Here is a 57671-nt window from a genome sequence, read left to right as displayed (position 1 = left end):
CTAAAGCGCAAAGAGAGCCACGGTAAAGTGGTATTTGGCAGCGTGCAGTCGGTCGCCCGTAATCTTGATGCCTTTCAGGGTGAATTTTCGCTGTTGATTGTCGATGAATGTCACCGTATTGGTGACGATGAAGAGAGCCAGTATCAGCAAATCCTCACTCACCTGACCAAAGTGAATCCCCACTTACGCCTGCTGGGGCTGACTGCCACGCCTTTTCGACTGGGCAAAGGCTGGATTTATCAGTTCCATTATCACGGCATGGTACGCGGGGATGAGAAAGCCCTTTTCCGTGACTGCATTTATGAGCTGCCGCTGCGTTATATGATTAAACACGGCTATCTGACGCCGCCAGAACGGCTGGATATGCCGGTAGTGCAATACGATTTCAGCCGCTTGCAGGCACAGAGTAACGGGCTTTTCAGCGAAGCCGATCTCAACCGCGAGCTGAAAAAACAGCAACGTATTACCCCGCACATCATCAGCCAGATTATGGAGTTCGCCGAAAAGCGTAAAGGAGTGATGATTTTCGCCGCCACCGTTGAACACGCCAAGGAGATAGTGGGACTGCTGCCTGCCGAAGATGCTGCACTGATTACTGGCGACACCCCCGGCGCTGAGCGCGATGTGTTAATTGAAGATTTTAAAGCCCAGCGTTTTCGCTATCTGGTCAACGTCGCGGTACTGACCACCGGATTTGACGCCCCGCACGTCGATCTTATCGCCATTCTGCGCCCTACCGAATCAGTGAGTCTTTACCAACAAATTGTCGGGCGCGGTCTGCGTCTCGCTCCTGGCAAGACTGATTGCTTAATTCTTGATTATGCGGGTAATCCTCACGACCTCTACGCGCCGGAAGTTGGTACACCGAAAGGCAAAAGTGACAACGTCCCGGTACAGGTTTTCTGCCCTGCCTGCGGTTTTGCCAACACCTTTTGGGGGAAAACGACCGCTGACGGGACATTGATTGAACACTTTGGTCGTCGCTGTCAGGGATGGTTTGAAGATGACGACGGACATCGCGAACAGTGTGACTTCCGTTTCCGTTTTAAAAATTGCCCGCAATGTAACGCAGAAAATGATATTGCCGCCCGCCGTTGCCGCGAGTGTGACACCATTCTGGTTGACCCGGATGATATGTTAAAAGCGGCGCTACGACTGAAAGACGCGCTGGTATTACGCTGTAGCGGCATGTCTTTGCAGCATGGGCACGACGAGAAAGGCGAATGGTTGAAAATCACCTATTACGATGAAGACGGCGCGGATGTGAGTGAGCGTTTCCGTCTGCAAACGCCCGCCCAGCGTACCGCCTTCGAGCAGCTTTTTATCCGCCCGCATACGCGCACACCGGGCATCCCTCTGCGCTGGATCACCGCCGCCGATATCCTCGCCCAGCAAGCATTACTGCGACACCCGGATTTTGTCGTCGCCCGCATGAAAGGTCAGTACTGGCAAGTGCGTGAAAAAGTGTTCGATTACGAAGGTCGTTTTCGTCGGGCGCACGAATTACGCGGTTAATGGTAGTTTTGATTGATGTATAAGGCGATTGAGTATAGAATCTCGCCCGCTTTTGCATACGCAAAGCAGATCACTTACCTGTTGCTGGGTCGCCTGTAGCAGGATTAATTTAAGAGAGAAAGAAATGTTTACTATCAACGCAGAAGTACGTAAAGAGCAGGGTAAGGGTGCGAGCCGCCGCCTGCGTGCCGCTAACAAGTTCCCGGCAATCATCTACGGTGGCAAAGAAGCGCCGCTGGCTGTCGAACTGGATCACGACAAAGTCATGAACATGCAAGTTAAAGCTGAATTCTACAGCGAAGTTCTGACCATCGTTGTTGACGGTAAAGAAATCAAAGTTAAAGCTCAGGACGTACAGCGTCACCCGTACAAACCGAAGCTGCTGCACATCGACTTCGTTCGCGCTTAATTGCTGAATAAGTTGTAAAAAACCCCGCTCCGGCGGGGTTTTTTGTCTCTGCAAATTATGCCTGATTACGGTATTGCTATTTTTTGCAGGCCAGATAAGGCGTTCACGCCGCATCTGGCATTCAGAACACAAAACCGATTAATTGCCGCCAGACGTCCGGCGCTGCAATTGATCGCGCAAATTCGGCGGCGTGCCTTTAATGGTCAGGGTATCGGTCGCCGGATCCCAGAAAATCCGTTCGCCCAACAGCATCGCATCAAAATTAATAGTCAAGCCACCGCCGCTACCGGCAAACTTCGTCAACTGACGCAGTGTGCTACGGTCTGCCGGGAAGCTCTCTTCCAGTTCGTAGCCTTTTTCAGCCGCAAACTCCGTGAAACTCACGTCGCTGACGCCTGCCAGCTCTTTCGACAGCGATTCCAGTTCAATCTCTTCGCCTGCCTGCAGCTGCTCATTACAGTAGCTATAAACCTGCTGGCGCACGTTCTGTCGCTCTGCTTTATCCAGTTGTGCTTCGGCAGTGAAATCATCAACCGCTTGCAACAGCCCACGGTTTTGCGCTTTCGCGTTTAACCCTTCGCTGGCACCGAGGAAATCCATAAAGAAATCCGCCACTTTGCGCCCTACTCGTCCTTTCAGGAAAGTGAGATAGCGGGTCGACTCTGGATTGGTTTCCCACTCGGTTAAATCGATACGCGCAACAATATCCGCATGATTGATATCAAGATAATGAGTTGGGTTGATGTCGAGATTTTCGTTAACGCGCATACTGCTCAGATTGCTCAGAACTGCCACCAGCAAATACTCCACCGCCAGATAGCGATAGTGGCAAAACAGCACGAATCCACCGTCAGCAAAAGGATATTTCGCTAATTCGTCACGCAGGCGACCGGTTGCCGCGCGGCTAAATGCCAGAAAGTCCTCTTCGCCCTGACGCTGTAAACGCAGCGTCTGCGCCAGTTCACTCTCTTCGCTAAACAAGCCGTAAGCTTTATTTTTGGCGCTATAGACCCGATGCAGTTCTGCCACCATCTCAACGACGGTTTCCGTCGGTTCCAGCAATGAATCGCGCAACACCAGCTCAAGGTTCTGCTCATCACGCTTGATAAGCTGGTGCAGAGCAATCTGGTTGATATCCAGACTCATGATAAACTCTCCTTTAAGACCGGGCGGTATTCAACCACCGCCGGTTAAGCGACGCAATAAAAGATGGCGGTCATTTTACAGAAGGCAGCGTAACGAGAATGATTTAACGCATAAAAAAGCAGAAAAAAAACCGTTGCTACGGTAATATGTTGCCCTTTCATCAACTAACTGATTTCGATTTATGCCACAAATTTCCCGCTACAGTGATGAACAGGTTGAACAATTGCTCGCAGAGCTGCTCAACGTACTGGAAAAACATAAGGCTCCGACCGACCTTTCCCTGATGGTGTTAGGCAACATGGTCACTAACCTTATCAACACCAGCATTGCCCCGGCCCAACGCCAGGCAATTGCCAACTCTTTTGCCCGCGCCTTACAGTCCTCTATCAACGAAGACAAAGCGCACTAAGGGAAACAGATAACAGGTTATGGTAACTCATCGTCAGCGCTACCGTGAAAAAGTCTCCCAGATGGTCAGTTGGGGGCACTGGTTTGCACTGTTCAATATTCTGCTTTCGCTCGTCATTGGCAGCCGTTACCTGTTTATCGCCGACTGGCCGACAACGCTTGCTGGTCGCATTTATTCCTACGTAAGCATTATCGGCCATTTCAGCTTCCTGGTGTTCGCCACCTACTTGCTGATCCTCTTCCCGCTGACCTTTATCGTCGGCTCCCAGAGGCTGATGAGGTTTTTGTCCGTCATTCTGGCAACGGCGGGAATGACGCTATTACTGATCGATAGCGAAGTCTTTACTCGTTTCCATCTCCATCTTAATCCCATCGTCTGGCAGCTGGTTATCAACCCTGACGAAAATGAGATGGCGCGCGACTGGCAGCTGATGTTCATCAGCGTGCCGGTTATTTTATTGCTTGAACTGGTGTTTGCGACGTGGAGCTGGCAAAAGCTACGCAGCCTGACGCGTCGTCGGCGCTTCGCGCGCCCGCTGGCCGCATTCTTATTTATCGCCTTTATCGCCTCGCATGTGGTGTATATCTGGGCCGATGCCAACTTCTATCGCCCGATCACCATGCAGCGCGCTAACCTGCCGCTTTCGTACCCAATGACGGCGCGACGTTTTCTTGAGAAGCATGGTCTGCTGGATGCGCAGGAATATCAACGCCGTCTCATTGAGCAAGGTAATCCAGACGCCGTTTCCGTTCAGTATCCGTTAAGCGAACTGCGCTATCGCGATATGGGCACCGGGCAGAATGTGCTGTTGATTACTGTCGATGGCCTGAACTACTCACGCTTCGAGAAGCAGATGCCTGCGCTGGCAGGTTTTGCTGAGCAAAATATTTCGTTCACGCGCCATATGAGCTCCGGCAACACTACAGACAACGGCATCTTTGGCCTGTTCTATGGCATCTCGCCGAGCTATATGGACGGCATTCTGTCGACCCGTACGCCTGCGGCATTAATAACTGCGCTTAATCAGCAAGGCTATCAGCTGGGGTTATTCTCATCAGATGGCTTTACCAGCCCGCTGTATCGCCAGGCATTGTTGTCAGATTTCTCGATGCCGAGCGTACGCACCCAATCCGACGAGCAGACCGCCACGCAGTGGATCAACTGGCTGGGCCGCTACGCACAAGAAGATAACCGCTGGTTCTCGTGGGTCTCTTTCAATGGCACTAACATTGACGACAGCAATCAGCAGGCATTTGCACGGAAATATAGCCGGGCGGCAGGCAATGTCGATGACCAGATCAACCGCGTGCTCAATGCACTGCGTGATTCTGGCAAACTGGACAATACGGTGGTGATTATCACTGCCGGTCGGGGTATTCCGCTGAGCGAAGAGGAAGAAACCTTTGACTGGTCCCACGGTCATCTGCAGGTACCATTAGTGATTCACTGGCCAGGCACGCCAGCGCAGCGTATTAATGCTCTGACTGATCATACCGATCTGATGACGACGCTGATGCAACGCCTGCTACATGTCAGCACACCTGCCAGCGAATATTCGCAAGGTCAGGATTTGTTCAACCCTCAACGCCGTCATTACTGGGTTACCGCCGCGGATAACGATACGCTGGCAATTACCACCCCGAAAAAGACGCTGGTGCTGAACAATAACGGTAAATACCGTACTTACAACTTACGTGGTGAAAGAGTGAAAGATGAAAAACCACAGTTAAGTTTGTTATTGCAAGTACTGACAGACGAGAAGCGTTTTATCGCTAACTGATTAATTATAAATCAGTTAGCAAAATATCTTACTTGCAATCGGTGTGGAAAACGGTAGTATTAGCAGCCACGAGTCGGCACGTAGCGCAGCCTGGTAGCGCACCGTCATGGGGTGTCGGGGGTCGGAGGTTCAAATCCTCTCGTGCCGACCAAAAATCCCAAAAAAAAACCAACCTTTACGGTTGGTTTTTTTATATCTGCATTTAATTCGATAAACAGACCGCGACACATCACGGCCTGTTTATTTTCTGTTATCAGAACGTCCAGACCACACCCGCCTGAGTATTCCACGGCGATTCTACCCCTGCGCCATTGCCATAGCTGACTGACAAATGACCGCTTAACGTCGGGGTGAACGATGACCTTATCCCAGCCTGATAAACGCCACGGGTTCCAGCCACATCATTATTAAATTTGCCATCGTCATTAACTGTCACCTGGTTAGAATCGGCGTATTCCTGACGTACGGCGGCTTTCAGCCAGGGTTCCAGCGTCGTACCGTTTTGCAGGTCCATGTGATAGCTTACCGCCGTTCCCGCTTCAGCCCGTAATATGCGGGTATTTCCCACATCCGCGCGCATGCCGTTTGATAACGTGTAGTCCTGACCATCTGTGGTAAAGCCGGTAAAGGCCAGATAGGGTCTAACACTCCACAATCCGTCAACCCAACGGAACCCGCTCTCGACATGAGCACCCGCGCCGTTACTATTGTAATCGCCAAACGCTGTTGCTCCATTACTCATCTTGCCATGGATGGTGTTGGCAAAACGGTCAACTTTCACCACCCCATCAACATAGGCACCGTTCTGATGCTCCCAACCAGCATAAGCCCCCAGGGTATAGCTATCGATATTACCTTTGCCGCCGCGATCAAAACCAATATCAGAATGAGAGTAACCAAAGAACAAGCCGCGAATTGTGCTGCTTTCTTCACGGGAGAAACGGCTATCGATACCGAGCGTCAGCCCGGTCAATGTTTGCTCAAAGCCAGCTCCCGCATCAGTGGTCACGTTGTTGCGGGTGTTAATTGCCGAACTCCACATCGCCGTATCGTAATTAACGCCTTTTACGCTACCAAGACGCTCACGCACGGTGTCCAGTTCTGCATCAAATACCAGCGGTTGTACTGCCGCCATATTCAGCACATCAGTGGTTGAAGGGGTAATTTGCGCGCGATTCTCTGCGAGGCTCCAGCTATGGTTGCCATTATCCAGCAAGGTATATTCATACGTACCGATATCAACAACGCCTCCGGCATTGCCCAACGTAAATGCAGCATCACCGCCGCCCGTTGTTACCAGTGTAAGGCTATCACCTGCTGCCGGGCTGGCACCGGTGTCCGTAACGAATATTTTGAAATCACCTGTTGCCTGCCCGGTGACGTTGAGCTGATCGCTCTGATGATTAGCCATATCGGTACGCATATAAAAATTGCCGTTTCCCGATAGGGTATTGGTGGTCAACGTAGTGAAATTTTCCGCACTTGCCGTCACAGATGAACGAGTCACTGGCTCAGCCATCATAATCACATTTGCGCCAGACATCGCAAGGTTGGCTAAGTTGAGGCGAGTGTTTTGGTTCGTCGTAGTGATATCGGCAATGATGGTCCATGCGCTATTTTCGAGCGAAACATCCGCTTTGCTGGTATCCACGGCACCATGCGTTCTAAAAGAAGCGCCCTCAGAAACCACTACCTTACCCACCAACATAGCGGGTGCATAATTTATTTGCGGCTTCATGATCTCAAGAATGCCATCATTCCCTCTGACTGAAACGTTAACCATTGTGCCAGCCCAGACATTAGCGCGGCCATTGTTGATAACCATATTTTCAGAGATGGCTTTAGAGGAATACGTGATACTTCCATTCTGATCTGATCGACCGAGATCATACACCGCATTTGCCTGCACTCTCGTACCAGTATCCTTTCCCAGCGATTGCATAGTGGCATGCTCATCAAGGATAGTATCAATGGCCTGCGTGTCCTCCATAACAATGAGCCCGGAACCATCATCCAGTTCATAATTTTTTGACACACCATCTTTTATACTAAATTGGCCTTTACTGTTTGTACCACTCACTTCCAGCGCATTCGTTGAGACAATTAATTTTCCGCCTGCTTTTTTATCAACGCCAGTTGCAGTCCCGCCATCCATAACCTCCAGTAAGCCGCCACTATCCACAGTGGTATTATAAGCGAAGTCATTTTCTTCAACTCGCAAACTTCCGCCGTTTTCCAACAGCATATTATTAGCAATACCATCCTTGATATCGAACTGACCGAGACGGTTTGTTCCGAATACCTCCATGGCCCGGGTGGTTGTTTTAATCGCACCGCCTGCTTTCTGATCTACCGCAAATGCTAATCCCCCCTCTTTAACCTCCAGTAATCCTCCCTTTTCGATAGCGGCAAAGACGGTAATCCCATCTTTTTCAATAATTAAGCGCCCGCCTTTAATCGTAGGTTCATTCGCTGCGCCATAAACCTGTAGCACACCATTATTGAGGGTAGTCTGGTTTGCCGCACCACCCATTTGAACAATTTGATAACCATCATTTAATACTGAGTATTCTGCAGTGCCATTCATTTCAATGTACTGATACCCGCCGTTAATTTCAGTATTACTACTTATACCAAATTCTTTAATATGCTGTTCTCCGCCAGGATTAATTTTCGTATTATTGGCGGTCCCATAAACCAGCTGGATATCTTTTTCCAGGACAACACCATCAACTGTCTCACCATACTCAACTGTTGATGCCAATGCTATGGGTGAATATAACGCTGTAGCCACCAGAACAGATATTGCGGAACGACAAAGAGAAACAGAACCAGATTGATGCATTGAGCTTTCATCCTATGAAATTAATTGCTGTTAAAAGCATTGGGTAGAGAAAATACCCATAGCTCCATACCCGGAGTCAGTTTTTAAAAACTGTTTAAAGAAATGCACAAGTATTGTGATTGATTTTTTAGTTGTTTTTCTTGATGAGAAGCTGATGCAAAATTCCGTCTTTATAATGAAAGTGATGCCAAAGCGAACGACAAGGTTGTAGTTTTCGCTACATGTCCATACATAAAATGGGGTAACATTCACGCGCCTGGTAGCGTTACCAACGCTACGCTCAAACATAATGATTCTAATAAAACCTCAGGAGACTACTATGCCTGAAGCAACGCCTTTTCAGGTGATGATTGTGGATGATCATCCACTTATGCGACGCGGTGTTCGTCAGTTACTGGAGCTTGATCCTGGCTTTGAAGTGGTCGCCGAAGCGGGCGACGGCGCGAGCGCGATCGATCTGGCGAATAGACTGGATATCGACGTGATCTTGCTGGATCTCAATATGAAAGGTATGAGTGGCCTGGATACCCTCAATGCCTTGCGCAGGGATGGCGTTACCGCGCAAATTATTATCCTGACCGTATCAGATGCCTCCAGCGATGTCTTTGCGCTGATAGACGCAGGCGCAGACGGTTATCTGTTGAAAGACAGCGACCCGGAAGTGTTGCTGGAAGCGATTCGTGCCGGAGCGAAAGGCAGCAAAGTCTTTAGCGAACGCGTCAATCAGTACTTACGTGAACGTGAAATGTTTGGCGCGGAAGAAGATCCCTTCAGCGTGCTGACGGAGCGCGAGCTGGATGTTCTGCACGAGCTGGCACAGGGGCTGTCAAATAAACAGATTGCCTCGGTGTTGAATATTTCCGAGCAGACAGTAAAAGTACACATTCGCAATCTGCTGCGTAAACTCAATGTCCGCTCACGCGTGGCGGCCACCATTCTGTTCCTGCAACAACGCGGGGCACAATAAAAATAGCCCGATGGCATCACCATCGGGCCTCTTATTATTTACTCTCCTGCGGCGACAAATGTTGCATCGCCTGCGCGATACTACGTTCAATCACCGCACGGCGAGTATCGTTGGCAGGTAAGAGTTTCAACATCATCTCCCACGCGGCAACGGCTTCGCCAAATCGCTGCTGCTCAAAGGCATTAAACGCATACATGCTTAACACACGGATATTGCTGTGGTCAGTTCTCACCAACTGGCGTAGCAGTTCACCACCGAGGCGGTTGTCGTTGGGATCAGATGAACGTGTCAACGCTTCAGCGTATCCGAGCGCCGCATCACTGTTCTTCGGATCGAGGCGATATGCAGTAGCGTATGCATCGGTGGCAATACTGGCGTTACCCAGCGCCATGCCAACGCGGCCCAACATAATCCAGCCTTCTATATCTCCCGGATTTTTTTGCAGTTGAGTACGCATCCCCAGCGCCAGGCGCGACATCTCTTCTTCGTTGAGCGGATCGGCTTTCGGATCCAGCGCCCTGTCCAGTAACGCCGGAGCCTGTGCCGTAGCCTGCTGCCAGATTTTCACCTGCTGATAATTGCCCGTCTGGTAGTAGCTGACGCCAGCCACAATTAACGCCACCACAATACCCGGCAGATAAACAATATATCCGGCACGCTTACCTTCCGGCACGCTTTGTTCAGGAAACGCGTCCGGCACCACGCGTACCCGACGCCGCGAACGGGCGTAAATGACCCAACCGCCAATGCCAATAGCCACTACCGGAAGCACCCACAGCAGCACGGTCAGCGGCGTTAACGGCGGATCGTAAGTGACGAAGTTGCCGTAACGCGCCACCATATAATCGACAATCTCTTTCTTACTTTTACCTTCCTGCATCAGTTCATACACTTTCTGGCGCAGGTCGGTGGCAATCATCGAGTTGGAATCGGCAATGCTGTTGTTCTGGCATTTCGGGCAGCGTAGTTCTTCAGTGAGTTGGCGGAACTGCTGCTCCTGCGCTTCATCCTTAAACTGCAACACGTCGATGGTCGCCAGCGCTGAGCCGGAGATCATCAGCATCAGCACGCCCAATAAAAACCTCATTGTGCGGCCTCCTTACTGTATTTCTCCCACAGCGGCTTGATCTCTTCTTCCCAGACGCGAGGATTGAGATCGCCCGCATGGCGATAGCGAATGATGCCGTTGCCGTCGATGAGGAACGTTTCTGGCGCGCCATAGACACCGAGATCCAGTCCTAACATGCCGTCGCCATCAAACAGGCTTAGTGCGTAAGGATTGCCCAGCTCTTTCAGCCAGCTGATTGCCTTCTGGCGATCGTCTTTATAGTTCATGCCGACCACGCGGATGCCCTGCGCAGAAAGCTGATTCAGATATTGATGTTCCGCACGGCAGGTCGGACACCAGGTTGCCCAGACGTTAAGCAGCACTGGTTTGCCCTGAGTCAGCACATCCGCCTGATAAAACTGCCCCGGATAGTCCAGTGATTCGAGGCGAAACTTCGGCACCGGCTTGCCAATGAGCGCCGATTCCAGATTGGTCGGATCATCCCCTTCGGCATTACGCGCCAGCTGCCACAGCAGCGCCGCGGCAATCGCCAGGAAGATAATCAACGGAATTAACAATACTTTGCGCTTCATACAGCCTCCGGCGCAGTTTTCTGCGGGTTCACGCGCTTACGATAGCGAGGATCAAACAGGCACAGCAGCCCGCCCAATGCCATCATCAGCCCACCCGCCCAAATCCAGCGAACAAACGGTTTGTAGTAAAGACGCACGGCCCACGCGCCGTTTTCCAGCTCTTCACCGAGCGCGGCGTACAGGTCACGCGTGATGCCGCCGTCAATTGCCGCTTCGGTCATCATCGACCCAGCAGTGTTGTAATAACGTTTTTCCGCATACAGCACCGTTTCCGGCTTGCCATCTCGCGTTACGCCGATAGTCGCCACACCGCCGCGCCAGTTCGGGCCAGTCACCTCTTTGACATCACGGAAGGTGAAGCGATATTCATGAATATCGACACTATCGCCGGACTTCATGCGCACATCACGCTCAACGCTATAGTTCTGGCTAAAGGCAATACCAACAATTGTCACTGCCAGCCCCAGGTGAGCCGCCACCATTCCCCAATAACTGAAGGTGGTTTTCGTGCCACGTGAAATACGCAGCGCAGCTTCCGCAATTGCCAGCACCGCAATCCAGCAGGCCATTGCCAGGCCGAGCACCGTCATCGCCACAACTTTGCTTTCGAACAGCCACGGCAGCAGCAGCGACAGCACCAGCGTTGAGATGAAGGCGATAATCAATAAATTGCGGATTTTACGTGGGCGATCGCGCCCCCAGCGCACCAGAGGACCGACACCAAGCAGCAGCGCAAACGGCACCATCAGCCAGGTAAACATGGTGTTGAAGAACGGTTCGCCAATCGAAATACTGCCCAGTCCCAGTTGCTTGTGCACCAGCGGCAGCAGCGTCCCCAGTAATACCACCAGCATCGCGGCGACCAGCAAAACGTTGTTCGCTAACAGCAGAGATTCCCGCGACCACAGCGCATTGTTTACGCGTGAGCGAACTTTGTGTCCACGCGCGGCAAACAGCAGCAGCGAACCACCAATCACCAGCACCATAAAGGCGAGGATAAACATACCGCGCGCCGGATCAGACGCAAACGCGTGTACCGATACCAGCACGCCGGAACGCACGAGGAAAGTCCCCAACAGACACAACGAGAAGGCACTGATTGCCAGCAGTAATGTCCACGCTTTGAAGCTGGCGCGTTGTTCAGTGACCGCCAGTGAGTGCATCAGCGCAGTCCCCACCAGCCACGGCATAAACGAGGCGTTTTCTACCGGATCCCAGAACCACCAGCCGCCCCAGCCGAGTTCGTAATAGGCCCATGCGGAACCGAGCACGATGCCGAGCGTCAGGAAGATCCACGCTGCCAGTGTCCACGGACGAGTAAAACGCGCATAAGTGCTGTCCAGACGCCCGCTCAACAAAGAAGCAATGGCAAAAGCAAACGCCACCGAGAAGCCGACGTACCCCATATAAAGCAGAGGCGGATGGAAGATCAGCCCCGGATCCTGTAACAGCGGGTTAAGATCGCGACCTTCAATCGGGAAGTTCGGCAACGTGCGTGAGAACGGGTTAGAGGTAAAGAGAATGAACAGCAAAAAGCCGACGCTGACCATCCCCATTATCGCCAGTACGCGGGCCACAATATCCAGCGGAATACGCTGACTAAAAATCGCCACCGCAAAGGTCCAGCCGCTCATCAGCAGCACCCACAGCAGGAGCGAGCCTTCATGCGCGCCCCAGGTAGCCGCCACGCGATACCACACCGGAAGCTGGGTATTGGAGTTGCTGGCAACATAGGTGACGGTAAAGTCGTTGACCACGAAGGCATTGACCAGTACCAGAAATGCGCCAGCCACAGACATAAACAGCAGCCAGGCAAACAAGCGGGAAGACGCCATCATGCGCGCATCTCCGCGCGCCACGCCCCATAGCGGATACACGGACAGCAGCAGCGCAATCCCTAACGCCAGGCACAGCAGCCCGTTACCAATTTCTGGTATCATGATGCTGGGTCCTTATAAACACTCGCCGGGCGACGGTGGTTAGCTTCCATCGCTTTCTCAACTTCTGGCGGCGTGTAGTTTTCATCATGTTTCGCCAGCACTTCTTTCGCGAGGATATGATTGCCTTTTTCCAGCTCGCCCTGCACCACAACGCCCTGCCCTTCACGGAACAGATCCGGCAAAATGCCTTCGTAAGAAACATCCACTGAGCCTTCAGCATCGTAAATGGTGAAGGTCACTTTCAGCGAATTGGGATCGCGCTGCACGCTACCCGGCATCACCATCCCGCCAACGCGCAGACGCTGACCGACTTCCGGCATCTGCTGAGTTTCACGCTTGCCGTAGAGAATTTCCCCCGGCGTATAAAAGAGATCGATATTCGAGCGCAGCGCATACAGCACCAGACCGATGGTCAGCGCCAAACCTGCCAACACAGCACAGGCAATCCACAAGCGGTTTTTACGGCGAATATTCATGCAGCCTCCTGCTGTTGCGCAGCACGTAAACGCGCCTCACGCGCCCGCTGTTGCGCCACACCACGCAGAATTGCGCGATGCTGCATCACCGAGTGCACGACCAAAACCACCAGCGGAATAACGGTCATCACCACCGCCAGCCAGACAAAAAAGGCGTAACCGCCCATTGCGAAAAATTCATTCCAGGAAGCAAATGCAGGGGTCATTTACGGCCTCTTTTCAGTATCAGTTCACTCACCCACGGACGGCGTTTTTCCATCAGCAAAATCAAATTACGCATCCGCATCAGCGTCAGCGTGGCAGACAGCAGCAGGAAGCCAAAAATCGACCAGCGCAGCGGCGAACGCATCGCCGGATCGATACTTTGCTGCATCCGCGTTGATCCCTGATGCAGGGTGTTCCACCACTCCACGGAGTAATGAATAATCGGCAGATTCACCACGCCAATCAGCACCAGAATACCTGCCGCACGGCCCGCCAGACGGCGGTCGTCGAAGGCGTGCCACAGGGCAATTACACCAACATACAGAAACAGCAGCACCAGCTCAGAAGTCAGGCGTGCATCCCATACCCACCAGGTGCCCCACATCGGTTTTCCCCATGCAGAGCCGGTAACTAGGGCAATAAAGGTAAACACGGCACCAATGGGGGCCATCGCCGCCACCGCCAGGTTGGCCATTTTCATCTGCCAGACAAGGCCAATAAAAGCCGCCACCGCCATTGATGCATAAATGCCCATCGACCAGATCGCCGCAGGCACATGCAGGTAGATAATGCGGTAGCTATTTCCCTGCTGATAATCAGCCGGAGCAAAGCCGAATCCCCAGATCCAGCCGACGGTAAGCACGACCACACTGGCAATTGCCAGCCACGGTATAAACCAGCCACAGATTTGATACAGCCGTGGTGGGATCGCCAGTTGATGCAGTGTTTTCCACATAGTTTCGATACCAGACTCGAACAAAAATCAGTAATCCAGCGTTATTGAATGCTGATTCGTAACGCTGCCGCCGTCGCAAAAGGACTTAATGTCGCGGTGCCTGCCAGCAACGCGCCTAAAATTGCCAGATACCCATCAACGGGCAAATGCATAGAAGCCGCGTCCATCGCGGCGGTGGCAAAGATGAGTAATGGGATAGTCAGCGGTAATACGAGAATGCTGAGCAGCACACCACCGCGCTTAAGTCCCACTGTCAGCGCCACGCCCGGTGCTCCGAGAAAGCCAAGCGTAGGCGTTCCCAGCAGTAGCGTCAGCGCCATCACTTGCCAGCCATAAACATCCATTCCCAGTAGCATTGCTACCAGGGGCGAAAGGATAAGTAACGGCAGACCGGTTACCATCCAGTGCGCCATCACCTTCGCCAGCACAACGGCGGGCAAGGGTAACGGCAACAACATCAATTGTTCAAGACTGCCGTCCTGCAAATCGTCACGGAACAGACGCTCCAGTGCCAGCAAGGATGAAAGCAGCGCAGCAACCCAGATAATACCCGGCGCAATACGCGCCAGCAGTTGCGGCTCCGGACCGATACTGAGCGGAAAAAGGGTAATGACAATCAGGAAGAACCACAGCGGGTTGGCGATTTCGGCGCTATGGCGAAACGCTACGCGCAGCTCAAGACGGAAAATGCGCCAGAACATCATGCGGCCCTCGTTTGCGTCAGTGAAATGCGGCGAATTTTACTTTCAGCAACGTTGAGCGGCTGGTGGGTAGTCAGAATCACAATCCCCCCCTGCTCCGTATGCTGCGCCATACGCTGGGTCAGACGATCGACGCCGTTAACGTCAATCGCGGTAAAAGGCTCGTCGAGGATCCATAACGTGGCACGGGTTAGCCACAGACGCGCTAAAGCGACGCGGCGTTGTTGCCCGGCAGAAAGTTGATTTACCGGAATATCTTCGAATCCGGCAAGCCCGGCCTGCGCCAGGGCTTCCAGACATTGTGCGGTATCGCCATCGCGATGATAAAAGTGCAGATTTTCTAACGCCGTCAGCCGGGTTTTGATCCCCGGCTGATGGCCTATCCATAACAGGTTTTGATGGTAGCTGTCGCGTACCTGATGCAAGGGCTGCCCTTGCCAGAGAACGTCACCCGCATCAGGGCGAGACAACCCCGTCAGCAAACGGAGAAGCGTTGTCTTCCCCGCGCCGTTGCTACCGGTGATTTGTACCCACTCTCCTGCGTTCAGCGTAAATGACAAGCCACTAAATAAGGTTCGTTCATCCCGCTCGCAAAGTAACTCTCTGGCTTCAAGCATACCCACGCAATAACCCTGTTAAAAACCTGGCTCGACTTCGCGCATATCGGGCAGCTTGTGCGCTATCCCTTTATGGCAATCAATACAGGTTTGCCCATCTTTCACCGCCTGGTCATGCATCTTCGCGGCAACCGATTTCTGGGCGGTTGTATCCATATACTCGAAGTTGTGACAGTTACGGCACTCCTGCGAGTTATTGTCCTTCATGCGCCGCCACTCATTCTGTGCCATCGTCAGGCGATGAGCTTCAAATTTCTGCGGCGTGTCAATAACGCCAAAAATTTTACCATACAGCTCTTTACTTGCTTTGAGCTTGCGTATCATCTTCGGCACAAACTCGTGCGGAACGTGACAATCCGGACAGGTCGCACGAACGCCGCTACGGTTGTTGTAGTGCACGGAATCCATGTATTCCTGATACACCGTGTTACGCATTTCGTGGCAGCTAATGCAGAACTCTTCGGTATTGGCTTTTTCCATCCCGGTGTTAAAGCCGCCCCAGAAGACGATGCCACCGACAAAACCGATCAACAGCAGCGTCCCCAGCGCCAGACGGCTGGGGGTACGCCACCATTTCCACAGGCGCTTAATCAGACCAGGCTTACGGTCAGAATTTCCCATAATAACCTCTTATTTCCCGTAACCTTTTGACGGGGTAAAGGTATTCCCCACGATTGGCGCGGTATCAGCCTGCGGCACGTGACATTGCAGACAGAAATAACGACGCGGAGCCACTTCCGCGCCCACTTTGCCGTCGCTGTCCATAAAGTGAGTAGGACTGATGCGCGGCGCGCCAGTGGTGCGATAGCTTTCGACACCGTGGCACTGCAAGCAGCGGTTGGTATTGGTCGTTACCTGATAACCTTCAACGCTATGCGGGATCATTGGCGGCTGATTCACATAGTTCAGCGGCATCCGTTCCTGCTCTTTTGGCATCCGAATGGCCCCTTCCTGCGTCCCGGATACTTCCGGCGACTGGCTAAAATCGACGCCATTAGCCGCCCAAACCGCGCCGCTCACCACCAGGGCCAGCATCGCCGTCCATTGACACAGCGCTTTCTTCAGGTCATGGCTTTTCATGATTTCGCTCCCGAACTCCATCGTGTAGTTATTGTAAATACATCCTCAGAACAGACATCCACGCAGCGACCGCACGTCATGCAATCGCGGCTGGTGACCTGCACCGGGCTTTGTTCATCCAGCACCGGGGCACGTAGCACATGCGGTTCCGGGCAAACATGAAAACAATCCATACAGCGGTTACATTTCTGCCGATCGGTGGCCGCAACGGTAATGACACCTTTGCTACCCAGCACGCCATACAGCGCGCCAACCGGACAAATGTGCCCGCACCAGCCGTGTTCAACGACCAGTAGATCAAATAAAAACAGCGCGAGAATAAGCAGCGCGCCGCTGCCGAATCCCATTACCAGACTGCGCCCCATCAGGGAAACGGGGTTGATCCATTCCCAGATGAGCGTGCCGGTTAAGGCCGATCCCAGCAGAATGACCACCAACAGCACGTAGCGAATGTGGCGTGGGATCGTCGCAGACTGATTGAGGTCAAAGCGCCTGCGTAACCAGTTCGCTAAGTCGGTAATCGGGTTCAGCGGGCAGACCCAGCTGCAAAATAATCGCTTTCCTGCCAGGGCGTAGAGCACGGTGATAATCACCGCTCCGGTCAACGCCACCGTGGCAGGCAAATGACCGCTGGCAAGACTTTGCAGTGTCATCAGCGGATCGGTCAGTGGAACGGTGTCGAATAACAGGCTACTGCTGTAGTTGCCGTGCAACATCCACACACCAAACCACGGACCGCTCAAAAACATCCCCAGCACGAAGAACTGACAAAGGCGACGTAACACCAGCCAACGGTGACTGCGCCACCAGCCTTTTTTCTCCAGCGCCTCGCTCCCGGCGTCACGTTTACGATTTGCCATTGTTCCCCTCCAGCCAGCCGAAGCGGTAATGGTGACCTAACTCCCCTTTCGCCAGTGACAGCGGTAACACCTTGATTGCCGGTTGTTCCAGCACGCACACTTTTTCGCACTTACCGCAGCCGGTACAGGCGTCGCTGTGAACCGTTGGCAGAAAGCGGGCGTGCTTACCGGTACGCGTGTTGCGCTCCAGCTCCAGGGTGATGGCCTCATCAATTTTCGGGCATTCGCGATAACAAACATCGCAGCGCAGCCCCTGAAAGTTGAGACAGTTTTCCTGGTCCACCAGTACCGCCAGCCCCATCCGCGCGTCGTCGATCGATTCGATCTCACGATCCAGCGCACCGCTCGGGCACACTTTGGCGCACGGAATGTCCTCACACATTTCGCAAGGAATATCCCGTGCAACAAAATATGGCGTGCCCGCTGACAGGCCTGAGGCCAGCGTCGCCAGTTTTAAGGTGTCGTAAGGGCAAGCCTGAACACACTGACCGCAACGCACACAGGCACTGGCAAAGGCGTTCTCGTTTATGGCTCCGGGCGGGCGCAACCGCACGCCAGATGCGCGTGCGGTTTGCTGTTGTAACCCCAGCGCCACACCCACGGCAGCCAGCCCGCCTGCTGTGCGAACGACATCGCGCAGAAAGCGGCGGCGACCATTTTGAGGTTTCGCTGACCGGGACATAATGGCTTACACCTTCTCCAGTTTGACCGCGCACTTCTTGAAGTCCGTCTCTTTCGAGAGCGGATCGGTCGCGTCCAGCGTCAGTTTGTTAACCAGCTGTGCGGCGTCGAAGAACGGCATGTACACCAGGCCCTGTGGCGGACGGTTACGACCGCGCGTTTCAACAATCGAGATCACTTCGCCACGGCGAGAAACCACTTTCACTTTGTCGCCACGGCGCAGATCGCGCGCTTTCGCATCCAACGGGTGAATAAACAGGACCGCTTCCGGGAAGGCACGGTGCAGTTCCGGTACACGGCGAGTCATACTGCCGGTATGCCAGTGCTCCAGAACGCGTCCGGTAGAGAGCCACAGGTCGTACTCTTCATCCGGTGCTTCCGCCGCCGGTTCGAAAGGCAGCGCGAAAATCACCGCTTTGCCATCCGGTTTACCGTAGAACTTGTAGCCTTCGCCCGCTTTCACGTACGGGTCGTTACCTTCGCTGTAACGCCACTGCGTTTCTTTACCGTTCACCACCGGCCAGCGCAGACCGCGCGCTTTGTGGTAGTCATCGAACGGTGCCAGATCGTGACCGTGACCGCGACCAAACCATGCGTACTCTTCGAACAGCCCTTTTTGCAGATAGAAGCCCAGCTCGCGGGATTCATCGTTCAGCTGATCTTCCGCCAGTTCGGATAGCGGGAATTTGCTCACTTCCGGGGTGGCATACAGAACTTCGTACAGCGTTTTGCCACGCAGTTCCGGTTTCTTCGCCAACAGCTCTTCCGGCCATACATCTTCAGTTTTGAAGCGGCGGGAGAACTGGACTAACTGCCAGAGATCCGATTTCGCTTCGCCCGGTGCCTGTACCTGCTGACGCCAGAACTGAGTACGGCGTTCGGCGTTACCGTAAGCGCCCTCTTTCTCTACCCACATTGCGGTCGGCAAGATCAAGTCGGCGGCCAGCGCACTGACTGTCGGATACGGATCGGAAACGATGATAAAGTTGCGCGGATCGCGCCAGCCTGGCATACGCTCTTCATTAATGTTCGGCCCGGCCTGCATGTTGTTGGTACACATGGTCCAGTAAACATTCAGCTTGCCGTCTTTCAGCGCACGGTCTTGTGCCACCGCGTGCAGACCGATTTTCGCCGGAATGGTGCCGCTCGGGATATTCCACTTCTTCTCGCAGATATCACGGTGTTTCTCGTTAGTCACCACCATGTCCGCAGGCAGACGGTGAGCAAAGGTGCCCACTTCACGCGCAGTACCACACGCAGAAGGCTGCCCGGTCAGGGAGAACGGACCGCAACCCGGCTTGGAAATTTTGCCGGTCAGCAGGTGCAGGTTGTAAACCAGGTTGTTAGCCCACACGCCACGAGTATGCTGGTTGAAGCCCATCGTCCAGTAGGAGATGACTTTCTTGTTCGGATCGGCATACAGCTGCGCCAGTTGTTCTAACTGGTCTTTCGGCACGCCGGTCATTTCGGCAGTTTTTTCCAGCGTATACTCAGCAACGAAGGCTTTGTAATCTTCAAAGCTCATCGGTTCGGAGGCGTCAGAACCTGGATTCTTCGCTGCTTTTTCCAGCGGATGGGTCGGACGTAAACCGTAGCCGATGTCCGTCGCCCCTTTGCGCAGGTTAACGTGTTTGCTAAAGAAGTCCTGATTTATCGCATTGTTTTGAATGATATAGTTGGCGATGTAGTTCAGGATCACCAGGTCTGATTGCGGCGTAAAGATGATGCCGTTATCCGCCAGCTCGAAGCTACGATGCTGGTAGGTAGAAAGCACCGCCACGGTGACGTTCTGGTTGGAGAGACGACGGTTAGTGATGCGCGACCAGAGGATCGGGTGCATCTCCGCCATGTTTGCGCCCCACAGCACAAACGCGTCAGCCTGCTCGATGTCGTCATAGCAGCCCATTGGCTCATCCATACCAAAGGTACGCATAAAGCCAACTACTGCCGACGCCATACAGTGACGCGCGTTCGGATCGATGTTGTTCGAACGGAATCCCGCTTTAAACAGCTTGGACGCGGCATAACCTTCCCAGATAGTCCACTGACCAGAACCGAACATACCGATCGATTCCGGCCCTTTTTCTTTCAGGGCGGTTTTGAATTTCTCTTCCATCACATCGAAGGCCTGATCCCAGGTGATTGGGGTAAATTCGCCTTCTTTGTCATATTTACCGTTTTTCATACGCAGCAGCGGCTGCGTCAAACGGTCTTTACCGTACATGATTTTGGGCAGGAAATAGCCCTTAATGCAGTTCAGACCACGGTTAACCGGTGCGTCCGGGTCGCCCTGACAGGCCACCACACGCCCCTGCTGCGTTCCGACCAGAACGCCGCAACCAGTACCGCAGAAACGGCACGGCGCTTTATCCCATTTAATGGCTTCCTGCTGACCAACAACGGCGCGGGCAACGCCCGGCACGCTGAGACCGGCAGCCGCCGCAGCGGCCGCAACGGCGTTAGCTTTCATAAAGCTACGACGACTGAGTTTCATGGTGTTTCCTCACCTTGCTCTTCCTGCTGGTGATAAACCAGCGACACCGCCAGCACGCCCTCTACGTTGCGTACTGACTCAATGGTTTGGATCAGCGTTTCGCTGTCTTCTGCTTCCACCACCACAATCAACTGACCGCTCGGCACGTCGCTGACAGCAACTTCACAGCCGGGAAAGGCGTTCAGTTGGGTGCTGATGTCTGAAATTCGTTCGCTTTTGGCCTGCACGACCAGGCTGCAAACTTGCCAGTTAGTGTGCATGGAGATACTCCGCAGTTATGGCTGATACCGGACAGCTGGCTGCACATGCTCCACATCCGTTGCAAAGTTGGCTATTAAGTTGCGGCTGGTAGATCCCGGAGAGCGTCGGGCGAAAGATAATTGCCATTGGCTCACAGCTATCCTGACAGCGGCGGCATTCAACTGTTTGATACGCCAGGCACGCCTCCCCGATGGTGAACAGCAAATCCCAGGCCCTGGTGTGGCGCGGAGAAAATAGCGATTCGGGGCAAGCCTGCGCGCAGGCGTAACAGAAGCTGCACTCGTTATTTTTGAAATTAACGCTCGGATAGCCGCCCGCGCCGCGTTGCAGAATGTTGTTTTCACAAGCATTAATACAGGCGTCGCAGCGGGTGCAATGGGTCAGAAAATGAGATTCATCACCGGACCAGGGCGGACGGATACCGTTACTGGCTTTGCGCCAGCGACCAGTGAGTATGCCCCGACGGGATGCATCAATCTTCACATTGACCTTCCATCATTAACGCGCTCTGAAAATTGAGAGCGACCAAATAAACCGCATAATTAATAAGCCATTTTTATAGCCGCTAAGATATTAAAGGATGTGTCAAAGATGCATACCCCGATCGGGGTAAAACCTGTAGCAGGATCAAAAGAGTGGCGGGAAGCGTGGCAAAAACGGGCTTTTGCTCACATTTCAAATGGTTATAAACATATTTATATAGCGATTAATTCGCCAGAGATATTTCTGCTGGTTTGTTTTCTCATCAGAATTTAACACTAAAAGAGCAGGTAAAATTGTCTGAATGTTCTTTAAGTTATTCATAAAGCAAATTAATAAATCTGATGAATATGTTAACCTTCAGCGACATCATCGGTGAAAACCTATAAATGAAGAAGGAAAGCAAAAAAATGAAGACCATTCTACCTGCAGTATTGTTTGCCGCTTTCGCCACCACTTCCGCCTGGGCGGCAGAAAGCGTCCAGCCACTGGAAAAAATCGCGCCTTATCCACAAGCTGAAAAAGGCATGAAGCGTCAGGTGATTCAGTTAACCCCGCAAGAAGATGAATCTACCCTGAAAGTAGAACTGTTAATCGGCCAGACGCTGGAAGTCGATTGCAATTTGCATCGTCTCGGCGGGAAGCTGGAAAGCAAAACGCTGGAAGGCTGGGGCTATGATTATTATGTCTTTGATAAAGTCAGTTCCCCGGTTTCCACGATGATGGCCTGCCCGGATGGCAAAAAAGAGAAGAAATTTGTCACCGCGTATCTGGGCGATGCTGGAATGCTGCGTTACAACAGCAAGCTGCCGATCGTGGTGTATACGCCAGACAATGTGGATGTGAAATACCGCATCTGGAAGGCGGAAGAGAAAATTGACAACGCGGTAGTTCGCTAAACTGCTGTGAAGTGCGGCACCCCGTAGGTCGGATAAGGCGGTCACGCCGCATCCGACATCTAACGCCCGAGCCGGTTGACTGATGCGACGATGGCGCGTCTTATCAGCATAAGCCACATCCGGCATACCATGCCGGATGTGGCATATCATTACAACGCAATATCCGCCACTTCTTTTTGAACGGGTTGCGGTTTCAACTGCGGTTTAGGCGTACTATCTGCTACCTGCGGCTTGTCGTATTTCAGCCCCAGCACTTCGCTGGTGTACTGCAACTCGCGTTCTGTTGCCGCTACATCACCGTTCAGCTTGCGTCCATAAGACGGAACGATCGCCTTCAACGTTGCCTGCCATTGCGGACTGGAAACGCGATCGCCAAATACTTTTTCCAGCAGATCCAACATAATCGGCGCGGCGGTTGACGCCCCTGGCGATGCCCCCAGGAGCGCGGCAATGGTCCCTTGCTGATCACTGACGACTTCGGTACCCAGACGCAGTACGCCACCTTTCTCGGCATCACGCTTGATAATCTGTACGCGCTGCCCCGCTTGCCACAAACGCCAGTCCTCTTTTTTCGCCTGCGGATAGTACTCTTTCAACGCTTCAAAACGATCCTCTTCACTCAACATCACCTGACTCACCAGATATTTCACCAGATCGAAATTATCCAGCCCGACGTGCATCATCGGCATCACGTTAGAGGTGGTGGTGGAACTCATCAGATCCCACAATGAACCGTTTTTGAGGAATTTGGTTGAGAAGGTGGCAAATGGCCCAAACAGCACGACGCGTTTACCGTCCAGAACACGGGTATCGATATGCGGAACCGACATCGGTGGTGCGCCAACGGATGCTTTACCGTAAACCTTCGCCAGATGGTGATTAACCACGTCCGGGTTTTCCGAAACAAGGAACTGACCGCCCACCGGGAAACCGGCGTAGTCTTTCGCTTCCGGAATCCCCGATTCCTGTAACAGCTTCAGCGCCGCACCGCCCGCGCCGATAAAGACAAATTTGGCGCGGATGTTCTGTGCAGTGCCGTTTTTCAGATCGGCAACAGTGACGGTCCAGGTGTTATCGTCATTACGCTTTAGGGCGCGGACTTCGCTGCTGAGTTGCAGCGAAAAATTAGATTTCTTCTGCAAGGAAGCAATTAACTGGCGGGTGATCTCGCCATAGTTCACATCAGTACCAATTTCCGTACGCGTGGCTGCCACTTTCTGTTGCGGATCGCGCCCTTCCATCACTAACGGTGCCCACTCTTTGATCTGCGCGTGATCTTCAGAGTAACGCATACCGCGAAACAGCGAGCTTTGTTGCAACGCGGCGTAACGGGCGCGCAGGAAATTGACGTTATCCTCGCCCCAGACAAAGCTCATATGTGGAACGGTATTAATAAATGAACGTGGGGTTCGCAGCACACCACGTTCGACCTGGTGTGCCCAAAACTGGCGGGAAATCTGGAATGCTTCGTTAATGGCGACTGCTTTTTCAATACTGATGCTGCCGTCGGCATTTTGCGGGGTGTAATTGAGTTCCATCAGTGCAGAATGCCCGGTTCCGGCGTTGTTCCAGCCGTTCGAACTTTCCTGCGCGACACCCTCCAGGCGCTCCACCATGGTCATCGACCATTCAGGCTCCAGCTCGCGTAAATAGGTCCCCAACGTGGCGCTCATAATGCCGCCGCCAATCAACAGTACATCAGTTTCCTGCTCCTCGGACGCTTTCGCTTTTGCCGCCATCGAAACGGCATTAAGCCCCACGGCCATCGAGAAGAGCATGGCAGTCACTTTTTTCATCTTGTTAATGCCTTACTTTTAGTCGCTTTATTGCAGGTGAGATTTGCGCGGCATCAACGGTAACACTTAAGTAACAACATTTAAATAATGTTTATAAATTATATTCTAATTTTAGAAACATTATAATTTCGTTGATTAATTATAGGGTTATTAGAAATGAAGGGATTTTTAGAATATTGACCTGGCGGCAGCAGTCCGCCAGGTCAGCGTCGAAATATTATGCCGTCCGGGCAACGGCATCACGCGAAGCAGCATCGCGCTCTTCGCCTGTCAGCTCGCTAAGTAGCCCGTTGCGCATCTCCAGCAGGCGGTCAGCGTGGATAAAGTAATGATCATCATGACTGATGGCGAAAATCGTTTTACCCATCTCCTGCATCAGCGGCAGCAGCACCTGATAAAACTCACGACGGAAGTGTGGGTCCTGATCCGCCGCCCATTCATCCAGCAGGATAATATCGCGTTCTTCTGCCAGCGCCAGCAACAGCGCCACGCGTTTTTTCTGCCCTTTCGATAACTTCAGGTTAACAATACGCCCGTTGCTTAACTCAAGCTTATGAGCCATTTTCAGCTGCGCCAGCCACTTCTCAACCAGTTGCGGGTTAGCGGGTTGCCCCTCCGGCCCCAGCAGTTGATCAAACAGCCAGACATCGGTAAACACTGCCGAAAACAGTTTGCGATAATCTTCCGGTTGTTCGCCGCTGACAGGGTTGCCATCCAGCAAGATTTCGCCGCTTTGTGGCTGATACAAGCCCGTCAGCAACATCGCCAGCGTCGATTTTCCGCTACCGTTGCCGCCAATCAGAAACAGCAGCTCGCCACGTTTGATGGTGAGATTAATCGGACCAACGGAAAACGCGTTATCCTGATAAGCAAACGTCACGTTACGCAGCTCCAGCGTTTGCCAGTTGGGAAACGCCTGCGGGCGCGGAAACTCTGCTTTGAAAGGCGCGAGCGCGAATTTGTTCAGCTTGTTAAACGCCACCTGCGCCGTCAGCAGCGTCGGTAATGCGCCAACCGCCGAAAGCAGCGGCGTACGCAGGAATAACAGCGTCAACGAATAGGTCGCGGCAACGTTGGTATCAGCCCAACCGAGACTGTTCGCCATCCAGAACACCAGGCCGATAGCGCCCAGCATCATGATGTTTGACCAGTTCACGGCACTAAGATGGAAGGTGTCTGCGCGGATAATATGATGGCGATACTCTTGCGCATCAGGAATGTAGAGGTTGTTAAACACATACTCGGCGCGTTCACGGTTCAGAGTCAGCTCTTTGCGCCCTTCGAGTACGGTTTGAAAATCCGTGTACAGCTTGTCTTCGGTTTCACGCAGGGTCGCCATATGTTTGTAAACCCGCGCCACCAGCACAAAACCGCCCCAGATGGTGACTGCCATCCAGATAGCCGTTACCAGCAACATTTTGCCCGACAGCATCCACAAGTACGCCGCGGAACCGATAGTGAGGATGATCCCCTGCACCAGTTCCGGCAGACGCACAAAAGCAATGGTGATATTGCGCACATCGCTGGTTAACCCCGCCAGCAACGAGGCGCTACCAAGTTGTTCAATGCGCTCGACGTGGGTATCGAGAATTCGCTTGATAAATTCACTACGCAGTCGGTAAACGAAGTGATGCCCCAAAGTGGTGAGCGCCAGTTGCGATCCGAGAGTGACGGCCATCAACAGCAGCAATAATCCCAGAAACTCCGGCAACACCAGCAGACTGGTATCTGCCGTTTCGATAAGGCGCTGATTGATAAAAGCAATTAAGCCAATGCCTAATGCCGCACTGGCGAGGCTTAGCGCCATCACACTGATAAATGGCCAGCGATACTGCCGCCAGACAAGTACAAGAAGTTCCATGCAGAAAACCCGGACAATGAATTACAGCCCGCAGTTTAAACATCTTCGCGCGCACAGCAATAATAATTCTTATTTTTATTCTTTTTTACCTGCCTGACGGAATGTCAGGTTGTAGCGGCAGTCGGTGGTGAGTGGATGAAACCCCGCTTTCAACGGTTGAATGCCATGATAAAACAGCCGCGATTCACCGCCCCATACCACCACATCGCCATGTTCCAACAACAAACGTTTGAGCGGATCATTTCGTTTCAGGCCGCCAAATTGAAAAATCGCGGGTAAGCCCAGAGAAACAGAAACAATCGGCGCGCGCAGATCCGGTTCGTCTTTATCCTGATGCAGCGACAGTTTCGCGCCAGGAGCGTAGCGGTTGATAAGACAAGCATCTGGCTGGAAATCTGGATAGCCCGCCGCCGTAGCCGCACGTTGACATAAATGATGAAAACTCTGCGGCATGGCGGGCCACGGTTTATTTGTTTGCGGATCAATGGGCGAATAGAGATAACCTTGCCGATGGGTCGTCCAGCCCAGATGCCCACAGTTGGTCATCGCCACCGACATGGTATATCCGCCTGGAGTGACCATCTGGCGAAAAGGCGACTGGCTGGCAACATCATTAATATCGCGGATCAGTTGCTCCGCAGCGTTAAAAGCAAAACGCCGTAAAATTACCGCACCAGCCGCCAGTGGCTCTTGCCACGGTTCAGCATCGGCAAACAGATCCAACATTACCTCTCCTCATTCTCAGCTTCGCGGCGCAGCAGTTGCGCTTTACGCGACACGCCCCAGCGGTAACCGGAAAGTGTGCCATCACCACGGACCACCCGATGACAGGGTATTATGATAGCCAGCTTGTTGGCGGCACAGGCGCTGGCAACGGCCCGTACCGCTTTCGGTTTGCCGATGGCGTTAGCCAGTTGCTGATAACTGACGGTTTCACCGCAAGCTATCGTGCGCAGTGCCTGCCAGACTTGTTGCTGAAAAGCAGTGCCGCGAATGTCCAGCGGTAACGTCAGCGGCGTATCGCGTTGATTGAGGCTGGCGATCACTTCACGCACATGTTGTTGAAACGTCAAATCGGCAGGCGCGTTGTCGGCAGCGGGAAACATCTGCTGCAACTCGCTGATTAATGTCGCGTCATCATCGCCCAGCAATATCGCGCAAATCCCCCGCTCGCTTTCTGCCACCAGGCAACGGCCCAGCTCACAATCAGCCAGCGCGTAACGCACCGCCAGATTTTCGCCACCGTGACGGAATTGTTTAGCCGTCATGCCCAGCGTTTCGTCAGCTTTGCGGTAGTAACTGCTGCTGTCGGGGAATCCGGCGTTAAGAATAGACGTCGTCACGCTCTCCCCTTTCGCCAGCAATTCGCGCAAACGGCGAGCGCGCCAGGCCTGTTGCCAGGCTTTCGGCGTCATTCCGGTAGTCGCTTTAAACAACCGATGCAGATGGAACGGACTCATCGCCACATGGTCGGCTAAGGCTTCCAGCGTTACAGGCGTTTCCTGTTCCAGAAGTCGGCAGGCGTGGGTAATTTTATCAAGGCGATGTTGCCGGGGATTGGCTTTGTCTGGCTGACAACGTTTGCAGGGGCGAAATCCGGCGGCGAGTGCCTCGCTGGCATTTGCGTAGAAGGAGACATTTTCCCGCAAGGCATGTCTGGCGCGGCAAGACGGACGGCAAAAGATACCCGTGGTGCGCACGGCGAAAACGAATTCGCCGTCGGCATTCGGGTCGCGGGCTAAGACAGATTGCCAGCGTTGATCGTCAGTTAAGCATGTGGCGTTTTTCATAATCAGCTCCCTGGTTAAGGATAGCCTTTAGTCTGCCCGGTCACCATCACGCAAAAACCAACAATCTTGCGCTTTAATTTTTTTCGCTGATAAGGAAGCTTTTAAACTGCGGCGACATCCAGGTTTTAAAATTATCGCCCTCTTTGGTGATCATATAAACCGCCAGCCCTTCCCGACGAACAACCTCTTTGGCTTTCTCCGGCCCCAGTACCATCAAGCCAGTATCCCAGGCATCGGCTTCCAGCGCCGTCGGAGCAATCACCGTCACGGATACCAGATTGTGTTCGATGGGACGCCCGGTTTGCGGATCGATAACATGAGAAAGACGTTTGCCGTCCAGTTCGTAATAGTTACGGTAGCTGCCAGAGGTACTAATCCCATGACCGTTGATATCCACCACGGCCTGAACCGCGTTTTCTTTATCGGTTGGTTTTTGAATCGCTACCCGCCACGGCTGGCCTGCACCGTTCATACCACGGCTGTTCAGCGCGCCGCCCACCGACACCAGATAGCGGGAAATCCCTTCCTGCTCCATCAAGCGTGCCAGGTGATCCGCCGCATAACCTTCACCGACGGTAGAGAGATCGACATATAAATCCGGCAGGTCTTTTTGCAGATATTGCTGGTGGGACTGATTAATCACCGTCAGGTGCTGTAAGCCGGTTTTGGCTTTCATCGCATCGATCTGTTCCTGGCTCGGAATTTGAATCGGCTGTTGTTCCGGGCCAAAGCCCCACAGATTCACCAGCGGCCCGACGGTTATATCCATCGCACCATCGGTCCTTGCGCCAATGCGCAGCGAGGTGGTGACGATATCGGCCATCGCTTCACTTACCGGCCACGGCGATAAACTTTGCGAGTCGTTAAATCGCATCAGCGCGGAATCTTTTTTATAGGTCGAAAGCAGCTGATCGTCGGCGTCCAGCTGGGTCTGAATCTTTTCTTTAAGTTCGGCACTGCGTTTGGCGTCAATGCCCGGAATGCTGGCACGCCAGAAGGTACCCATGGTTTTGCCTTCAAGAACGATAACTTCAGTAGCGTGGGTTTTGGCGGGTTGTGGTTTTTGATCGCAACCAACAAAGAAGAGCGCGGCAGCCAGCAGTGCCACGCGGGTAAAGCTTATTTCCATACGTGATTATCCTCATGCGAACGGTCGCAAGAGTACACCAAAAAACTGTGTTTGTACGCTGAAAACAATGAAAAAAGGGCCCGCAGGCCCTTTGTTCGATATCAATCGAGATTAGAACTGGTAAACCAGACCCAGAGCTACGATGTCATCAGTGTTGATGCCAGCGTCACGGGTGAAGCGGTTGTCGTCCAGCAGGTTGATTTTGTAGTCAACGTAGGTGGACATGTTTTTGTTGAAGTAGTAGGTCGCACCAACATCAACATATTTCAGGATATCTTCGTCGTCGTAGTTACGACCATTGATGACACCCAGGTTTTTACCTTTAGACTGCAGGTAGGCTACAGACGGACGCAGACCGAAGTCGAACTGGTACTGAGCAACAGCTTCGAAGTTCTGTGCTTTGTTTGCCCAACCCAAGGAACCTACGCGAGTTGCGTTGTAGGTCTGGGTGTACTGAGCAGCCAGGTAGATGTTGTTAGCGTCGTATTTCAGACCACCAGTGTAGGTTTCAGCACGGTCGCCGTTACCGATGTACAGCGGGCTGTTCTGATCATCAGTACGTTTGGAGCTGGAGATCGCACCACCGATACCGAAGCCTTCGTAATCATAAGTGATAGATCCGCCAACGCCGTCGCCGTTCTGACGCAGAGCACCACGACCGTTGTTGGTCATGCCTTCGCCGCTTACGCTACCGTTTTTACCCTGGTACTGAACAGCAAAGTTCAGGCCGTCAACCAGACCAAAGAAGTCAGTGTTACGGTAGGTCGCGAAGCCGTTACCACGCTGCTGCATGAAGTTGTCAGAACCGTAGGTGTCACCACCGAATTCTGGCAGTACGTCGGTCCAGGAAGTTACGTCGTAAACAACGCCGTAGTTACGACCGTAGTCGAAAGAACCTACATCCTGGAATTTCAGACCTGCGAATGCCACACGGGTCCAGGAGTTGTTTTCGTTTTCAGCGCTGTTGCCCTGGATCTGATATTCCCACTGGCCGTAACCGGTCAGCTGGTCAGTAACCTGAGTTTCACCTTTGAAGCCAAGACGCATGTAGGTCTGGTCGCCATCTACAGACTTGTCGTCAGAGAAATAGTGCAGGCCGTCTACTTTACCGTACAGATCTAATTTGTTGCCGTCTTTGTTGTAAACTTCAGCAGCGTTTGCTGCGCCTGCTACCAGCAGAGCTGGGACCAGGAGGGACAGTACTTTAACTTTCATGTTATTAACCCTCTGTTATATGCCTTTATTTGCTTTTTTATGCCACTGCATACTGATTAACCCTCATTAATCAGTCGGCAAGTCCATTCTCCCCAAAAATGCAGAATAATCCAACACGAATATGATACTAAAACTTTTAAGATGTTTCATTTATCGCTATAGATGTTTCAAAATGTAAATGCAAGGGAACTTTTTAAGATTATTGTGGAATGGCGAAATAAGCACCTAACATCAAGCAATAATAATTCAAGGTTAAAATCAATAACTTATTCTTAAGTATTTGACAGCACTGAATGTCAAAACAAAACCTTCACTCGCAACTAGAATAACTCCCGCTATCATCATTAACTTTATTTATTACCGTCATTCATTTCTGAATGTCTGTTTACCCCTATTTCAACCGGATGCCTCGCATCCGGTTTTTTTTACCCTTCTTTACACACTTTTCATTATTCTGTGCTACCACAGAAAAACTATAACGCTTGTTAACTATTTCACAAATAATTAACATCAGCATAATTTCCAGCAATCTTCGTTTATTTGCAATTAATTTCGTTGGGCTTTTTGTAGGTTATTTGTACAGCGAAATGGCGCTTGTACATCTATTTCCCCCAATGCAGGATGATAAATATCACGGGAGAATAGAAAATCATCAATCAGGTAAGAGTCTGGAATTTCACACTGTACCCTTTATACTGCCCTATCACTTCGCGAAGTTTTAACAGGTCATAAACACGAATGCGTCAGAAAGAGACAACGGCCACGACCCGCTTTTCACTCCTACCGGGGAGCATTACCCGCTTCTTTTTACTGTTGATCATTGTGTTACTGGTGACGATGGGGGTAATGGTACAAAGTGCCGTTAACGCCTGGCTGAAAGATAAAAGTTACCAGATTGTCGACATTACCCACGCAATCCAAAAGCGCGTCGATACCTGGCGTTACGTGACCTGGCAGATTTACGACAACATTGCCGCGACGACCTCCCCCTCCTCCGGCGAAGGTTTACAAGAGACGCGCCTGAAACAGGATGTCTACTATCTGGAAAAACCACGCCGCAAAACGGAAGCGTTAATCTTTGGCTCTCACGACAACTCAACGCTTGAGATGACTCAACGGATGTCCACCTATCTGGACACATTGTGGGGCGCAGAAAATGTACCGTGGTCGATGTATTACCTGAATGGTCAGGATAACAGTCTGGTGCTGATCTCAACCCTGCCCCTCAAAGATCTCACCTCCGGATTTAAAGAATCGACCGTCAGCGACATTGTTGATTCACGTCGTGCAGAGATGTTGCAACAGGCCAACGCCCTCGATGAACGCGAAAGTTTTTCTAACATGCGCCGCCTGGCCTGGCAGAACGGTCATTACTTTACCTTGCGTACCACGTTCAACCAGCCAGGACATCTGGCAACGGTCGTGGCTTTTGATCTGCCGATTAATGATTTGATCCCGCCGGGTATGCCGCTGGACAGTTTCCGCCTTGAGCCAGACGCGACGGCAACGGGAAACAATGATAATGAGAAAGAAGGGACGGATAGCGTCAGTATCCACTTTAACAGTACGAAGATTGAAATCTCCTCGGCACTCAACTCTACCGATATGCGACTGGTCTGGCAGGTTCCTTATGGCACCTTATTGCTGGATACGTTGCAAAACATTCTGCTGCCACTGCTGCTGAACATCGGTTTGCTGGCGCTGGCGTTATTTGGCTATACCACATTCCGCCATTTCTCCAGCCGCAGTACAGAAAGCGTCCCCAGCACGGCGGTCAATAACGAATTGCGCATTTTACGGGCAATTAATGAAGAGATAGTCTCACTGCTGCCGCTCGGCCTGCTGGTTCACGATCAGGAATCGAACCGCACTGTCATAAGTAACAAAATTGCCGATCATTTGCTGCCGCATTTGAATCTGCAAAACATCACCACCATGGCGGAACAACATCAGGGGATTATTCAGGCGACGATCAATAACGAGCTGTATGAGATCCGCATGTTCCGCAGCCAGGTCGCGCCGCGCACACAAATTTTCATTATTCGCGATCAGGATCGCGAAGTGCTGGTAAACAAGAAACTCAAGCAGGCGCAGCGTCTGTATGAGAAAAACCAGCAGGGGCGGATGACCTTTATGAAAAACATTGGCGATGCGCTGAAAGAACCTGCACAGTCCCTGGCGGAGAGCGCAGCTAAACTCAACGCCCCGGAAAGCAAACAACTGGCGAATCAGGCAGATGTGCTGGTGCGGCTGGTCGATGAAATACAGTTAGCGAACATGCTTGCGGACGATAGCTGGAAAAGTGAGACGGTGCTGTTCTCTGTGCAGGATTTGATTGATGAAGTTGTGCCTTCAGTGTTGCCTGCCATCAAGCGTAAAGGTCTGCAACTGCTGATTAACAATCATCTGAAAGCACACGATATGCGCCGCGGCGATCGCGATGCCTTACGACGCATTTTGCTGCTACTGATGCAATATGCCGTGACCTCAACACAATTGGGAAAAATCACCCTTGAGGTTGATCAGGATGAGTCCTCCGAAGACCGCCTGACGTTCCGCATTCTGGACACCGGAGAAGGCGTAAGTATTCATGAAATGGATAATTTGCACTTCCCGTTTATCAACCAGACCCAAAACGATCGCTATGGCAAGGCGGACCCGCTGGCATTCTGGCTGAGCGATCAACTGGCACGTAAACTGGGCGGCCATTTAAACATTAAAACGCGGGATGGGCTTGGTACACGCTACTCTGTGCATATCAAAATGCTCGCAGCTGACCCGGAAGTTGAAGAGGAAGAAGAGCGTTTACTGGATGATGTCTGCGTAATGGTGGATGTTACTTCGGCAGAAATTCGGAATATTGTCACTCGCCAGTTAGAAAATTGGGGTGCAACCTGTATCACACCCGATGAAAGATTAATTAGTCAAGATTATGATATCTTTTTAACGGATAATCCGTCTAATCTTACTGCCTCTGGCTTGCTTTTAAGCGATGATGAGTCTGGCGTACGGGAAATTGGGCCTGGTCAATTGTGCGTCAACTTCAATATGAGCAACGCTATGCAGGAAGCGGTCTTACAATTAATTGAAGTGCAACTGGCGCAGGAAGAGGTGACAGAATCGCCTCTGGGCGGAGATGAAAATGCGCAACTCCATGCCAGCGGCTATTATGCGCTCTTTGTAGACACAGTACCGGATGATGTTAAGAGGCTGTATACTGAAGCAGCAACCAGTGACTTTGCTGCGTTAGCCCAAACGGCTCATCGTCTTAAAGGCGTATTTGCCATGCTAAATCTGGTACCCGGCAAGCAGTTATGTGAAACGCTGGAACATCTGATTCGTGAGAAGGATGTTCCAGGAATAGAAAAATACATCAGCGACATTGACAGTTATGTCAAGAGCTTGCTGTAGCAAGGTAGCCTATTACATGAACAATATGAACGTAATTATTGCCGATGACCATCCGATAGTCTTGTTCGGTATTCGCAAATCACTTGAGCAAATTGAGTGGGTGAATGTTGTCGGCGAATTTGAAGACTCTACAGCACTGATCAACAACCTGCCGAAACTGGATGCGCATGTGTTGATTACCGATCTCTCCATGCCTGGCGATAAGTACGGCGATGGCATTACCTTAATCAAGTACATCAAGCGCCATTTCCCAAGCCTGTCGATCATTGTTCTGACTATGAACAACAACCCGGCGATTCTTAGTGCGGTATTGGATCTGGATATCGAAGGGATCGTGCTGAAACAAGGTGCACCGACCGATCTGCCGAAAGCTCTCGCCGCGCTGCAGAAAGGGAAGAAATTTACCCCGGAAAGCGTTTCTCGCCTGTTGGAAAAAATCAGTGCTGGTGGTTACGGTGACAAGCGTCTCTCGCCAAAAGAGAGTGAAGTTCTGCGCCTGTTTGCGGAAGGTTTCCTGGTGACTGAGATCGCTAAAAAGCTGAACCGCAGTATCAAAACCATCAGTAGCCAGAAGAAATCTGCGATGATGAAGCTGGGTGTCGAGAACGATATTGCTCTGCTGAATTATCTCTCTTCTGTGACCTTAAGTCCGGCAGATAAAGACTAATCACCTGTAGGCCAGATAAGACGCGTCAGCGTCGCATCTGGCATTTGCACTGAATGCCGGATGCGGCGTAAACGCCTTATCCGGCCTACGATTCCCATTATTTCAATGGATTACAACAAAGTAGGCCAGATAAGACGCACCAGCGTCGCATCTGGCATTTGCACTGAATGCCAGATGCGGCGTAAACGTCTTATACAGCCTACGATTCCCGCGATTTCCTGACCCTCTCGGCATATACCGTCAGCGTCTGTTTTATCACATCCAGCGTTACCGGCTTCGACAGGCAGCTGTCCATACCGGACTCCAGACACCGCTGCTTCTCTTCAGCCAACGCATTAGCAGTTACTCCGATTACCGGCAACGTCAGTCCCAACTGACGAATGCGTTGCGTCAAGCGGTAACCATCCATATTTGGCATGTTGACGTCGCTAAGCACGATATCAATATGATTCTTGCTAAGTACATTAAGCGCATCGACGCCATCATTCGCGGTTTTACATTGATAGCCCAACGATCCCAACTGATCTGCCAGCAGACGTCGGTTAATCGGATGATCATCCACGACCAGAATCATCATATCGTCATTATCGCTGACCGCTTTGTCCGTCGACGGCAGAGCGTTAGCAGGATCGTCGCTCTCCATCTCGATCAAATAAATACGCGCCAACAATGCCGGTAGCTCATGCGGAGCAGCCACACTGTGTACCCACTCTCCTGGCGCTTTCTCCAGCGGAATACCAATATGTCGACGACAGAAGGTCACTACCGCTCTGCCCTGCCATTTTTTACTCACTACCTCGTCAGTGATTAACACATCTTCGGGAGTCGGTTCCTGCCCTTCGTATGTTGTTACGACGATGCCGCTGCGCTGCAAACTGTTTTCCAGGAACTGACAGAGCGACGCATTGCGGACCGCCAGCCAGCAGCGTTTACCACTCAACCCTTCCACGCCTTTTTTCTGCGGGTACTGAGCGCCGTACAACGGAATACGCACGGTAAACTGGCTGCCCATTCCCGGTTCTGAATCTACCGAGATATCGCCGTCCATCATGCTGATCAGTTTTTCACAAATCGCCAGACCCAGACCGGTCCCCTGGAAGTTTCGCTGTACGCCCGTTCCGACCTGGAAGAAGGGATCAAACAAGCGCACCACTTCTTTCGCCGGAATCCCCACGCCGGTATCGCGAACACGGATAGAGAGATAATCGCCATCAGCGCGAACATGTAGAACTATACAGCCGGTATCGGTGAATTTTATGGCGTTACTCAACAGATTGGAGATGACCTGCTGTAAACGCATCGGGTCGCCATTTAAGGCCACTGGCACATCCGGTTCAATAAAGCAGTACAAGCCTAGCTGCTTGCGTACCACCAGCGGTAAATAGTTGGCGGTGATGTGGTTCATCACTTCACGCGGTGAAAACTCACGCGGTTCGATCTTCAACTGTTCCGATTCAATCTTCGAGAAATCGAGAATATCGCTGATAATTTTCAACAACAGGCTGGAAGAGTTGTTCATTGCCGTCACCAGACGATCGACGCCTTTCGGTAACTCTTTGGTTTGCAAAAGATCCAGGTTACCGATAATGCCATACAGCGGCGTTCGCAGCTCATGACTGACGGTGGCAAGGAACATCGATTTTGACTGGCTCGCCTGTTCCGCTGCTTGTGCCATCTCCTGCAACGACTCTTCCATCTTCACGCGCGAAGAAACATCCACCAGCACACAAATGGCCACGTTTTCATTACGATAGCGCGAATGGACGAAGCTGATTTGCAGATTGGTATTGTTGCTGGTCAGGACATCAACAAAATTGACCTGCTGCCCACAGATAATTTGTGTCAGCCGTTGGCGGTCCTCATGCGTAAGCATATTGAGATAGGTATGCGCCAGTTCGTTACTTAAAATATTGACGCCATCAGCGGTACGCAAAATGCAGATACCCACTGGCGCGGAGGCGACAATCTTGCGATTAAACTGCTCATGTTCTTCCAGTCGCAAGGCGTCGCTTTCCGCCGGAATGAAAATACGCCGCTCGTACATCCGCGCGAGAGTAAACAATGCAGCTCCGGCAAGCACATTCAGCAAAATTGCGTTAAGGATCAACATGCGAATGCGTTCCAGCACCTTATCAACCGGCACCGAATACACGATGCTTAGCGATGAGGGTGGCAGATTTTTCTTCAGCACCAGCTCCCGGAACCCTTCCGTATAGCCAAACCAGGAGCGTTCCTGCATCCAGCGAGGATCGCCCTTAATTTTGCTTTCTGGTCCGGTAAGCGAAATCAGGGTATGACCATTTTCATCAAGAATGGTAACCCCCATCGGCAACGTACCAGGTAAGAAAAAGTTCTCCATCCGGATGGTCTGCTCGACACCCAAAAGCGCCTGCAACCGGTTCGCCAGATAAACTGGCGTCAACGCGTAAAAATACCCGACGCCAGGGCGCGGACCTTCGCTGATCCAGTAGAGGTTACTGCCGCTATCATCTTGTGGTGCATTTCGATATTTATTGATGCGTTCATGCAACGCTTTCAACGCGGTATCGCGTTCCACTGGCATATCACGCAGACCGAAATTGGCCATGCAGAGGTTATCGCTGCCGATTAAAAATACCCGGTTGAGATCGTAAGCTGCAGAGAAATTATCGCGCCAGTAGCGCATAAACCACGCCAATGACTCCAGAGAGCCTCGCCAGGTGTTACTCATTGCGGAACAATCGGAGTCGGCAAACAGCGGTTCAAACGCAGGCACATCCGCCTGCGTTTCTCGTCCACGCGGGGAAAGCACACCGTTTTCTGCCGATAAGCGATTTTCGGCGATGTACTTCAGCTCTTTCATCACATCAGAGGTGCGTTGAATAAAGCGCTGAGCCTGATCGGAACTCAGATTAAATTCCTGACGAATTTCCGATTCTCGCTGATGTAACGCATTAACGATGTAAAAAACGGATGAAAAAGCAATCAACAGCCAGAGCACTAACGCCAATGCTCTGAACATGTAGCGCGAGGCTTTCAGGGTTGTACGAAAAGAAGCAAGGTATTTCAAAGGGGCGAAGCTCCGCCTCAGGTGACCGATGGAGTGTGGTTAAGGTAGCGGTAAAAGCGTGTTACCGCAATGTTCTCTCTTCTCTGGAATATGATACACCGCCGAGAAATCATCACCTTAACCTCTGATAATCGTCATATACCGGACAAGACTAGTGGATTTCAGCATGCATTATATGAAGTGGATTTATCCACGCCGCTTACGCAATCAAATGATTCTGATGGCAATCCTGATGGTCATTGTCCCAACGCTTACTATTGGTTATATCGTAGAAACGGAAGGACGTTCAGCAGTCTTATCTGAAAAAGAGAAAAAACTTTCTGCCGTGGTCAACCTGCTTAATCAGGCACTAGGCGATCGCTATGATCTCTACATCGACTTACCACGTGAGGAGCGTATCCGCGCATTAAATGCAGAACTTGCCCCCATTACCGAAAATATCACTCACGCCTTCCCTGGCATCGGCGCTGGTTATTACAACAAAACGCTGGATGCGATAATCACCTACGCGCCTTCAGCGCTATATCAGAATAATGTCGGCGTTACCATTGCCGCAGATCACCCTGGTCGCGAAGTCATGCGTACAAATACCCCTTTGGTTTATTCAGGCAGGCAGGTGCGCGGCGATATTTTGAATTCAATGATCCCCATTGAGCGTAATGGTGAAATCCTCGGCTATATCTGGGCCAATGAATTAACCGAAGATATTCGCCGCCAGGCCTGGAAAATGGATATGAGGATTATCATTGTGCTCACCGCCGGTTTGCTGATAAGCCTGCTGTTGATTGTCCTTTTCTCCCGTCGCCTGAGCGCCAATATTGATATCATCACCGATGGCCTCTCGACTCTGGCGCAAAATATTCCCACTCGATTACCACAATTGCCCGGTGAAATGGGGCAAATCAGTCAGAGTGTTAACAACCTCGCCCAGGCACTGCGTGAAACGCGGACACTTAACGATCTGATTATTGAAAACGCTGCCGATGGCGTCATTGCCATTGACCGCCAGGGTGATGTAACCACCATGAACCCGGCAGCAGAAGTCATCACTGGCTATCAACGTCATGAACTGGTAGGGCAGCCTTACTCCATGTTGTTCGACAATACTCAGTTCTACAGTCCAGTACTGGATACGCTGGAACATGGCACCGAACATGTGGCGCTGGAGATCAGTTTTCCAGGCCGTGACCGCACCATTGAACTCAGTGTCACTACCAGTCGTATTCATAACACGCATGGTGAAATGATAGGTGCTTTGGTGATTTTCTCTGATTTAACTGCCCGCAAAGAAACCCAGCGCCGCATGGCGCAAGCAGAACGCCTCGCCACACTGGGTGAGCTGATGGCTGGCGTCGCGCATGAAGTACGTAATCCGCTAACGGCTATTCATGGTTATGTACAGATCTTGCGCCAACAAACCAGCGACCTAATACATCAGGAATATCTGTCCGTAGTACTCAAAGAAATCGATTCAATTAACAAAGTTATTCAGCAATTGCTCGAATTTTCACGTCCACGCCACAGTCAATGGCAACAAGTCAGTCTCAATGCATTGGTTGAAGAAACTCTGGTACTGGTACAAACCGCCGGCGTACAAGCGCGGGTCGACTTCATAAGCGAACTGGATAATGAATTAAACCCGATTAACGCCGATCGTGAACTGCTCAAACAGGTACTACTGAATATCCTGATCAATGCCGTCCAGGCTATCAGCGCACGAGGGAAAATTCGCATTCAAACCTGGCAATACAGCGACTCACAACAGGCCATTTCGATAGAGGACAACGGCTGTGGCATTGATCTCTCGCTGCAAAAAAAGATCTTCGATCCCTTTTTCACCACCAAAGCCTCTGGAACCGGGCTTGGTCTGGCGTTAAGTCAACGCATCATTAATGCCCATCAGGGTGATATTCGCGTCGCCAGTTTGCCGGGCTACGGCGCAACCTTCACGCTTATTTTACCGATCAACCCGCAGGGAAATCAGACTTTATGACTGCTATTAATCGCATCCTTATTGTGGATGATGAAGATAATGTTCGCCGTATGCTGAGCACCGCTTTTGCACTACAAGGATTCGAAACACATTGTGCGAACAACGGACGCACAGCATTACACCTGTTTGTCGATATTCACCCTGACGTGGTGTTGATGGATATCCGCATGCCAGAGATGGACGGCATCAAGGCACTAAAGGATATGCGCAGTAATGAGACCCGGACACCCGTTATTCTGATGACGGCCTATGCTGAAGTGGAAACCGCCGTCGAAGCGCTACGCTGCGGAGCCTTCGACTATGTTATTAAACCGTTTGATCTCGATGAGTTGAATTTAATCGTTCAGCGCGCTTTACAACTCCAGTCAATGAAAAAAGAGATCCGTCATCTGCACCAGGCACTGAGCACCAGCTGGCAATGGGGGCACATTCTCACCAACAGCCCGGCGATGATGGATATCTGCAAAGACACCGCCAAAATTGCCCTTTCTCAGGCCAGCGTCTTGATTAGCGGTGAAAGCGGCACCGGGAAAGAGTTGATTGCCAGAGCGATTCACTACAATTCGCGGCGGGCAAAGGGGCCGTTCATTAAAGTCAACTGCGCGGCGCTGCCGGAATCGTTGCTCGAAAGTGAACTGTTTGGTCATGAAAAAGGTGCATTTACTGGTGCACAAACCTTGCGTCAGGGATTATTTGAACGTGCCAACGAAGGTACTCTGCTCCTCGACGAAATTGGCGAAATGCCGCTCGTACTGCAAGCCAAATTACTACGCATTCTGCAGGAACGGGAATTTGAACGGATTGGCGGCCATCAGACCATAAAAGTTGATATCCGCATCATTGCTGCCACCAACCGTGACTTACAGGCAATGGTAAAAGAAGGCACCTTCCGTGAAGATCTCTTTTATCGCCTTAACGTTATTCATTTAATACTGCCGCCTCTGCGCGATCGCCGGGAAGATATTTCCCTGTTAGCTAATCACTTTTTGCAAAAATTCAGTAGTGAGAATCAGCGCGATATTATCGACATCGATCCGATGGCAATGTCACTGCTTACCGCCTGGTCATGGCCGGGAAATATTCGAGAGCTTTCCAACGTTATTGAACGCGCCGTCGTGATGAACTCAGGCCCGATCATTTTTTCTGAGGATCTTCCGCCGCAGATTCGTCAGCCAGTCTGTAATGCTGGCGAGGTAAAAACATCCCCTGTCGGAGAGCGTAATTTAAAAGAGGAAATTAAACGCGTCGAAAAACGCATCATTATGGAAGTGCTGGAACAACAAGAAGGAAACCGAACCCGCACTGCTTTAATGCTGGGCATCAGTCGCCGTGCATTGATGTATAAACTGCAGGAATACGGTATCGATCCGGCGGATGTATAACGCCAAAACTTGCTATGCAGAAATTTGCACAGTGCGCAATTTTCTGCATAGCCGCTCATTCTCCTTATAAATCCCCATCCAATTTATCCCTTCATATTCAATTAGTTAAATAACAAAATCCAATAATCTCATTCTGGCACTCCCCTTGCTATTCCCTGACTGTACCCACAACGGTGTATGCAAGAGGGATAAAAAATGAAAACAAAATTGATGACATTACAAGATGCCACCGGCTTCTTTCGTGACGGCATGACCATCATGGTGGGCGGATTTATGGGGATTGGCACTCCATCCCGCCTGGTTGAAGCATTACTGGAATCTGGTGTTCGCGACCTGACATTGATAGCCAATGATACCGCGTTTGTTGATACTGGCATCGGTCCGCTCATCGTCAATGGTCGAGTCCGCAAAGTGATTGCTTCACATATCGGCACCAACCCGGAAACAGGTCGGCGCATGATATCTGGTGAGATGGACGTCGTTCTGGTGCCGCAAGGTACGCTAATCGAGCAAATTCGCTGTGGTGGAGCTGGACTTGGTGGTTTTCTCACCCCAACGGGTGTCGGCACCGTCGTAGAGGAAGGCAAACAGACACTGACACTCGACGGTAAAACCTGGCTGCTCGAACGCCCGCTGCGCGCCGACCTGGCGCTAATTCGCGCTCATCGTTGCGACACACTTGGCAACCTGACCTATCACCTTAGCGCCCGCAACTTTAACCCCCTGATAGCCCTTGCGGCTGATATCACGCTGGTAGAGCCGGATGAACTGGTCGAAACCGGCGAGCTGCAACCTGACCATATTGTCACCCCTGGTGCCGTTATCGACCACATCATCGTTTCACAGGAGAGCAAATAATGGATGCGAAACAACGTATTGCGCGCCGTGTGGCGCAAGAGCTTCGTGATGGTGACATCGTTAACTTAGGGATCGGTTTACCCACAATGGTCGCCAATTATTTACCGGAGGGTATTCATATCACTCTGCAATCGGAAAACGGCTTCCTCGGTTTAGGCCCGGTCACGACAGCGCATCCAGATCTGGTGAACGCTGGCGGACAACCGTGCGGTGTTTTACCCGGTGCAGCCATGTTTGATAGCGCCATGTCATTTGCGCTAATCCGCGGCGGTCATATTGATGCCTGCGTGCTCGGCGGTTTGCAAGTAGGCGAAGAAGCAAACCTCGCGAACTGGGTAGTGCCTGGGAAAATGGTGCCCGGTATGGGTGGCGCGATGGATCTGGTGACCGGGTCGCGCAAAGTGATCATCGCCATGGAACATTGTGCCAAAGATGGTTCAGCAAAAATTTTACGCCGCTGCACCATGCCACTCACTGCGCAACATGCGGTGCATATGCTGGTTACTGAACTGGCTGTCTTTCGTTTTATTGACGGCAAAATGTGGCTCACCGAAATTGCCGACGGGTGTGATTTAGCCACCGTGCGTGCCAAAACAGAAGCTCGGTTTGAAGTCGCCGCCGATCTGAATACGCAACGGGGTGATTTATGATTGGTCGCATATCGCGTTTTATGACGCGTTTTGTCAGCCGGTGGCTTCCCGATCCACTGATCTTTGCCATGTTGCTGACATTGCTAACTTTCGTGATCGCGCTTTGGTTAACACCACAAACGCCGATCAGCATGGTGAAAATGTGGGGTGACGGTTTCTGGAACTTGCTGGCGTTTGGTATGCAGATGGCGCTTATCATCGTTACCGGTCATGCCCTTGCCAGCTCTGCTCCGGTAAAAAGTTTGCTGCGTACTGCCGCCTCCGCCGCAAAGACGCCCGTACAGGGCGTCATGCTGGTTACTTTCTTCGGTTCAGTCGCTTGTGTCATCAACTGGGGATTTGGTTTGGTTGTCGGCGCAATGTTTGCCCGTGAAGTCGCCCGCCGAGTACCCGGTTCTGATTATCCGTTGCTCATTGCCTGCGCCTACATTGGTTTTCTCACCTGGGGTGGCGGTTTCTCTGGCTCAATGCCTCTGTTGGCTGCAACACCGGGCAACCCGGTTGAGCATATCGCCGGGCTGATCCCGGTGGGCGATACTCTGTTCAGTGGTTTTAACATTTTCATCACTGTGGCGTTGATTGTGGTGATGCCATTTATCACCCGCATGATGATGCCAAAACCGTCTGACGTGGTGAGTATCGATCCGAAACTACTCATGGAAGAGGCTGATTTTCAAAAGCAGCTACCGAAAGATGCCCCACCATCCGAGCGACTGGAAGAAAGCCGCATTCTGACGTTGATCATCGGCGCACTCGGTATCACTTACCTTGCGATGTACTTCAGCGAACATGGCTTCAACATCACCATCAATACCGTCAACCTGATGTTTATGATTGCGGGTCTGCTGCTACATAAAACGCCAATGGCTTATATGCGTGCTATCAGCGCGGCAGCACGCAGTACTGCCGGTATTCTGGTGCAATTCCCCTTCTACGCTGGGATCCAACTGATGATGGAGCATTCCGGTCTGGGCGGACTCGTTACCGAATTCTTCATCAATGTTGCGAACAAAGACACCTTCCCGGTAATGACCTTTTTTAGTTCTGCACTGATTAACTTCGCCGTTCCGTCTGGCGGCGGTCACTGGGTTATTCAGGGACCTTTCGTGATACCCGCAGCCCAGGCGCTGGGCGCTGATCTCGGTAAATCGGTAATGGCGATCGCCTACGGCGAGCAATGGATGAACATGGCACAACCATTCTGGGCGCTGCCAGCACTGGCAATCGCCGGACTCGGTGTCCGCGACATCATGGGCTATTGCATCACTGCCCTGCTCTTCTCCGGCGTCATTTTCGTCATTGGTTTAACGCTGTTCTGACGGCAACCCGACAGACAGAAGGAATAAAAAATGAAAAATTGTGTCATCGTCAGTGCGGTACGTACTGCTATCGGTAGTTTTAACGGTTCACTCGCTTCCACCAGCGCCATCGACCTGGGGGCGACAGTAATTAAAGCCGCCATTGAACGTGCAAAAATCGATTCACTACACATTGATGAAGTGATTATGGGTAACGTGTTGCAAGCCGGGTTGGGGCAAAATCCGGCACGTCAGGCACTGTTAAAAAGCGGGCTGGCAGAAACGGTGTGCGGATTCACGGTCAATAAAGTGTGTGGTTCGGGTCTTAAAAGTGTGGCGCTTGCCGCCCAGGCAATTCAGGCAGGTCAGGCGCAAAGCATTGTGGCGGGGGGTATGGAAAATATGAGTTTAGCGCCCTACTTACTCGATGCAAAAGCACGCTCTGGTTATCGTCTTGGAGACGGACAGGTTTATGACGTAATCCTGCGCGATGGTCTGATGTGCGCCACCCATGGTTATCATATGGGGATTACCGCCGAGAACGTGGCCAAAGAGTACGGAATTACCCGAGAAATGCAGGATGAACTGGCGCTACATTCACAGCGTAAAGCGGCAGCCGCAATTGAGTCCGGTGCTTTTACAGCCGAAATCGTCCCGGTAAATGTTGTCACTCGGAAGAAAACCTTCGTCTTCAGTCAAGACGAATTCCCGAAAGCGGATTCTACGACTGAAGCGTTAGGCGCATTGCGCCCGGCCTTCGATAAAGCAGGAACAGTTACCGCCGGGAACGCGTCTGGTATTAACGACGGTGCTGCCGCTCTGGTGATTATGGAAGAATCTGCGGCGCTGGCAGCAGGCCTTCCCCCCCTGGCTCGCATTAAAAGTTATGCCAGCGGTGGCGTGCCCCCCGCATTGATGGGTATGGGGCCAGTACCTGCCACGCAAAAAGCGTTACAACTGGCGGGGCTGCAACTGGCAGACATTGATCTCATCGAAGCTAATGAAGCATTTGCCGCGCAGTTCCTTGCCGTTGGGAAAACCCTGGGCTTTGATTCTGAGAAAGTGAATGTCAACGGCGGGGCCATCGCGCTCGGGCATCCTATCGGTGCCAGTGGTGCTCGTATTCTGGTCACACTATTACATGCCATGCAGGCACGCGATAAAACGCTGGGGCTGGCAACACTGTGCATTGGTGGCGGCCAGGGAATTGCGATGGTGATTGAACGGTTGAATTAATCAATAAAAACACCCGATAGCGAAAGTTATCGGGCGTTTTCTTGAACATCGACGGCGAAGGTAACCCCATTAATCACCAGTCAAAACTTTTCACCAGCGTCAGCTCACCAGCATTACGCATCGGTACAATAAATGTTTCCTGTTTCTCATTGACCGATCCTTCATCGGTGATCAGCGTCAGTTGGGCGGTGGTTAATTCCGTTTCGCTGCGTCCGCCATAGTAGTTGATATACACCTGATAACGTCCGTGAATCGGCGCTGGCATGGCGAAAATCTCGGGGCCGTACCCCGTCGTGACATCCATATCCAGTGCACCACTGTTTTTCAGCACGGTGTTACCGTACCAGGCGTGTTCGCCATCAGGTGTAACAACGTGAAGGTCGAGGTCGGTATTGTCCGTATCCCAGGAGAGAACCAGCCGTAAACGCGCGCGGATCACTCCAGCGCCCGGCGTTGAGTAAAACTGCATTTTTTGTCGGCTTTGCCCATCTGGGCTGATGACCTGCACGCTGTTGCTGCCTTCAGTGAAAATATAAGGGCGTGCAAATGAACCATCGGATTCAATTCTCTGCGGCATACTGGCACCGTTGACCACCAGCCGGCCCTGCTGAACTTTACCCACCGCAGCATAATTCTTTATTTTGCCGCGGATCTGCGCTGAGATATTTTGATCATCTGCCATGTTGACGGACGACGCCGGGTAATTGATCGATTGTGAAAAACTGGCATCTTCGCCCTCTGCCGGATGCCAGCCAGAGAGCGGTGCGTCAATCTCGACTTCCTGCACACCTTCACTGTGAGCGACAGGCGAAAGCGCCACCAGTAACAACGGAAGAAAAATCTTTCGCATAGCATTAGTCCATTAATAATTGTCGGGTCAGCGTTTCGATATAGTTCTCATCAAGCCCGGTGGGATAACCATCAAAGGCCAGGTGCAGATACTCATGGGTTAAATCCAGCCGATCCTGAAGCGTAAAGAAGTTACGAATAAACAGCCGTTTCTGCTGCCGATCGGTATAGGGGAAACCTGAGACTAAACGACAGACCGCAAACACGTCTGGTTCGTTGTACCCCGTCTCGCCTTGTAATATACGCCGCCACTGCGGCATTTTTTTCGCCAGCCAGGCTTTCGCTTTGGGTAATAACTGACAGGTTGAGCGTGGCGCTCCCCAGCGGCTAAGGCTGTTGTCGGGATAAGCAAACGCGAGTATCTGGTCGTAACGCTCCCCCTGCCCCGCCTGGGCCATGGCTTGCCGCCAGGAAAGCGTCCCTTCGGTAGCGCGACTGCCGTGATAATGAACCGGATCGCCCGCATAGATAAGATCCTGCGTCCAGGCGGTCATCGTTCGCGCCCCCGTGGTCGCTGGCGAAGCAGAAACACGCTGCGTGGCGCTACTGTCGGGGATGGTCAGGCAATCGCCTTCCCGATTGGCGTTTTGCTGTAAAAAAGTGCGAATCGCCACGGTCATGGCTTTCGCTGCCTCAGGGGGCGTACTTTTCGCCTCGCGATCCAGAACTCTGGCAACGTACTCTTCACGATCAAGATGCGACTGCAATTTCAGTTTGCCCTTTTCGCTCAGTAAGGTCGTCTCACCGTGGCTGACAAATGTAATGTGGTTACCATTGGCAAATGTCACACGATAGCGCCCATTAAGTACGCCGGGTTTTACTGCCGTCGTACTCTTTTCCGCTGTGATTTTCTTCAGCGGATAGCGGGCAAACAGCTCCACCTCTACACATTGCCCACTGGCAACCTGCGTCGGCACTGGCAAAACCCGATTAAGCACCGTCGCATAACGGGTTAGTACCGTTTTGCTGGTGCCACTGCCAGTAACCCACAGCGGTGTACCATCGGTTAACCAGCCGGCAAAACCACCCTGACGGATTTCCTGTTTATCATCGGCAAACCAGCTCCAGGTTTTCACCCGTACCCGACTACCGAGCATGGATGCGACACCGATTTTCGCCTCGTCCAGCACCACATCCAGTAAGACTTCCTGAGCTTTGTTTTGCGCGGGTAACGTCGCTAATGAATCAAGCAGTGATTTAACCGTTACCGAGGTTTCTGGCTTCAGCGTAGTAAGAGACGCTAACCACGCAGGTGCCTGACGCTGTTGCCAGTATTGCCCCCACACATCTGCGCTAATATGCAACCGCTGCGGCGCAAAATAGAGCCCACAGGAACGTACCAGCGCGGTATCGCGCGTTATGCTCTCCCCAGCCTGACAACAATAAACCTCTTCCGGGGAGTTTCCACGACACTGGTAGGGCTGCTCCGGTTGATGGGTATCCTCCAGCCAGGCGTAAACATACAGTTTCCACAAACTCCCTAACGGCGTGGTGAGAGTGTCAGGTAATGCTGAGACTTTGGTCACGCCTGATGACGACAGCTGATACAGTTGATCGTGCTGCGCACCGCGCAGCACGAGTTGTAACGGCGTCTCCTCCGCAAGCGTTGGCAGAGTAACCAACGCCAATAGCCAGACGATTCTGCGCCAGTTCACTTATTTCACCTGCATCCCGGTCCATTCACTCCCTGCCGCAACACTTTGCTGTGCAGGTACATAGGAACGCACATAACGAGCAGGAGGCAGAACGAATTGCCCTTTTTGCGAGAAGCGCAGCAAATGGCGGAAAGTGACCGTTCCCGTCAGTTCTTTCACCGGCACCATATAGGCCAGTTCGCCCATTTCATTTCGCGCTTTTTCCAGCAATTGCCCCTGCTGTTTCGCGGCGTTGGGTTTATTGACCGAAATGCCCCATGTTGTGCGCTCAACATTGGCTCCCGGCGGGAGCGGTACTTCCACCTGACCATAGCGCAGAACGGCATCCTGCTCGCTGGTAAGCGTGATTTCATCGAGATACAGCGCATCGCTGTCAATCTCATTGCTGGTCACCGGCTGCAGAGTAAAGCTCATCTCTTCTTCACCGGGGATAAGCCGATACAACTGGCGTTCAACGGTCATCGGAATGTTACTTTGTTGAGCCGTTTTTGCCGGTTCACGCCAGCGGACCTGCACATTTTGCGGCGATAATTCGTCACCAAAAGAGAGAATGTCCGGCACGCCCTGACCAACCCAACGCCAGTATTCGCCCCCTCCAGTTAACTTATGTTTGGCCCATGCGCCCGCAGGCGCAGGCAACACAACTGGAGGCATTGTCGCCATACATTTCGCCAGCCAGTTCATGGCCAGCGCGCGCTCAATAGTAGATTGCTCAGCGGTCAAACCACTTAAAATAGCAGCCGCCTGGGTAGCGTCGCCCCCGCTATTGAGCAGCACAACCGTGTGCGCCAGCGGCTGATTGCTGTTTGCCGCTTTATCCCACGCATATTGCTGAACCTGTGGCATCACCGTGGACTTCAACTGCGCTTTTTTCAGCAACGTCATGGTTAAGACGTTTGCCACCGCATCTGCTAGTGGAGATTCCGGTGTATCGAGGATCAGGCTGTCATTGATATCGCGGGTGTCTTCCTCAGAGAAATCTTCAGTTTTAGTTCCGCGCCGGGCGATAGCTTCATCCAACCCTTTCAACAACGTTTTGCACGGCAGATTCATCTCCTGTGCCCACGCCAGCACCAGCGCCCGATGCAATAACGGCATGTTATCTGCCTGCTCGGCATAACTGTCGAGCATATGCTGCCAGTATTCCGGTTGTTGCGTTACGACGAGCGCCTGGCTGGCCTGCCAGTCGGCGTACCATGCCCATGCCGTCAGGAAGGCGTCGCCATTGCCATCTTCCCCCCACCAGGTAAAGCGCGCACCGGGCCCCGCCAGTTGCATCAGCCGCAGACGGTTATCCTGAATCATCTGACGAATGTCGTTAGCGGCGGCACTTTGATGATCGGCAAGCGAACGCCAGGCGAGACTGAGCGGGATCAGACGGCTACCGGTGTTGATCACGCCACCCCACGGTTCATCGACTAACGCATCAAGATTGTTACGGAAAATCTCCTGCGGCGTTTCGCTACTTTGTAGCCGGATATTGCTCGCCTGCTCGGGCAACATCAGCGCGTTATCGCCACCGCCGAGCATGACGTTTTTCTGCTGTTCAACGGGCCAGCTGTTATCAACAAAAGACAGTTTTGTGCTAATGCTGTCCTGCACTTGCCCATTTTGTTGCAGTTCTGCGCTTAACAAGCCAGATTGCTGAATGTTCTGCGCCAACGAAATATAGTTCGCCCCCTTATGCAGGGTCAGCGTCTGGCGCATCTCGTCGCCTGCAAACTTAGTCACCAGCGCCACCGGTTCGTTATCCTGCTGACTGAAGATAAACAGTCCTGCCGCCGGTTTGTCGCCCATGCGATACACCGTTGGCATACTCCACTTCATGTAGAGATTTTTTTCCGAACGCAGATAAGCACGCCCCTGCCCGACCAGCCCGTCGCCGTTCATCCCACGCGCGGTGATACGCCAGCGGGTTAACGAATCAGGCATCAGGAACGTAAAATACGCTTTGCCTTGTTTATCGGTTGTGAGTGACGGCATCCATGCCGCGGTATCCACCTCTTCACGCCGTGGACGTTCAAGCATTTTTACTCGCCGCTCGCTGCGGTTGGTCGCGCCAGGCGCAACCGGCTCGCTGGAGAGCGCCTGGTCGTAGCTGATAAACGACAAACTGGAGCTGGTACGCACATTGTTACGCCCCAGCGGATAGAAAAATTTGCCGATATTCGGCGCGATTTCCGGTTGCAGCGCGTAGATCATTTCATCGACCACACCAACCGTTAGCTGCGCAGAAACAGGTTTACCTTTGAGCGACGAGGTTAATTCGACATTGACCAGTTCACCGGGCTGGTAATGGGTTTTGTCCGTTTTCACCCGGATATCCAGCTGGGGAACGGCAACTTTGATCCCGGCGTTCTGAAAACTGTACTGACCGTTACGGGTATACAGCACCGAAAAAGTGATATTAGGCGCAAAGGAATTGCTCACCGGTACGCGGGCTTCATACTGGGTATCGTTTAAACGTTGTAACGTCAGCCAGTTTGCCGGATGCGATAGCAGCGACTGCTGTTCAACGCGATCGCGTTCCAGCGTCAATAATGCTTCATCAATTGGCTCCGGGAAGGTAATCAGCATCTTCGCGGTTTCGCCAGGCTGGTACAGCGTTTTATCTGCCACGATATCTACCGTACCCGTATGCGCCGTGCTGCCCTTACCGCTAACTGCATGACTTAACCCGGCGAGAATTAAGCCGTCTTTATCGCGTAATGTCAGATTGTAGTTGCCAGGTTTATCGAAATTGACGGTAAAGGATTTGCCGCCTGACGGTAGCTCTCCGCTATGGCTCGTGCGGTCTTCGAGACGCAACCATTCATACGTAACAGGAACCTGTTTTGAAGATTCCAGCGCGGCATAACGGAACACAACCGACTCGCCGCTATTACTGTATTGTGCGGAGGTGCTTAGAGAGTAATGCGCCAGACCGCGTTCAATGAGGATCTCTTTGGTAGTAGTAACACGATATGCCGCGCCATCGCTGGCGGAGACGGTCAGTAAATAGCGGCTCGGTTTATCGGCGGCGGGAAGGTTTAACGCTACATTGCCTTTATCGTCAGAAACAGCGTCGCTACCTTCCAGCGACACCGGGAAACGTCCGGCATAACGCAAATCGTTACCAACCATCGAAAGTTGCTGAGCGCGCAAACTTAACTGCACGCTGGCATCTTTTACCGGTTCGCCATCCGGATAGAGTAGTTGCAGTTTGCCGCTGACCGCTTCGCCAGTTTTGAAATCTTTTTTGTCGAGGGCTAAGCCAATCTCAAAATGTGGTTTGATGTAGTTGGCTACGCGAAAACTGCTGCTATAGACCTGTTTGCGGTAAGCCAGGCGTAACTCATAACCTCCGGCGACGGCATTTTCTGGCAGGCGGAAACTCCCCTGCCCGCCATTACGCGCATCCAGCGTGACATTGATGGTTTGCAACAGACTGCCGTTGGCGTCCAGCACTGAAAGCTTCGCCGGGGCGCTGACGATGGGGGATGAATGCAACGGGTCGTGGAACTCGCGGCCCATCACTTTTACATCAACACGATCGCCTGCACGATACAGAGGGCGGTCGGTAAAGATATACAAGCGGGTGTTGTAGATTTCGCTTTCGTAGAAAAAATTCTCGGAGACAAAAACGCCGCCTTCAGCATCTTTACCCAGAATGTATGAACGTTCCGGCGATATATGTTGTAACTGCAAGGTACCGCTGTCATCGGTCACACCGCGGGTCATCACGCCAAGACCGTCAGTCCACAAGATCTCTGATCCCGGCTTCGCTTCACCCTGTTTTTTACCCGCGGTCCACACCAGGAGCTCGTTACCCGACACTTTGCTAAGCGCCACGGTATCAGAGACAAATACCACCGTCGTCGCCCGATATCCACCGACCATCGCCTCGACGAGGTACAGTCCCGGCTCTTGTTTGCCGAGAGGAATATAGATGTTACCCGGCTGCGGCGAGATGAAATTGCTGGATGCGCCTTCCAGTTTTACCCCTTGCTGCGGCTCGACCGGTTTAGCCTGCCATAGTGGGTAACGGAACTGTTCCACCAGTGGATATTTTTTCAGCGGTGAAAACTGGCTGTTCTGTACATAACGGGAAGGTTTAATAATGGCATTGCCGAGCTGTAATTCGGGTAACGCCTGAGTCACATTCTGCCGAGACTGAGAAGAAAAAGTACGCTGCATCACGCGGCGAGATTTGCCGTACCAGTTATCCCACAGCCAGGTCAGCGTATTGTTCAGCCCGTCGCCCAGATATTGCGGTTGCACCACAATGCGATGCAGATTTTTCTGCTGGCGCAAAAATGCCATCGGGTCAGGAATACGATACAGACGAACGTCCACACCGCCGTACTCTTCCATCTGATAGCGCCGATAATCACGCCCCGGCGCTTCCAGTCGCACTTTCGCCTCTTCACTGCTGCTAAAACTGCTGTCAGCGAGCAAAAAGAATGTTCCCCCGGCGGGCGGCGCATAGTTGCTGGAAGGAAGCGAATCATCAGCATTAGCAAGCCCTGTTCCCACAAGAGACAGGGACAAGCACGCTGCTATCGCGCCAGAAAATTTAAACGATAAATGCCAATGAAATTGGGATTGGAATCGTTGGGTATCCATCGGGTGTCCTTCCATGTCATAAGTTGTTGCAGACTGACTGCGCGCATTCCGTTGTCAGTTTTCGTGGCGCTTCCGGTGTGGTAGATGACGTAACGCCCCATCCAGACCATTAAGTGCTGGGCATCGCCCTGATCGAAAAAAATCATATCGCCAGGCAGCGCCTGGTTTATGTCCTGGCCAATAAACTGGCTGTTGTACTGAATCAAATTAATCGCGGTCACGTAGGGGCCGGTTTTCCCGTTCCCCTGATTCCAGTTTTGCGCCAGTTGACGCTGTTCAGGTGTTAGCGTCATTTCAGGCGGCAAATACTGACTTGCTATACCGTTACTTTTTAGCCATTTGCTGTCGTGAATTTTCAGCGCCTCGTTCGCCGCAAATCGCACCAGGCCCGCACAATCCTGCTGATACCAGCGTGGGCTTGGCCCCTGGCGGAGTTGTTCCTGTGCAATGCGTACAAACCACGCGCGAAACAGCCCGGATTGTTCGACATTCAGCATTTCGCTATGGGCAACAACACAACACAGCCAGCAAATCAGCGCCAGCAGCCCGTGCCTCATAGCGGCTGCCAGGTTATGGGTAGCCACTGCCAGGCGGCACCGGGTTCCATCTGGGCCAGCTTCATGACATAACGCGGTTGTTGAGATAAAGCGTCCAGCTTAGGCATTAATAAAGTTTGTGCGGCGTTATAAAAAACCGGTTCGAGATTCTTCGGCAGACTGGTCAACGTTTCGTTACGCAGCAGTTTCGCCACGCCTTGTGGATTGATATAGAGCGGAACGATGCCATCAGTGGGTATTACATCCACCATTGCCGGGCGGGTTTTATTCAGTGTTTGCAGGGCGTTATTAACCAGTGTGTCATCGAGGGAGAAAAGCAGCGTTTTGTTTTGCATCGCCAGCGACACGCGGAAAAAATAATCCGACATTAATTGATCGGGTTGCGCCGCCTGTGTTTTCGGATACTGACCGTATCGGGAACTCACTTCGCGACGCCAGATTTGCGCTTCGCCCTGCTGAGTCTGGTTTACCGGCAAAACACCTTCTGGCGCTTTGCTTTCGTGCGCACCAATATTTTGCGTAAACAGTTTCCCAGGCAGTTGTGCCTGTTCGGCTGAGCCATCAAATTGACCAACAAATAACGGGGTTTGTAATTTTGAGTCTTCATACCAGCACAGCCCGGCTGCACCATCTAACGCCCCGTTCAGCTTGTCGTTTTCCTGGCTGATGTGCGAAAGCATCTCTTCGGCAATACCATGCGAATACGGCACCGCCACACAGAAGCTGGCCCCGGCAGGCATACTGTTCCATACCGGCGTAAAATCGAAACTGGCATCTACGCTGGCGGATTCATCATTTAACGCCACAAAGCTATGCCAGCCGTCGTTGCTCATTTCGAAGCGTACGCCAGCAAAAGAAGGCATTAATCGCTGGTAGCCAAACCCCAGCAACCTGGCGCTGACCACGATGCGCTGGCGTACTGGCGTTTTTTCAGCAGCACGCTCTTCCAGGCCAAAGCTGGCTTGCCAGCGTTTTTTACCGCTCAACAAATCACTTGCGATCGCCGTGGCTTCGGTATCCTGCTGGTCATCTTTAAACAGCATATCCGTGCTGGAAAATACCAACATCTTGTCCTGATAAGTCGCGAACATCAGGGCGTTATTGCCGTTATAGCGCAACTGATAAACCGGGATGGTTTCACTATTTAGCTTAATACTACTGATTTCCGTTTTGCTTAACTGGCTGTCGCTGGTAGCGGCAAACAACAATGGCTCCAGCAGTTTGCTTAAACCACTGCGCTGGATCAGCACCATCTAATGTGAAAGATGGCCTTGTTTATCGTGCCATAGCGCCGCCTGCGCGGGCTGATCTAAGAGTGAAGAAAAGAGCTTATCTTTCAGCGTGAGATCGTGTTCATAGACAATGCGGCGAATGCTGCCTTCAATGCCCAGACGATCGGCATGATTCTGATAATAGAAAACGAAATCTTCACTCAGAACATCGTGGAGAAACGGAATGGTAAGGAGATCTTTGGGAAGCTGGCTCAGAGAGTCGCTGTCGAGAAAGAGGTCCGGCTCATTGAGATCGATTTGCAGATTGTTGTGCACCACCAGCGGCGACAACGTTTTTTCTGGCCCACTGCCAGCATATTGCAACGCCCAGACGCCAGCGGAAAGCAGTGCTATTGCGCCAAAACCTACAAGACCATAGAACCGCCAGCCTTTCGCCTTTTTTTCACCACTCATTGCCACATTCCTTGTGTATAGCCAGCCATTTTTTACGAGCACAGCAAAACTTTACCGCGCCCTAATACGACAAAAGCCCAGACTTTGCAGCCTGGACTTTTCAATTCAAACAAGGGAGATAGCTCCCTTTTGGCATGAAGAAGTAAAATTATTCTTCTTCTGGCTCGTCGTCAACGTCCACTTCCGGAGCGATTTCATCGTCCCCTTCCGCGGCACTGCCGTCGATGGTATCCAGATCTTCCTCGTCAACCGGTTCAGCAACACGTTGCAGACCCACTACGTTTTCATCTTCCGCAGTACGGATGAGGATCACGCCCTGGGTGTTACGGCCCACGATGCTGATTTCCGAAACGCGAGTACGTACCAGCGTACCGGCATCGGTGATCATCATGATCTGGTCGCAGTCATCTACCTGCACCGCGCCAACCACTAAACCGTTACGTTCGGTAACCTTGATGGAGATAACCCCTTTCGTCGCACGCGACTTAGTCGGGTATTCCGCCACTGCGGTACGTTTACCATAACCGTTCTGCGTTGCGGTGAGGATTGCGCCATCGCCACGAGGCACGATCAGAGAGACGACTTTATCGCCTTCGCCTAAACGAATACCGCGAACACCGGTGGTGTTGCAGCCCATCGCACGGACAGAAGACTCTTTAAAGCGCACCACTTTACCTTCGGCGGAGAACAGCATTACTTCGTCTTCGCCGCTGGTCAGGTCAACGCCGATCAGCTCATCGCCTTCAACCAGTTTGATCGCCACTTTACCGGCGGTACGCAGACGGTTGAATTCGGTGAGGACGGTTTTCTTCACAGTACCGTTAGCGGTCGCCATGAAGACTTTCACGCCTTCTTCAAACTCGGTCACCGGCAGGATCGCGGTGATACGTTCGTCCTGCTCCAGCGGCAGCAGGTTGACAATCGGACGACCGCGCGCGCCACGAGTGGCTTCCGGCAACTGATAGACTTTCATCGAATAGACGCGACCACGGCTGGAGAAGCACAGAATATGGTCGTGGGTGTTCGCCACCAGCAGTCGGTCAATAAAGTCTTCTTCTTTAATACGTGCGGCAGATTTGCCTTTCCCGCCACGACGCTGCGCTTCGTATTCAGAAAGCGGCTGATACTTCACGTAGCCCTGGTGAGAGAGCGTCACAACCACATCTTCCTGAGTGATCAGATCTTCCAGGTTGATGTCTGCGCTGTTGGCGGTGATTTCAGTGCGACGTTTGTCACCGAACTGTTCACGAACCAGTTCCAGCTCTTCGCGGATCACTTCCATCAGACGATCGGCACTGCCAAGAATACGCAGCAGTTCTGCGATCTGATCCAGCAGCTCTTTGTATTCGTCGAGCAGTTTTTCATGCTCAAGACCGGTCAGTTTCTGCAGACGCAGATCCAGAATTGCCTGGGCTTGCTGTTCGGTCAGATAGTACAGACCATCGCGCACGCCGAACTCTGGCTCCAGCCATTCCGGACGCGCAGCATCGTCGCCAGCACGTTCCAGCATCGCGGCAACGTTGCCCAGCTGCCACGGATTAGCCACCAGCGCAGTTTTCGCTTCTGCAGGCGTCGGCGCATGACGGATCAGTTCGATGATCGGGTCGATGTTCGCCAGCGCCACGGCTAATGCTTCAAGGATATGAGCACGATCGCGAGCTTTACGCAGTTCGAAAATAGTACGACGGGTCACCACTTCACGGCGGTGACGAACAAACGCCGCGATGATGTCTTTCAGGTTCATGATCTTCGGCTGACCATGGTGCAATGCCACCATGTTGATACCGAAAGAAACCTGCAACTGGGTCTGGGAGTAGAGGTTGTTAAGCACAACTTCACCAACCGCATCGCGTTTCACTTCAATCACGATGCGCATACCGTCTTTGTCAGACTCGTCACGCAGCGCGCTGATGCCTTCCACGCGTTTTTCTTTTACCAGTTCCGCAATCTTCTCGATCAGGCGCGCTTTGTTCACCTGATACGGAATTTCATGGACGATAATGGTTTCACGTCCGGTTTTGGCGTCAACTTCCACTTCAGCACGGGCGCGGATATATACCTTGCCGCGACCGGTACGGTAAGCTTCTTCAATACCGCGACGACCGTTAATGATTGCCGCCGTCGGGAAGTCCGGCCCCGGGATGTGTTCCATCAGCCCTTCAATGCTGATGTCTTCATCATCGATATACGCCAGACAACCGTTGATGACTTCCGTCAGGTTGTGCGGCGGGATGTTGGTTGCCATACCTACGGCGATACCGGAAGAGCCGTTCACCAGCAGGTTAGGAATTTTGGTTGGCATGACGTCGGGAATTTTTTCCGTGCCGTCATAGTTATCAACGAAATCGACCGTCTCTTTTTCGAGATCGGCCATCAGTTCATGGGCAATTTTCGCCAGACGGATTTCCGTATAACGCATTGCCGCCGCAGAGTCGCCGTCGATGGAACCGAAGTTACCCTGACCGTCTACCAGCATGTAACGCAGCGAGAATGGCTGCGCCATACGGACGATCGTGTCATAAACCGCCGAGTCACCATGGGGATGGTATTTACCGATTACGTCACCAACGACACGGGCAGATTTTTTATAGGCTTTGTTCCAGTCATTGCCTAGTACGTTCATGGCGTAAAGTACGCGACGGTGTACCGGCTTCAGGCCATCTCGGACATCTGGCAGCGCACGGCCAACAATGACCGACATCGCATAATCCAGATAGGAGCTCTTCAGCTCTTCCTCAATGTTGACCGGTGTAATTTCTCTCGCAAGGTCGCTCATCTAACCGCTATCCCTCTACTGTATCCCGGATTCAAAGGTCGCAAATTATAACACAGCCGCGCAGTTTGAGGTAAACCTATACGCTTTATTCACATCCAATGCCTGATATACTCGTTTGTCTTGCCAATTACGGAGTAGAAGTGCCAATGAATGCCGAAAAATCGCCGGTAAACCATAACGTAGACCACGAAGAGATCGCTAAATTTGAAGCTGTCGCCTCCCGCTGGTGGGATCTTGAAGGTGAGTTCAAACCGCTGCACCGCATTAACCCGCTGCGTCTGGGCTATATTGCCGAGCGTGCTGGCGGTTTATTTGGCAAAAAGGTGCTCGATGTCGGTTGTGGCGGCGGCATTCTGGCCGAGAGTATGGCGCGCGAAGGCGCGACGGTGACCGGTCTGGATATGGGCTTTGAGCCATTGCAGGTGGCAAAGTTGCACGCGCTGGAAAGTGGCATTCAGGTAGAGTACGTGCAGGAAACCGTGGAAGAGCACGCGGCAAAACATGCCGGGCAGTATGATGTGGTGACCTGCATGGAGATGCTGGAGCACGTTCCCGATCCGCAGTCAGTGGTTAGAGCCTGTGCGCAACTGGTGAAACCGGGCGGCGATGTTTTTTTCTCGACGCTTAACCGCAACGGCAAGTCGTGGCTGATGGCGGTGGTTGGTGCTGAATATATTTTGCGCATGGTGCCCAAAGGCACGCACGACGTGAAGAAATTTATAAAACCGGCAGAACTGCTGGGCTGGGTGGATCAGACAAGCCTCAAAGAGCGTCATATGACCGGGCTGCATTATAACCCGATCACTAATTCCTTTAAGCTCGGCCCCGGCGTGGACGTGAACTATATGCTGCACACGCAGAATAAGTGAGGTTGTTGTTTTGCCGCGCCAATGCCTGATGCGACGCTTGCCGCGTCTTATCAGGCCTACAAATGCTCCCGTAGGCCAGATAAGGCGTTTTGAACTGAACCCCAAAACCTGGACAGTTTCAGTTAACCGGCTTTTTGATGCTCAGTCCGGTATTCTACCGGACTGAGTCCCCCAAGACTGAGTTTTATTCTTTTTTGAT

Annotated in this window: 45 protein-coding genes, 1 tRNA gene and 1 pseudogene (1 of these 47 running past the window's edge); 17 read left to right on the top strand and 30 right to left on the bottom strand. The window is 52.1% G+C overall.

Translation table 11 applies throughout. The features are described 5' to 3' along the window. Nucleotides 1–1515: the 3' portion of a DEAD/DEAH box helicase gene (locus tag ACJHYR_RS13945; RefSeq protein WP_000578075.1), read on the top strand. 246 nt of this gene lie to the left of the window's left edge; only the last 1515 of its 1761 coding nucleotides appear in the window; its start codon lies off the left edge, out of view; its stop codon occupies nucleotides 1513–1515. A 124-nt stretch (nucleotides 1516–1639) separates the two neighbouring features. Further along, nucleotides 1640–1924 carry a 50S ribosomal protein L25 gene (gene rplY / locus ACJHYR_RS13940; protein WP_000494186.1) on the top strand — a complete coding sequence of 95 codons (285 nt, stop codon included), beginning with the start codon at nucleotides 1640–1642 and terminating at the stop codon, nucleotides 1922–1924. Nucleotides 1925–2062: 138 nt separating this feature from the next. Here rplY and yejK read toward each other — a convergent pair whose 3' ends face one another. Further along, the gene (gene yejK / locus ACJHYR_RS13935) at nucleotides 2063–3070 is read right to left on the bottom strand and encodes a nucleoid-associated protein YejK (protein ID WP_001544737.1); all 1008 of its coding nucleotides are present in this window, start codon (nucleotides 3068–3070) and stop codon (nucleotides 2063–2065) included. 181 nt (nucleotides 3071–3251) lie between these two features. Between yejK and ACJHYR_RS13930 the strand changes: the two genes are divergently transcribed. The 3 genes from ACJHYR_RS13930 to ACJHYR_RS13920 all read left to right on the top strand — a co-directional run bounded on the left by ACJHYR_RS13930 (nucleotide 3252) and on the right by ACJHYR_RS13920 (nucleotide 5410). Next, the gene (locus ACJHYR_RS13930) at nucleotides 3252–3479 is read left to right on the top strand and encodes a YejL family protein (RefSeq protein WP_001135667.1); all 228 of its coding nucleotides are present in this window, start codon (nucleotides 3252–3254) and stop codon (nucleotides 3477–3479) included. Nucleotides 3480–3498: 19 nt separating this feature from the next. After that, complete coding sequence (gene yejM / locus ACJHYR_RS13925; protein ID WP_000256203.1) at nucleotides 3499–5259, top strand: LPS biosynthesis-modulating metalloenzyme YejM; 1761 nt, start codon at nucleotides 3499–3501, stop codon at nucleotides 5257–5259. Between the two features lie 74 nt (nucleotides 5260–5333). Continuing rightward, nucleotides 5334–5410, top strand: a tRNA-Pro gene (locus ACJHYR_RS13920). A gap of 102 nt (nucleotides 5411–5512) precedes the next feature. Here the strand turns inward: ACJHYR_RS13920 and yejO are convergent. After that, on the bottom strand, nucleotides 5513–8104 hold the full coding sequence (gene yejO / locus ACJHYR_RS13915) for an autotransporter YejO (RefSeq protein WP_141011292.1): 2592 nt from the start codon (nucleotides 8102–8104) through the stop codon (nucleotides 5513–5515). 319 nt (nucleotides 8105–8423) lie between these two features. Here yejO and narP point away from each other — a divergent pair, with 319 nt between their 5' ends. Further along, nucleotides 8424–9071 (top strand): nitrate/nitrite response regulator protein NarP, encoded by a 648-nt coding sequence (gene narP / locus ACJHYR_RS13910; protein ID WP_001113637.1) that lies wholly within the window; start codon nucleotides 8424–8426, stop codon nucleotides 9069–9071. Between the two features lie 34 nt (nucleotides 9072–9105). Here narP and ccmH read toward each other — a convergent pair whose 3' ends face one another. The 15 genes from ccmH to napF are packed head-to-tail and all read right to left on the bottom strand — an operon-like array spanning nucleotide 9106 to nucleotide 21245. Then, a complete protein-coding gene (gene ccmH / locus ACJHYR_RS13905) occupies nucleotides 9106–10158 on the bottom strand; it encodes a cytochrome c-type biogenesis thiol:disulfide oxidoreductase CcmH (protein WP_001211558.1) in 1053 nt (350 codons plus the stop codon). Next, nucleotides 10155–10712, bottom strand: a complete 558-nt coding sequence (gene dsbE / locus ACJHYR_RS13900) for a thiol:disulfide interchange protein DsbE (RefSeq protein ID WP_000824451.1) — start codon at nucleotides 10710–10712, stop codon at nucleotides 10155–10157. The genes ccmH and dsbE overlap by 4 nt, the downstream gene beginning before the upstream one ends. Beyond that, on the bottom strand, nucleotides 10709–12652 hold the full coding sequence (gene ccmF / locus ACJHYR_RS13895; RefSeq protein ID WP_000611895.1) for a cytochrome c-type biogenesis heme lyase CcmF: 1944 nt from the start codon (nucleotides 12650–12652) through the stop codon (nucleotides 10709–10711). Before ccmF ends, dsbE begins: the two co-directional genes overlap by 4 nt. After that, the gene (gene ccmE / locus ACJHYR_RS13890; protein WP_001026418.1) at nucleotides 12649–13128 is read right to left on the bottom strand and encodes a cytochrome c maturation protein CcmE; all 480 of its coding nucleotides are present in this window, start codon (nucleotides 13126–13128) and stop codon (nucleotides 12649–12651) included. Before ccmE ends, ccmF begins: the two co-directional genes overlap by 4 nt. Next, nucleotides 13125–13334, bottom strand: coding sequence for a heme exporter protein CcmD (gene ccmD, locus ACJHYR_RS13885; RefSeq protein WP_000186540.1), 210 nt, complete (start codon nucleotides 13332–13334; stop codon nucleotides 13125–13127). Before ccmD ends, ccmE begins: the two co-directional genes overlap by 4 nt. Further along, nucleotides 13331–14068 carry a heme exporter protein CcmC gene (gene ccmC, locus ACJHYR_RS13880; protein ID WP_001295447.1) on the bottom strand — a complete coding sequence of 246 codons (738 nt, stop codon included), beginning with the start codon at nucleotides 14066–14068 and terminating at the stop codon, nucleotides 13331–13333. Before ccmC ends, ccmD begins: the two co-directional genes overlap by 4 nt. A gap of 41 nt (nucleotides 14069–14109) precedes the next feature. Continuing rightward, the gene (gene ccmB, locus ACJHYR_RS13875) at nucleotides 14110–14772 is read right to left on the bottom strand and encodes a heme exporter protein CcmB (RefSeq protein ID WP_000971730.1); all 663 of its coding nucleotides are present in this window, start codon (nucleotides 14770–14772) and stop codon (nucleotides 14110–14112) included. Continuing rightward, nucleotides 14769–15392, bottom strand: a complete 624-nt coding sequence (gene ccmA, locus ACJHYR_RS13870) for a cytochrome c biogenesis heme-transporting ATPase CcmA (RefSeq protein WP_000525568.1) — start codon at nucleotides 15390–15392, stop codon at nucleotides 14769–14771. Before ccmA ends, ccmB begins: the two co-directional genes overlap by 4 nt. A 12-nt stretch (nucleotides 15393–15404) precedes the next feature. Continuing rightward, nucleotides 15405–16007, bottom strand: a complete 603-nt coding sequence (napC, locus tag ACJHYR_RS13865) for a cytochrome c-type protein NapC (protein ID WP_000528376.1) — start codon at nucleotides 16005–16007, stop codon at nucleotides 15405–15407. A 9-nt stretch (nucleotides 16008–16016) separates the two neighbouring features. Next, nucleotides 16017–16466 carry a nitrate reductase cytochrome c-type subunit gene (napB, locus tag ACJHYR_RS13860; RefSeq protein ID WP_000835177.1) on the bottom strand — a complete coding sequence of 150 codons (450 nt, stop codon included), beginning with the start codon at nucleotides 16464–16466 and terminating at the stop codon, nucleotides 16017–16019. After that, entirely contained in the window at nucleotides 16463–17326 is an 864-nt protein-coding gene (gene napH, locus ACJHYR_RS13855; RefSeq protein WP_072837474.1) for a quinol dehydrogenase ferredoxin subunit NapH, read from the bottom strand. Before napH ends, napB begins: the two co-directional genes overlap by 4 nt. Further along, nucleotides 17313–18008, bottom strand: coding sequence for a ferredoxin-type protein NapG (napG, locus tag ACJHYR_RS13850; RefSeq protein WP_000091291.1), 696 nt, complete (start codon nucleotides 18006–18008; stop codon nucleotides 17313–17315). Before napG ends, napH begins: the two co-directional genes overlap by 14 nt. 6 nt (nucleotides 18009–18014) lie before the next feature. Beyond that, the gene (gene napA, locus ACJHYR_RS13845; protein ID WP_000778054.1) at nucleotides 18015–20501 is read right to left on the bottom strand and encodes a periplasmic nitrate reductase subunit alpha; all 2487 of its coding nucleotides are present in this window, start codon (nucleotides 20499–20501) and stop codon (nucleotides 18015–18017) included. Next, nucleotides 20498–20761, bottom strand: a complete 264-nt coding sequence (gene napD / locus ACJHYR_RS13840; protein WP_000557379.1) for a chaperone NapD — start codon at nucleotides 20759–20761, stop codon at nucleotides 20498–20500. The genes napA and napD overlap by 4 nt, the downstream gene beginning before the upstream one ends. Beyond that, a complete protein-coding gene (gene napF, locus ACJHYR_RS13835; RefSeq protein WP_000686721.1) occupies nucleotides 20751–21245 on the bottom strand; it encodes a ferredoxin-type protein NapF in 495 nt (164 codons plus the stop codon). The genes napD and napF overlap by 11 nt, the downstream gene beginning before the upstream one ends. Before the next feature lie 108 nt (nucleotides 21246–21353). Between napF and ACJHYR_RS13830 the strand changes: the two genes are divergently transcribed. Further along, nucleotides 21354–21518, top strand: a complete 165-nt coding sequence (locus ACJHYR_RS13830) for a hypothetical protein (RefSeq protein WP_001296243.1) — start codon at nucleotides 21354–21356, stop codon at nucleotides 21516–21518. Between the two features lie 113 nt (nucleotides 21519–21631). Next, nucleotides 21632–22141: a serine protease inhibitor ecotin gene (gene eco, locus ACJHYR_RS13825; protein ID WP_000712250.1), complete on the top strand. Its 510-nt coding sequence runs from the start codon at nucleotides 21632–21634 to the stop codon at nucleotides 22139–22141. 149 nt (nucleotides 22142–22290) lie between these two features. Here the strand turns inward: eco and mqo are convergent, their stop codons facing one another. The 6 genes from mqo to ompC all read right to left on the bottom strand — a co-directional run bounded on the left by mqo (nucleotide 22291) and on the right by ompC (nucleotide 29932). Further along, entirely contained in the window at nucleotides 22291–23937 is a 1647-nt protein-coding gene (gene mqo, locus ACJHYR_RS13820) for a malate dehydrogenase (quinone) (RefSeq protein ID WP_001587236.1), read from the bottom strand. Nucleotides 23938–24154: 217 nt separating this feature from the next. After that, nucleotides 24155–25798, bottom strand: a complete 1644-nt coding sequence (yojI, locus tag ACJHYR_RS13815; RefSeq protein ID WP_000422213.1) for a microcin J25 efflux ABC transporter YojI — start codon at nucleotides 25796–25798, stop codon at nucleotides 24155–24157. Between the two features lie 75 nt (nucleotides 25799–25873). Next, nucleotides 25874–26524 carry a DNA oxidative demethylase AlkB gene (gene alkB, locus ACJHYR_RS13810; protein ID WP_000884965.1) on the bottom strand — a complete coding sequence of 217 codons (651 nt, stop codon included), beginning with the start codon at nucleotides 26522–26524 and terminating at the stop codon, nucleotides 25874–25876. Next, complete coding sequence (gene ada / locus ACJHYR_RS13805; RefSeq protein ID WP_000786368.1) at nucleotides 26524–27588, bottom strand: bifunctional DNA-binding transcriptional regulator/O6-methylguanine-DNA methyltransferase Ada; 1065 nt, start codon at nucleotides 27586–27588, stop codon at nucleotides 26524–26526. The genes alkB and ada overlap by 1 nt, the downstream gene beginning before the upstream one ends. Before the next feature lie 73 nt (nucleotides 27589–27661). Next, complete coding sequence (gene apbE, locus ACJHYR_RS13800; RefSeq protein WP_000406047.1) at nucleotides 27662–28717, bottom strand: FAD:protein FMN transferase ApbE; 1056 nt, start codon at nucleotides 28715–28717, stop codon at nucleotides 27662–27664. A 111-nt stretch (nucleotides 28718–28828) separates the two neighbouring features. Then, the gene (gene ompC / locus ACJHYR_RS13795; protein WP_000865560.1) at nucleotides 28829–29932 is read right to left on the bottom strand and encodes a porin OmpC; all 1104 of its coding nucleotides are present in this window, start codon (nucleotides 29930–29932) and stop codon (nucleotides 28829–28831) included. Nucleotides 29933–30670: 738 nt separating this feature from the next. On the opposite strand from ompC, the gene rcsD reads away from it, so the two are divergent. Beyond that, nucleotides 30671–33343 (top strand): phosphotransferase RcsD, encoded by a 2673-nt coding sequence (rcsD, locus tag ACJHYR_RS13790; protein ID WP_001249134.1) that lies wholly within the window; start codon nucleotides 30671–30673, stop codon nucleotides 33341–33343. 16 nt (nucleotides 33344–33359) lie between these two features. Then, a complete protein-coding gene (gene rcsB / locus ACJHYR_RS13785) occupies nucleotides 33360–34010 on the top strand; it encodes a response regulator transcription factor RcsB (RefSeq protein ID WP_001061917.1) in 651 nt (216 codons plus the stop codon). A 199-nt stretch (nucleotides 34011–34209) separates the two neighbouring features. On the opposite strand, the gene rcsC is transcribed toward rcsB, so the two are convergent. Continuing rightward, nucleotides 34210–37059, bottom strand: a complete 2850-nt coding sequence (gene rcsC, locus ACJHYR_RS13780) for a two-component system sensor histidine kinase RcsC (protein ID WP_000876006.1) — start codon at nucleotides 37057–37059, stop codon at nucleotides 34210–34212. 166 nt (nucleotides 37060–37225) lie between these two features. Here rcsC and atoS point away from each other — a divergent pair, with 166 nt between their 5' ends. The 6 genes from atoS to atoB all read left to right on the top strand — a co-directional run bounded on the left by atoS (nucleotide 37226) and on the right by atoB (nucleotide 44476). Next, complete coding sequence (gene atoS, locus ACJHYR_RS13775; protein WP_072837475.1) at nucleotides 37226–39052, top strand: two-component system sensor histidine kinase AtoS; 1827 nt, start codon at nucleotides 37226–37228, stop codon at nucleotides 39050–39052. Further along, nucleotides 39049–40434: an acetoacetate metabolism transcriptional regulator AtoC gene (atoC, locus tag ACJHYR_RS13770; RefSeq protein WP_072837476.1), complete on the top strand. Its 1386-nt coding sequence runs from the start codon at nucleotides 39049–39051 to the stop codon at nucleotides 40432–40434. Before atoS ends, atoC begins: the two co-directional genes overlap by 4 nt. 195 nt (nucleotides 40435–40629) lie before the next feature. Further along, complete coding sequence (gene atoD / locus ACJHYR_RS13765; protein ID WP_000850538.1) at nucleotides 40630–41292, top strand: acetate CoA-transferase subunit alpha; 663 nt, start codon at nucleotides 40630–40632, stop codon at nucleotides 41290–41292. After that, nucleotides 41292–41942 (top strand): acetate CoA-transferase subunit beta, encoded by a 651-nt coding sequence (gene atoA, locus ACJHYR_RS13760; protein WP_072837477.1) that lies wholly within the window; start codon nucleotides 41292–41294, stop codon nucleotides 41940–41942. The genes atoD and atoA overlap by 1 nt, the downstream gene beginning before the upstream one ends. Further along, nucleotides 41939–43261, top strand: coding sequence for a TIGR00366 family protein (locus ACJHYR_RS13755; RefSeq protein ID WP_059327971.1), 1323 nt, complete (start codon nucleotides 41939–41941; stop codon nucleotides 43259–43261). Before atoA ends, ACJHYR_RS13755 begins: the two co-directional genes overlap by 4 nt. 30 nt (nucleotides 43262–43291) lie before the next feature. After that, nucleotides 43292–44476, top strand: coding sequence for an acetyl-CoA acetyltransferase (gene atoB / locus ACJHYR_RS13750; protein WP_000786523.1), 1185 nt, complete (start codon nucleotides 43292–43294; stop codon nucleotides 44474–44476). Nucleotides 44477–44549: 73 nt separating this feature from the next. Here the strand turns inward: atoB and ACJHYR_RS13745 are convergent, their stop codons facing one another. From ACJHYR_RS13745 to gyrA, 6 genes and pseudogenes are all read right to left on the bottom strand, one after another. After that, nucleotides 44550–45326, bottom strand: coding sequence for a YfaP family protein (locus tag ACJHYR_RS13745; RefSeq protein WP_001225870.1), 777 nt, complete (start codon nucleotides 45324–45326; stop codon nucleotides 44550–44552). A gap of 4 nt (nucleotides 45327–45330) precedes the next feature. Further along, nucleotides 45331–46980 carry a YfaQ family protein gene (locus ACJHYR_RS13740; protein ID WP_059327970.1) on the bottom strand — a complete coding sequence of 550 codons (1650 nt, stop codon included), beginning with the start codon at nucleotides 46978–46980 and terminating at the stop codon, nucleotides 45331–45333. Then, on the bottom strand, nucleotides 46981–51495 hold the full coding sequence (locus ACJHYR_RS13735; RefSeq protein WP_213057448.1) for an alpha-2-macroglobulin family protein: 4515 nt from the start codon (nucleotides 51493–51495) through the stop codon (nucleotides 46981–46983). A 23-nt stretch (nucleotides 51496–51518) separates the two neighbouring features. After that, a complete protein-coding gene (locus ACJHYR_RS13730) occupies nucleotides 51519–52142 on the bottom strand; it encodes a DUF1175 domain-containing protein (protein ID WP_001306478.1) in 624 nt (207 codons plus the stop codon). Next, a pseudogene (locus ACJHYR_RS13725) lies at nucleotides 52139–53827 on the bottom strand (DUF2138 domain-containing protein). Before ACJHYR_RS13725 ends, ACJHYR_RS13730 begins: the two are co-directional and overlap by 4 nt. A gap of 148 nt (nucleotides 53828–53975) precedes the next feature. After that, nucleotides 53976–56603: a DNA topoisomerase (ATP-hydrolyzing) subunit A gene (gene gyrA / locus ACJHYR_RS13720; protein ID WP_001281251.1), complete on the bottom strand. Its 2628-nt coding sequence runs from the start codon at nucleotides 56601–56603 to the stop codon at nucleotides 53976–53978. A gap of 146 nt (nucleotides 56604–56749) precedes the next feature. Here gyrA and ubiG point away from each other — a divergent pair, with 146 nt between their 5' ends. Beyond that, nucleotides 56750–57472: a bifunctional 2-polyprenyl-6-hydroxyphenol methylase/3-demethylubiquinol 3-O-methyltransferase UbiG gene (ubiG, locus tag ACJHYR_RS13715; protein ID WP_000990774.1), complete on the top strand. Its 723-nt coding sequence runs from the start codon at nucleotides 56750–56752 to the stop codon at nucleotides 57470–57472. Nucleotides 57473–57671: the final 199 nt, after the last annotated feature.

It is taken from the genome of Escherichia sp. WS1450, assembly GCF_046487395.1.
Taxonomy (GTDB): Bacteria; Pseudomonadota; Gammaproteobacteria; order Enterobacterales; family Enterobacteriaceae; genus Escherichia; species Escherichia coli.
The sequence above is the reverse complement of the archived record's forward strand: the minus strand, read 5'-3'. Positions and strand labels throughout refer to the sequence as shown.

Bases quoted from the DNA above. Each gene is read 5' to 3' on its own strand.
- rplY (WP_000494186.1), top strand. From the start codon at position 1,640: ATGTTTACTATCAACGCAGAAGTACGTAAAGAGCAGGGTAAGGGTGCG.
- yejK (WP_001544737.1), bottom strand. From the start codon at position 3,070: ATGAGTCTGGATATCAACCAGATTGCTCTGCACCAGCTTATCAAGCGT.
- ACJHYR_RS13930 (WP_001135667.1), top strand. From the start codon at position 3,252: ATGCCACAAATTTCCCGCTACAGTGATGAACAGGTTGAACAATTGCTC.
- yejM (WP_000256203.1), top strand. From the start codon at position 3,499: ATGGTAACTCATCGTCAGCGCTACCGTGAAAAAGTCTCCCAGATGGTC.
- yejO (WP_141011292.1), bottom strand. From the start codon at position 8,104: ATGCATCAATCTGGTTCTGTTTCTCTTTGTCGTTCCGCAATATCTGTT.
- narP (WP_001113637.1), top strand. From the start codon at position 8,424: ATGCCTGAAGCAACGCCTTTTCAGGTGATGATTGTGGATGATCATCCA.
- ccmH (WP_001211558.1), bottom strand. From the start codon at position 10,158: ATGAGGTTTTTATTGGGCGTGCTGATGCTGATGATCTCCGGCTCAGCG.
- dsbE (WP_000824451.1), bottom strand. From the start codon at position 10,712: ATGAAGCGCAAAGTATTGTTAATTCCGTTGATTATCTTCCTGGCGATT.
- ccmF (WP_000611895.1), bottom strand. From the start codon at position 12,652: ATGATACCAGAAATTGGTAACGGGCTGCTGTGCCTGGCGTTAGGGATT.
- ccmE (WP_001026418.1), bottom strand. From the start codon at position 13,128: ATGAATATTCGCCGTAAAAACCGCTTGTGGATTGCCTGTGCTGTGTTG.
- ccmD (WP_000186540.1), bottom strand. From the start codon at position 13,334: ATGACCCCTGCATTTGCTTCCTGGAATGAATTTTTCGCAATGGGCGGT.
- ccmC (WP_001295447.1), bottom strand. From the start codon at position 14,068: ATGTGGAAAACACTGCATCAACTGGCGATCCCACCACGGCTGTATCAA.
- ccmB (WP_000971730.1), bottom strand. From the start codon at position 14,772: ATGATGTTCTGGCGCATTTTCCGTCTTGAGCTGCGCGTAGCGTTTCGC.
- napC (WP_000528376.1), bottom strand. From the start codon at position 16,007: ATGGGAAATTCTGACCGTAAGCCTGGTCTGATTAAGCGCCTGTGGAAA.
- napB (WP_000835177.1), bottom strand. From the start codon at position 16,466: ATGAAAAGCCATGACCTGAAGAAAGCGCTGTGTCAATGGACGGCGATG.
- napH (WP_072837474.1), bottom strand. From the start codon at position 17,326: ATGGCAAATCGTAAACGTGACGCCGGGAGCGAGGCGCTGGAGAAAAAA.
- napG (WP_000091291.1), bottom strand. From the start codon at position 18,008: ATGTCCCGGTCAGCGAAACCTCAAAATGGTCGCCGCCGCTTTCTGCGC.
- napA (WP_000778054.1), bottom strand. From the start codon at position 20,501: ATGAAACTCAGTCGTCGTAGCTTTATGAAAGCTAACGCCGTTGCGGCC.
- napD (WP_000557379.1), bottom strand. From the start codon at position 20,761: ATGCACACTAACTGGCAAGTTTGCAGCCTGGTCGTGCAGGCCAAAAGC.
- ACJHYR_RS13830 (WP_001296243.1), top strand. From the start codon at position 21,354: ATGCATACCCCGATCGGGGTAAAACCTGTAGCAGGATCAAAAGAGTGG.
- eco (WP_000712250.1), top strand. From the start codon at position 21,632: ATGAAGAAGGAAAGCAAAAAAATGAAGACCATTCTACCTGCAGTATTG.
- mqo (WP_001587236.1), bottom strand. From the start codon at position 23,937: ATGAAAAAAGTGACTGCCATGCTCTTCTCGATGGCCGTGGGGCTTAAT.
- yojI (WP_000422213.1), bottom strand. From the start codon at position 25,798: ATGGAACTTCTTGTACTTGTCTGGCGGCAGTATCGCTGGCCATTTATC.
- alkB (WP_000884965.1), bottom strand. From the start codon at position 26,524: ATGTTGGATCTGTTTGCCGATGCTGAACCGTGGCAAGAGCCACTGGCG.
- ada (WP_000786368.1), bottom strand. From the start codon at position 27,588: ATGAAAAACGCCACATGCTTAACTGACGATCAACGCTGGCAATCTGTC.
- apbE (WP_000406047.1), bottom strand. From the start codon at position 28,717: ATGGAAATAAGCTTTACCCGCGTGGCACTGCTGGCTGCCGCGCTCTTC.
- ompC (WP_000865560.1), bottom strand. From the start codon at position 29,932: ATGAAAGTTAAAGTACTGTCCCTCCTGGTCCCAGCTCTGCTGGTAGCA.
- rcsD (WP_001249134.1), top strand. From the start codon at position 30,671: ATGCGTCAGAAAGAGACAACGGCCACGACCCGCTTTTCACTCCTACCG.
- rcsB (WP_001061917.1), top strand. From the start codon at position 33,360: ATGAACAATATGAACGTAATTATTGCCGATGACCATCCGATAGTCTTG.
- atoS (WP_072837475.1), top strand. From the start codon at position 37,226: ATGCATTATATGAAGTGGATTTATCCACGCCGCTTACGCAATCAAATG.
- atoC (WP_072837476.1), top strand. From the start codon at position 39,049: ATGACTGCTATTAATCGCATCCTTATTGTGGATGATGAAGATAATGTT.
- atoD (WP_000850538.1), top strand. From the start codon at position 40,630: ATGAAAACAAAATTGATGACATTACAAGATGCCACCGGCTTCTTTCGT.
- atoA (WP_072837477.1), top strand. From the start codon at position 41,292: ATGGATGCGAAACAACGTATTGCGCGCCGTGTGGCGCAAGAGCTTCGT.
- ACJHYR_RS13755 (WP_059327971.1), top strand. From the start codon at position 41,939: ATGATTGGTCGCATATCGCGTTTTATGACGCGTTTTGTCAGCCGGTGG.
- atoB (WP_000786523.1), top strand. From the start codon at position 43,292: ATGAAAAATTGTGTCATCGTCAGTGCGGTACGTACTGCTATCGGTAGT.
- ACJHYR_RS13745 (WP_001225870.1), bottom strand. From the start codon at position 45,326: ATGCGAAAGATTTTTCTTCCGTTGTTACTGGTGGCGCTTTCGCCTGTC.
- ACJHYR_RS13730 (WP_001306478.1), bottom strand. From the start codon at position 52,142: ATGAGGCACGGGCTGCTGGCGCTGATTTGCTGGCTGTGTTGTGTTGTT.
- gyrA (WP_001281251.1), bottom strand. From the start codon at position 56,603: ATGAGCGACCTTGCGAGAGAAATTACACCGGTCAACATTGAGGAAGAG.
- ubiG (WP_000990774.1), top strand. From the start codon at position 56,750: ATGAATGCCGAAAAATCGCCGGTAAACCATAACGTAGACCACGAAGAG.